The 55624-nt window shown below is 68.1% G+C and carries 51 protein-coding genes and 1 pseudogene (2 of these 52 running past the window's edge); 32 read left to right on the plus strand and 20 right to left on the minus strand.

Going from position 1 to position 55624, the window contains the following annotated elements:
- The 3 genes from GGQ93_RS09360 to GGQ93_RS09370 form a co-directional block, all read left to right on the plus strand.
- Positions 1 to 2866, plus strand: partial view of a 2-oxoglutarate dehydrogenase E1 component gene (locus tag GGQ93_RS09360; RefSeq protein WP_183216593.1) — the 3' portion only. 146 nt of this gene lie to the left of the window's left edge; only the last 2866 of its 3012 coding nucleotides appear in the window; its start codon lies off the left edge, out of view; the stop codon is at positions 2864 to 2866.
- A 39-nt stretch (positions 2867 to 2905) separates the two neighbouring features.
- The gene (gene odhB / locus GGQ93_RS09365) at positions 2906 to 4417 is read left to right on the plus strand and encodes a 2-oxoglutarate dehydrogenase complex dihydrolipoyllysine-residue succinyltransferase (protein ID WP_183216595.1); all 1512 of its coding nucleotides are present in this window, start codon (positions 2906 to 2908) and stop codon (positions 4415 to 4417) included.
- Positions 4418 to 4642: 225 nt separating this feature from the next.
- A complete protein-coding gene (locus GGQ93_RS09370; RefSeq protein WP_221233630.1) occupies positions 4643 to 4987 on the plus strand; it encodes a hypothetical protein in 345 nt (114 codons plus the stop codon).
- Between the two features lie 149 nt (positions 4988 to 5136).
- Here the strand turns inward: GGQ93_RS09370 and prfA are convergent, their stop codons facing one another.
- Positions 5137 to 6204 carry a peptide chain release factor 1 gene (prfA, locus tag GGQ93_RS09375; RefSeq protein ID WP_183216599.1) on the minus strand — a complete coding sequence of 356 codons (1068 nt, stop codon included), beginning with the start codon at positions 6202 to 6204 and terminating at the stop codon, positions 5137 to 5139.
- Between the two features lie 187 nt (positions 6205 to 6391).
- Between prfA and GGQ93_RS09380 the strand changes: the two genes are divergently transcribed.
- The 4 genes from GGQ93_RS09380 to GGQ93_RS09395 all read left to right on the plus strand — a co-directional run bounded on the left by GGQ93_RS09380 (position 6392) and on the right by GGQ93_RS09395 (position 9133).
- On the plus strand, positions 6392 to 7069 hold the full coding sequence (locus GGQ93_RS09380; protein WP_183216601.1) for a response regulator: 678 nt from the start codon (positions 6392 to 6394) through the stop codon (positions 7067 to 7069).
- Positions 7070 to 7113: 44 nt separating this feature from the next.
- The gene (locus tag GGQ93_RS09385; protein WP_183216603.1) at positions 7114 to 7569 is read left to right on the plus strand and encodes an RrF2 family transcriptional regulator; all 456 of its coding nucleotides are present in this window, start codon (positions 7114 to 7116) and stop codon (positions 7567 to 7569) included.
- 15 nt (positions 7570 to 7584) lie between these two features.
- On the plus strand, positions 7585 to 8361 hold the full coding sequence (locus tag GGQ93_RS09390; protein ID WP_183216605.1) for a sulfite exporter TauE/SafE family protein: 777 nt from the start codon (positions 7585 to 7587) through the stop codon (positions 8359 to 8361).
- A 73-nt stretch (positions 8362 to 8434) separates the two neighbouring features.
- The gene (locus GGQ93_RS09395) at positions 8435 to 9133 is read left to right on the plus strand and encodes a hypothetical protein (protein WP_183216607.1); all 699 of its coding nucleotides are present in this window, start codon (positions 8435 to 8437) and stop codon (positions 9131 to 9133) included.
- A gap of 12 nt (positions 9134 to 9145) precedes the next feature.
- Here the strand turns inward: GGQ93_RS09395 and ispG are convergent, their stop codons facing one another.
- The 4 genes from ispG to GGQ93_RS09415 all read right to left on the minus strand — a co-directional run bounded on the left by ispG (position 9146) and on the right by GGQ93_RS09415 (position 15238).
- Positions 9146 to 10294 carry a flavodoxin-dependent (E)-4-hydroxy-3-methylbut-2-enyl-diphosphate synthase gene (gene ispG / locus GGQ93_RS09400; RefSeq protein WP_183216609.1) on the minus strand — a complete coding sequence of 383 codons (1149 nt, stop codon included), beginning with the start codon at positions 10292 to 10294 and terminating at the stop codon, positions 9146 to 9148.
- 49 nt (positions 10295 to 10343) lie between these two features.
- Complete coding sequence (locus tag GGQ93_RS09405) at positions 10344 to 11459, minus strand: helix-turn-helix domain-containing protein (protein WP_182713881.1); 1116 nt, start codon at positions 11457 to 11459, stop codon at positions 10344 to 10346.
- Between the two features lie 184 nt (positions 11460 to 11643).
- Positions 11644 to 13902, minus strand: coding sequence for a phosphoenolpyruvate--protein phosphotransferase (gene ptsP / locus GGQ93_RS09410; RefSeq protein ID WP_311734593.1), 2259 nt, complete (start codon positions 13900 to 13902; stop codon positions 11644 to 11646).
- Positions 13903 to 13963: 61 nt separating this feature from the next.
- Positions 13964 to 15238 carry an aspartate kinase gene (locus GGQ93_RS09415; RefSeq protein ID WP_182713883.1) on the minus strand — a complete coding sequence of 425 codons (1275 nt, stop codon included), beginning with the start codon at positions 15236 to 15238 and terminating at the stop codon, positions 13964 to 13966.
- A gap of 56 nt (positions 15239 to 15294) precedes the next feature.
- On the opposite strand from GGQ93_RS09415, the gene ubiG reads away from it, so the two are divergent.
- Positions 15295 to 16110: a bifunctional 2-polyprenyl-6-hydroxyphenol methylase/3-demethylubiquinol 3-O-methyltransferase UbiG gene (ubiG, locus tag GGQ93_RS09420; RefSeq protein WP_183216614.1), complete on the plus strand. Its 816-nt coding sequence runs from the start codon at positions 15295 to 15297 to the stop codon at positions 16108 to 16110.
- Between the two features lie 50 nt (positions 16111 to 16160).
- Here ubiG and GGQ93_RS09425 read toward each other — a convergent pair whose 3' ends face one another.
- On the minus strand, positions 16161 to 18221 hold the full coding sequence (locus GGQ93_RS09425; RefSeq protein ID WP_183216616.1) for an OPT family oligopeptide transporter: 2061 nt from the start codon (positions 18219 to 18221) through the stop codon (positions 16161 to 16163).
- Between the two features lie 78 nt (positions 18222 to 18299).
- Complete coding sequence (locus GGQ93_RS09430) at positions 18300 to 19034, minus strand: phosphatase PAP2 family protein (protein ID WP_224764249.1); 735 nt, start codon at positions 19032 to 19034, stop codon at positions 18300 to 18302.
- A gap of 198 nt (positions 19035 to 19232) precedes the next feature.
- On the opposite strand from GGQ93_RS09430, the gene mutM reads away from it, so the two are divergent.
- The 3 genes from mutM to GGQ93_RS09445 all read left to right on the plus strand — a co-directional run bounded on the left by mutM (position 19233) and on the right by GGQ93_RS09445 (position 21899).
- Entirely contained in the window at positions 19233 to 20096 is an 864-nt protein-coding gene (mutM, locus tag GGQ93_RS09435) for a bifunctional DNA-formamidopyrimidine glycosylase/DNA-(apurinic or apyrimidinic site) lyase (protein ID WP_183216620.1), read from the plus strand.
- 67 nt (positions 20097 to 20163) lie between these two features.
- Positions 20164 to 20949 carry an enoyl-CoA hydratase gene (locus tag GGQ93_RS09440; protein WP_182713887.1) on the plus strand — a complete coding sequence of 262 codons (786 nt, stop codon included), beginning with the start codon at positions 20164 to 20166 and terminating at the stop codon, positions 20947 to 20949.
- Positions 20950 to 21002: 53 nt separating this feature from the next.
- Complete coding sequence (locus GGQ93_RS09445) at positions 21003 to 21899, plus strand: alpha/beta fold hydrolase (RefSeq protein ID WP_183216622.1); 897 nt, start codon at positions 21003 to 21005, stop codon at positions 21897 to 21899.
- Between the two features lie 164 nt (positions 21900 to 22063).
- Here the strand turns inward: GGQ93_RS09445 and GGQ93_RS16135 are convergent, their stop codons facing one another.
- From GGQ93_RS16135 to GGQ93_RS09455, 3 genes and pseudogenes are all read right to left on the minus strand, one after another.
- Positions 22064 to 22360, minus strand: a complete 297-nt coding sequence (locus GGQ93_RS16135; RefSeq protein WP_197273363.1) for an endonuclease domain-containing protein — start codon at positions 22358 to 22360, stop codon at positions 22064 to 22066.
- A gap of 72 nt (positions 22361 to 22432) precedes the next feature.
- Positions 22433 to 24295, minus strand: a pseudogene (recQ, locus tag GGQ93_RS09450) (DNA helicase RecQ); the annotation flags it as partial.
- A gap of 85 nt (positions 24296 to 24380) precedes the next feature.
- A complete protein-coding gene (locus GGQ93_RS09455; protein WP_183216625.1) occupies positions 24381 to 25358 on the minus strand; it encodes a complex I NDUFA9 subunit family protein in 978 nt (325 codons plus the stop codon).
- 528 nt (positions 25359 to 25886) lie between these two features.
- Between GGQ93_RS09455 and GGQ93_RS09460 the strand changes: the two genes are divergently transcribed.
- Positions 25887 to 26318 (plus strand): DUF488 domain-containing protein, encoded by a 432-nt coding sequence (locus tag GGQ93_RS09460; protein ID WP_152949153.1) that lies wholly within the window; start codon positions 25887 to 25889, stop codon positions 26316 to 26318.
- Positions 26319 to 26498: 180 nt separating this feature from the next.
- Here the strand turns inward: GGQ93_RS09460 and GGQ93_RS09465 are convergent, their stop codons facing one another.
- On the minus strand, positions 26499 to 28451 hold the full coding sequence (locus GGQ93_RS09465) for a M1 family metallopeptidase (RefSeq protein ID WP_183216627.1): 1953 nt from the start codon (positions 28449 to 28451) through the stop codon (positions 26499 to 26501).
- 356 nt (positions 28452 to 28807) lie between these two features.
- Entirely contained in the window at positions 28808 to 30058 is a 1251-nt protein-coding gene (locus GGQ93_RS09470) for a multidrug effflux MFS transporter (RefSeq protein ID WP_183216629.1), read from the minus strand.
- A gap of 128 nt (positions 30059 to 30186) precedes the next feature.
- Here GGQ93_RS09470 and GGQ93_RS09475 point away from each other — a divergent pair, with 128 nt between their 5' ends.
- The 5 genes from GGQ93_RS09475 to GGQ93_RS09495 all read left to right on the plus strand — a co-directional run bounded on the left by GGQ93_RS09475 (position 30187) and on the right by GGQ93_RS09495 (position 35091).
- Positions 30187 to 31632: an AMP nucleosidase gene (locus GGQ93_RS09475; RefSeq protein ID WP_183216631.1), complete on the plus strand. Its 1446-nt coding sequence runs from the start codon at positions 30187 to 30189 to the stop codon at positions 31630 to 31632.
- 254 nt (positions 31633 to 31886) lie between these two features.
- Positions 31887 to 32510 carry a hypothetical protein gene (locus GGQ93_RS09480; protein WP_183216633.1) on the plus strand — a complete coding sequence of 208 codons (624 nt, stop codon included), beginning with the start codon at positions 31887 to 31889 and terminating at the stop codon, positions 32508 to 32510.
- Positions 32510 to 32812: a winged helix-turn-helix domain-containing protein gene (locus tag GGQ93_RS09485; protein ID WP_183216635.1), complete on the plus strand. Its 303-nt coding sequence runs from the start codon at positions 32510 to 32512 to the stop codon at positions 32810 to 32812. Before GGQ93_RS09480 ends, GGQ93_RS09485 begins: the two co-directional genes overlap by 1 nt.
- 144 nt (positions 32813 to 32956) lie before the next feature.
- On the plus strand, positions 32957 to 33748 hold the full coding sequence (locus GGQ93_RS09490) for a tyrosine-protein phosphatase (protein ID WP_054764245.1): 792 nt from the start codon (positions 32957 to 32959) through the stop codon (positions 33746 to 33748).
- Positions 33745 to 35091, plus strand: a complete 1347-nt coding sequence (locus GGQ93_RS09495; protein WP_183216637.1) for an anthranilate synthase component I family protein — start codon at positions 33745 to 33747, stop codon at positions 35089 to 35091. The genes GGQ93_RS09490 and GGQ93_RS09495 overlap by 4 nt, the downstream gene beginning before the upstream one ends.
- On the opposite strand, the gene GGQ93_RS09500 is transcribed toward GGQ93_RS09495, so the two are convergent.
- Genes GGQ93_RS09500 through GGQ93_RS09510 form a run of 3 tightly spaced genes read right to left on the minus strand, consistent with a single transcriptional unit; the run spans position 35043 to position 36544 of the window.
- Positions 35043 to 35597 carry a TadE/TadG family type IV pilus assembly protein gene (locus GGQ93_RS09500; RefSeq protein WP_183216639.1) on the minus strand — a complete coding sequence of 185 codons (555 nt, stop codon included), beginning with the start codon at positions 35595 to 35597 and terminating at the stop codon, positions 35043 to 35045. The two genes, GGQ93_RS09495 and GGQ93_RS09500, sit on opposite strands and share 49 nt — an antisense overlap.
- On the minus strand, positions 35597 to 36127 hold the full coding sequence (locus tag GGQ93_RS09505; RefSeq protein WP_054764242.1) for a TadE/TadG family type IV pilus assembly protein: 531 nt from the start codon (positions 36125 to 36127) through the stop codon (positions 35597 to 35599). The genes GGQ93_RS09500 and GGQ93_RS09505 overlap by 1 nt, the downstream gene beginning before the upstream one ends.
- Positions 36128 to 36130: 3 nt before the next feature.
- Positions 36131 to 36544: a pilus assembly protein N-terminal domain-containing protein gene (locus GGQ93_RS09510; protein WP_182713897.1), complete on the minus strand. Its 414-nt coding sequence runs from the start codon at positions 36542 to 36544 to the stop codon at positions 36131 to 36133.
- 240 nt (positions 36545 to 36784) lie between these two features.
- Between GGQ93_RS09510 and GGQ93_RS09515 the strand changes: the two genes are divergently transcribed.
- The 9 genes from GGQ93_RS09515 (at position 36785) to GGQ93_RS09555 (ending at position 46183) form a co-directional block, all read left to right on the plus strand.
- Positions 36785 to 36961: a Flp family type IVb pilin gene (locus GGQ93_RS09515; RefSeq protein ID WP_182713898.1), complete on the plus strand. Its 177-nt coding sequence runs from the start codon at positions 36785 to 36787 to the stop codon at positions 36959 to 36961.
- A gap of 107 nt (positions 36962 to 37068) precedes the next feature.
- Complete coding sequence (locus tag GGQ93_RS09520) at positions 37069 to 37590, plus strand: A24 family peptidase (RefSeq protein ID WP_183216641.1); 522 nt, start codon at positions 37069 to 37071, stop codon at positions 37588 to 37590.
- Positions 37591 to 37666: 76 nt separating this feature from the next.
- Positions 37667 to 38647, plus strand: coding sequence for a Flp pilus assembly protein CpaB (gene cpaB / locus GGQ93_RS09525; protein ID WP_224764250.1), 981 nt, complete (start codon positions 37667 to 37669; stop codon positions 38645 to 38647).
- The gene (locus GGQ93_RS09530; RefSeq protein WP_183216643.1) at positions 38644 to 40302 is read left to right on the plus strand and encodes a type II and III secretion system protein family protein; all 1659 of its coding nucleotides are present in this window, start codon (positions 38644 to 38646) and stop codon (positions 40300 to 40302) included. Before cpaB ends, GGQ93_RS09530 begins: the two co-directional genes overlap by 4 nt.
- Before the next feature lie 4 nt (positions 40303 to 40306).
- Positions 40307 to 40990 (plus strand): CpaD family pilus assembly protein, encoded by a 684-nt coding sequence (locus tag GGQ93_RS09535; protein WP_183216645.1) that lies wholly within the window; start codon positions 40307 to 40309, stop codon positions 40988 to 40990.
- 5 nt (positions 40991 to 40995) lie between these two features.
- Positions 40996 to 42564 (plus strand): CpaE/TadZ family protein, encoded by a 1569-nt coding sequence (locus GGQ93_RS09540; RefSeq protein WP_260171188.1) that lies wholly within the window; start codon positions 40996 to 40998, stop codon positions 42562 to 42564.
- A gap of 189 nt (positions 42565 to 42753) precedes the next feature.
- The gene (locus tag GGQ93_RS09545; protein WP_054766766.1) at positions 42754 to 44208 is read left to right on the plus strand and encodes a TadA family conjugal transfer-associated ATPase; all 1455 of its coding nucleotides are present in this window, start codon (positions 42754 to 42756) and stop codon (positions 44206 to 44208) included.
- A 4-nt stretch (positions 44209 to 44212) separates the two neighbouring features.
- Positions 44213 to 45193, plus strand: a complete 981-nt coding sequence (locus GGQ93_RS09550; protein ID WP_183216647.1) for a type II secretion system F family protein — start codon at positions 44213 to 44215, stop codon at positions 45191 to 45193.
- 9 nt (positions 45194 to 45202) lie between these two features.
- Positions 45203 to 46183, plus strand: a complete 981-nt coding sequence (locus GGQ93_RS09555) for a type II secretion system F family protein (RefSeq protein WP_054764235.1) — start codon at positions 45203 to 45205, stop codon at positions 46181 to 46183.
- Between the two features lie 4 nt (positions 46184 to 46187).
- On the opposite strand, the gene GGQ93_RS09560 is transcribed toward GGQ93_RS09555, so the two are convergent.
- From GGQ93_RS09560 to dapE, 3 genes are all read right to left on the minus strand, one after another.
- On the minus strand, positions 46188 to 46619 hold the full coding sequence (locus GGQ93_RS09560; RefSeq protein WP_054764234.1) for an SRPBCC domain-containing protein: 432 nt from the start codon (positions 46617 to 46619) through the stop codon (positions 46188 to 46190).
- A gap of 41 nt (positions 46620 to 46660) precedes the next feature.
- Positions 46661 to 47014 carry a hypothetical protein gene (locus GGQ93_RS09565; protein WP_152949145.1) on the minus strand — a complete coding sequence of 118 codons (354 nt, stop codon included), beginning with the start codon at positions 47012 to 47014 and terminating at the stop codon, positions 46661 to 46663.
- A gap of 196 nt (positions 47015 to 47210) precedes the next feature.
- Complete coding sequence (gene dapE, locus GGQ93_RS09570; RefSeq protein ID WP_183216649.1) at positions 47211 to 48398, minus strand: succinyl-diaminopimelate desuccinylase; 1188 nt, start codon at positions 48396 to 48398, stop codon at positions 47211 to 47213.
- A gap of 42 nt (positions 48399 to 48440) precedes the next feature.
- Between dapE and GGQ93_RS09575 the strand changes: the two genes are divergently transcribed.
- Positions 48441 to 48917 carry a cupin domain-containing protein gene (locus GGQ93_RS09575; protein WP_183216651.1) on the plus strand — a complete coding sequence of 159 codons (477 nt, stop codon included), beginning with the start codon at positions 48441 to 48443 and terminating at the stop codon, positions 48915 to 48917.
- On the plus strand, positions 48914 to 50206 hold the full coding sequence (locus GGQ93_RS09580) for an MFS transporter (protein ID WP_446325281.1): 1293 nt from the start codon (positions 48914 to 48916) through the stop codon (positions 50204 to 50206). The genes GGQ93_RS09575 and GGQ93_RS09580 overlap by 4 nt, the downstream gene beginning before the upstream one ends.
- Before the next feature lie 87 nt (positions 50207 to 50293).
- Here the strand turns inward: GGQ93_RS09580 and GGQ93_RS09585 are convergent, their stop codons facing one another.
- Positions 50294 to 51319, minus strand: coding sequence for a 2'-deoxycytidine 5'-triphosphate deaminase (locus GGQ93_RS09585; RefSeq protein ID WP_183216653.1), 1026 nt, complete (start codon positions 51317 to 51319; stop codon positions 50294 to 50296).
- Between the two features lie 81 nt (positions 51320 to 51400).
- On the opposite strand from GGQ93_RS09585, the gene apaG reads away from it, so the two are divergent.
- Positions 51401 to 51808, plus strand: a complete 408-nt coding sequence (gene apaG / locus GGQ93_RS09590; RefSeq protein WP_152949141.1) for a Co2+/Mg2+ efflux facilitator ApaG/CorD — start codon at positions 51401 to 51403, stop codon at positions 51806 to 51808.
- A 249-nt stretch (positions 51809 to 52057) separates the two neighbouring features.
- Here apaG and gcrA read toward each other — a convergent pair whose 3' ends face one another.
- The gene (gene gcrA / locus GGQ93_RS09595) at positions 52058 to 52594 is read right to left on the minus strand and encodes a cell cycle sigma 70 cofactor GcrA (protein ID WP_054764228.1); all 537 of its coding nucleotides are present in this window, start codon (positions 52592 to 52594) and stop codon (positions 52058 to 52060) included.
- Positions 52595 to 52932: 338 nt separating this feature from the next.
- On the opposite strand from gcrA, the gene GGQ93_RS09600 reads away from it, so the two are divergent.
- The 3 genes from GGQ93_RS09600 to GGQ93_RS09610 all read left to right on the plus strand — a co-directional run.
- Positions 52933 to 53766 carry an ABC transporter permease gene (locus tag GGQ93_RS09600; protein WP_183216655.1) on the plus strand — a complete coding sequence of 278 codons (834 nt, stop codon included), beginning with the start codon at positions 52933 to 52935 and terminating at the stop codon, positions 53764 to 53766.
- A gap of 38 nt (positions 53767 to 53804) precedes the next feature.
- The gene (locus GGQ93_RS09605; protein WP_183216657.1) at positions 53805 to 54698 is read left to right on the plus strand and encodes a M28 family metallopeptidase; all 894 of its coding nucleotides are present in this window, start codon (positions 53805 to 53807) and stop codon (positions 54696 to 54698) included.
- 97 nt (positions 54699 to 54795) lie between these two features.
- A protein-coding gene (locus tag GGQ93_RS09610) for an aspartate aminotransferase family protein (protein WP_263596102.1) crosses the window boundary here: on the plus strand, positions 54796 to 55624 show its 5' portion. The gene runs 389 nt beyond the window's last position; the window shows 829 of its 1218 coding nt (coding positions 1-829); the start codon lies at positions 54796 to 54798; its stop codon lies beyond the right edge, outside the window.

A 55624-nucleotide genomic window follows, 5' to 3' on the forward strand; every position in this document is an offset into this window, starting at 1 on the left:
CCAGTTGCGCGACAACGCCGCCGCCGTGAAGGCCTCGGCCGAGGCTGGCGGTTGGGGCCGCGAGGCCGTCGCCGAGCCGACCGAGGCGACCGCCGTGTTCGACGGCCGCTGGCCGGCGCCCCAGCCTGATCCCAAGAAGCCCGGCGCCCCGACGCGCGCAACCTCCAAAGCCGCGCCGACGGAAGCCTCGCCCGAGGCGATCCGCGCCGCCGCCCACGATTCCATCCGCGCCCTGATGCTGATCCGCAGCTATCGCGTGCGCGGCCACCTCCAGGCCAATCTGGATCCCCTGGGCATCGAACAGCCGGTCGAAAACCCCGAGCTGACGCCGGAATTCTACGGCTTCAGCGGCGCCGACCTGGACCGGCCGATCTTCCTGGACGGCGTCCTGGGCCTGCAAACCGGCACCATCCGCCAGGTGCTGGACATTCTGAAGCGCACCTACTGCGGCAATATCGGCATCCAGTACATGCATATCGCCGAGCCGGAGGAGAAGGCCTGGCTTCAGCAGCGGTTCGAGGGGCCGGACAAGTTCGAGCAGAACGCCTTCACCAAGGAAGGCAAGCTGGCCATCCTGAACAAGCTGATCGAGGCGGAGGGCTTCGAGCGCTTCCTGCACAAACGCTTCCCCGGCACCAAGCGGTTCGGCCTGGACGGCGGCGAGGCCATGGTCCCGGCCCTGGAGCAGGTGATCAAGCGCGGCGGCAATCTGGGCGTCGACGAGGTGGTGCTGGGCATGGCCCACCGCGGCCGCCTGAACGTGCTGGCCGCCGTCATGGGCAAGCCCTACAAGGTCATCTTCCACGAGTTCCAGGGCGGCTCGGCCGTGCCCAGCGACATCGAGGGCTCGGGCGACGTCAAATATCACATGGGCGCCTCTTCGAACCGCGAGTTCGACGGCAACCACGTCCACCTGTCGCTGACCGCCAACCCGTCGCACCTCGAAATCGTCAACCCGGTCGTCCTGGGCAAGGCGCGCGCCAAACAGGCCTTCGACATCCGTGAGGCCAACGCCGGCAAGCCCGAGGCCGAATGGGCCTTGGACCGCTCCAAGGTCGTGCCCCTGCTGATCCACGGCGACGCCGCCTTCGCCGGCCAGGGCGTGGTGGCCGAATGTTTCGCCCTGATGGGGCTGAAGGGTTACCGCACCGGCGGCACCCTGCATTTCGTCATCAACAACCAGATCGGCTTCACCACCAGCCCGCGGAACTCGCGTTCGTCGCCCTATCCGTCGGACGTCGCCCTGATGGTCCAGGCGCCGATCTTCCACGTGAACGGCGACGATCCGGAAGCGGTCGTCTTCGCCGCCAAGGTGGCGACGGAATATCGTCAGAAGTTCCACAAGGACGCGGTGGTGGACATGTTCTGCTACCGCCGCTTCGGCCACAACGAAGGCGACGACCCGACCTTCACCCAGCCGCTGATGTATTCGAAGATCCGCGCCCAGCCCTCGACGCGCGAACTCTATTCGCAGCGTCTGATCGCCGAGGGCGTGATCTCCCAGGCCGAGGTCGACGCCGAGATCGAGCGGTTCGAGAAATTTCTCGACGAACAGTTCGAGGCGGGCAAGACCTTCAAGGCGGACAAGGCCGACTGGCTGGACGGCCAGTGGAAGGGCATGGGCGCCGCCAAGGAGGAGCTGCGCGGCGATACGGCGGTGCCCCTGGCCAAGCTCCAGGACCTGGGCGCGCGCCTGACCACCATTCCGAACAGCGTCGACATGCACAAGACGCTGAAGCGGGTCATCGAGGCTCGCCGCGAGGCGGTCGCCACCGGCGAGGGCCTGGACTGGGCCACGGCCGAGAGCCTGGCCTTCGCCTCACTGGTGGACGAGGGCTTCCCCGTGCGCCTGTCCGGCCAGGATTCGGTGCGCGGCACCTTCTCCCAGCGCCACTCGGGCATCATCGACCAGACGACCGAAGAGCGGTACATGCCGCTGAACAATCTGCGCGAAGGCCAGGCCAATTTCGAGGTCATCGACTCGGCCCTGTCGGAAGAGGCGGTGCTGGGTTTCGAGTACGGCTATTCGCTGGCCGACCCGAACACCCTGGTGCTGTGGGAAGGCCAGTTCGGCGACTTCGTGAACGGCGCCCAGGTGGTGATCGACCAGTTCATCACCTCCGGGGAACGCAAGTGGCTGCGGATGAGCGGCCTGACCATGCTGCTGCCGCACGGCTATGAAGGCCAGGGGCCGGAACACTCCTCCGCCCGCCTGGAGCGCTTCCTCCAGGCCTGCGCCGAGGACAATATCCAGGTCGCCAACTGCACGACCCCGGCCAACTATTTCCACATCCTGCGTCGCCAGATGCACCGGCCGTTCCGCAAGCCGCTGATCCTGATGACGCCCAAGTCGCTGCTGCGGCACAAGAAGGCGGTCTCGCCGCTGCGCGACCTGGCCGAGGGTTCGTCCTTCCACCGCGTGCTGCACGACGACGCCCAGACCCGTCCGGACGTCGCCGGGATCAAGATCAAGGCGGACAAGGACATCCGCCGCGTGATCCTGTGCTCGGGCAAGGTCTATTACGACCTGCTGGACGTGCGCGAGAAGAAGATGAAGGAAGGCCAGGCGGTGGACGACGTCTACATTCTGCGTCTGGAACAGTTCTATCCGTGGCCGATCCAGTCGCTGCGCAAGGAACTGGCCCGCTTCCCGAAGGCCGAGCTGGTCTGGTGCCAGGAAGAGCCGAAGAACATGGGCGGCTGGACCTTCGTCGATCCGTGGCTGGAGCTGACGCTGGACAAGCTGGACGTCGCGGCCAAGCGCGCCCGCTATGTCGGACGGCCCGGCTCGGCCTCCACGGCCGCCGGCCTGATGAGCCGGCACCTGAAGGAGCTCGAGGCCTTCACCAACGAAGCCTTCGCCTGATAAGCGTTTAAGACAGACCTAGAGACAGCTGGACCCGACATGGCCGACATCCTGACCCCCGCCCTCGGTGAATCCGTCACCGAAGCCACCATCGCGAAATGGACCAAGAAGGTCGGCGACGCGGTCAAGAAGGACGAACTGCTCGTCGAACTGGAGACCGACAAGGTCTCTCTGGAAGTCGTGGCTCCGGCCGACGGCGTCTTGGGCGCGATCAACGCCGCCGAGGGCGACACCGTGGTTCCCGGCACGGTCCTGGGTTCAGTGACCGAAGGGGGCGCGGCCGCCGCCCCGGCCGCTGCTCCCGCCAAGTCCGCCAAGGGCGAGGCCAAGGCGGCTGCAGCCGCCGCCGCTTCCAGCATCGACATCACCGTGCCGGTGATGGGCGAAAGCGTCGCCGAGGGCTCGATGGGCAAGTGGCTCAAGAAGAGCGGCGAGGCGGTCAAGAAGGATGAACTGCTGGTCGAGATCGAGACCGACAAGGTGGCCGTCGAGGTGTCGGCGCCCGCCGACGGGGTCCTGACCATCGCCGCCGACGAAGGCGCGACCGTCACGCCGGGCCAGAAGATCGGTTCGGTGTCGGGCTCCGGCGCGGCCGCTGTTGCGCCCGCCGCCGCCGCCGCCGCCCCGGCCCCGGTCGCCGCTCCGGCCAATACCGGTTCGGCCCAGGTGAAGAACGAGACCCTTTCGCCGGCCGTCCAGCGCGTGGTCGCTGAAAACAACCTGGACCCCAAGGCGATTTCCGCCACCGGACCCAAGGGCAATATCACCAAGGGCGACGCCATCGCCGCGATCGGGGCCGCTGCGGCCGCTCCGGCGCCGGCCGCCGCACCTTCCGCCCCCCGCGCCCTGGCCCCGCGCGAGGAGCGGGTGAAGATGACGCGCCTGCGTCAGACCATCGCCCGTCGCCTGAAGGAATCCCAGAATACGGCCGCCCAGCTGACCACCTTCAACGAGGTGGACATGACCAACGTCATGGCCCTGCGCGCCCAGTACAAGGAAGTCTTCGAGAAGCGCCACGGGGTGAAGCTGGGCTTCATGTCCTTCTTCACCAAGGCGGTGGTCGCCGCGCTTCAGGAAATCCCCGCAGTCAACGCCGAGATCGACGGCACGGACATCATCTACAAGAACCACTATGACATCGGCGTCGCCGTCGGCACCGACAAGGGCCTGGTGGTGCCGGTGCTGCGCGACGCCGACACCCTGAGCCTGGCCGGCATCGAAAAGGGCATCGGCGCCCTGGGCAAGGCGGCCCGCGACGGCGATCTGACCATGGATCAGCTGCAAGGCGGCACCTTCACCATCACCAACGGCGGCACCTATGGGTCGCTGATGTCGACCCCGATCCTGAACGCGCCGCAGTCCGGCATCCTGGGCATGCACAACATCGTCCAGCGTCCGATGGCCATCAACGGCGAGGTCAAGATCCGGCCGATGATGTATCTGGCCCTCAGCTATGACCACCGCATCGTCGACGGCAAGGAGGCCGTGACCTTCCTGGTCCGGATCAAGGAACTGCTGGAAGACCCGCAGCGGGCCCTGCTGGACCTGTAAGAAACTGAAAAGGCGGCGATTTCGCCGCCTTTTTTGTTAGGCCTGATGTCGGGCCGAGCCCGTAGTGTCGAATATCGACGTTTGTGTCTTGGCGACGTCAGAGGTGGAGTCATTGCGTGACTACGGGTTCTTCCGCACTGACAAACCGCCCAAAAGGCGCGCCCTATTCTCGCCATGGAATGGGCGGCGCGCGCGATAGGGGTGTTCTACGTCTTGGGCGGTCTGATGCTTCTGTATCAGGCCTGGCTCAACTGGCGTCTGCAAAGGGCCTTGTCGGACCTGGTCGCCATTCCCGTCGCCGAGCAGTTCGGCGATGGCGTGATCGTTCTGGCCGGTGTGCTGGTCATGCTTTCTGGCGCGGCCTTGGCGGCTCTCAGCGGCTGGGCTGTCGTCGCCTTCATGGCGGGATGGACGGTCCAGGCGCTGTATCTGCTCTGGACCGATCATGTCTCTCGTATCGGGGAGCCTGAGGCCGTCAGCGGACGCCGCCAGTCAGTCTACGCCTTTACCGGCTACACCGCCGCCACCGGGATCGTCCTTTGGCTCCCGACGGTCGGCGTGCTGGGCTGAATAGGGGCGGCCTGGACGTGGCTGCGACGACAATTTGGCAAGGGCGGCAAGGTCCCGGCAGGGTCGCACCCGATCATCGTTAAAGAAACCGAGCCCGATCCCGCGCCCAGGGGAGGCGTGGACGACGCGGACCCAGGCGAAAACCAGGCCTAGCCGAACTCGGCCTCCAGGTCCGCAAGGCGGGCGGCCTGGTCCTCGGCGATCAGGGCGTCCAGCAGGGGGTCGATGTCGCCCTCCAGCACCTGGGGCAGGCTGTGCAGGGTCAGGCCGATCCGGTGGTCGGTCACCCGCCCTTGCGGGAAGTTGTAGGTGCGGATCCGTTCGGACCGGTCGCCCGATCCCACCTGGGACTTGCGCGAGTCGGCGCGGGCCAGATCCTTGGCCTGGCGCTGCATGTCGTACAGGCGGACGCGCAGGTTCTTCATCGCCTTGTCCCGGTTCACGTGCTGGGACTTTTCGGACGAGGTGACGACGATGCCGGTCGGCAGGTGGGTGATCCGCACGGCCGAGTCGGTCTTGTTGACGTGCTGGCCCCCCGCGCCGGAGCTGCGGAAAGTGTCGATGCGGATGTCCTGGTCGCGGATCTCGATCTCGACGTCCTCGACCTCGGGCAGGACGGCGACGGTGGCGGCCGAGGTGTGGATGCGGCCGCCGGCCTCGGTGGTCGGCACGCGCTGGACCCGGTGGACGCCGCTCTCGAACTTCAGCCGGCCGAACACGCCCTCGCCGGTGACGGTGGCGACGATTTCCTTGTAGCCGCCGGCGTCGCCTTCGGAGACGCTGTCGACCTCGACCCGCCAGCCCCGGGTGGAGGCATAGCGCGAATACATGCGGAACAGGTCGCCGGCGAACAGGGCCGCCTCGTCTCCGCCGGTGCCGGCGCGGACCTCCAGCACGGCCGAGGCGTTTTCATCGGCGTCGCGCGGGGCCAGCAGCAGGGCCACGTCGCGCTCCAACTGCGGCAGGCGGTCGGTCAGGTCGCGCAGCTCCTCCTGGGCCATGGCGGCCATTTCGGGGTCGGACGCCATCACCTCCAGATCGGCCATTTCGGCGCGGAGCCGGGCCAGGCCCTGGACCGCGTCGGCGACGGGCTTCAGCTCGGCGTGTTCCTTGGACAGGCGGACGATCTCGGCCCCGTCGGTCGCCGCGCCCATCCGGGCCTCCACCTCGTGGAAACGGTCGAGCACCTGATCGAGACGGGCCTGGGGCAGACGCAAGGCGGAACCATCCTGGGACAATGAGAGGGGCCGTCCTTAGCCCGCCTGGGGGGGCGATGTCGATCATCGCAACGCCGCCCGGCGCCGGGTTCGTGAACTATGATAACGATGGCGTCAGCCGAGGTGGCGAACGTCATGGTCCGGGTTTAGCTGGCCGTGGAGTCGCCGACGCTGTGAGAAGGACGCCATGTTCGACCGCCTGCCCCATCGCGCTTCTGAAACCCCCTACCCCATCCGGTCGGCGGAACCGCCGGTCGATCATGACGTGGAGGAACTCTGCCGCCTCTACGACCGGCGCCTGGCGGAGCGAGGGGGCGATCTGTCGCCGAGCCGCAGGCGTGAACTGGACGCCCTGGCGGTTCGATACGGCCTGGCCGTCGACCGTACCGCCGCCATGGTCTGGCGCGATCTGCGCGCCGTCATCAGTCGGACGGTGGGGCGGGCGTCGGACCAACCGGTCGCCGAACCAGCCCCAGCGCCGGCCCAGACCCCCGCTCCCGTCGAAACAGGCCCCCTGACGGTGCTGGTCGTTGAAGACGATCCAGACGCCGCAGCCGCCTTGACCGAGCTTTTGACCGAGGCCGGGCACAGGGTGGTCGGGCCGTTCCACAGCGCGGCGCCGGCTGAGGCGGCCGCGGCGCTGCACGCCATCGACGCCGCCCTGTTGGACGTCAATCTGTCGGACGGGGCGACGGGAAGGGGACTGGCGGAGCGATTGAAACGACGCTGGGACATACGGGTGGTGCTGACGTCGGGCGACGTCGAGGCCGTCCGCCGCGCCGATCCGGCCGAGACTGTCGTGTTCAAACCCTATACGGGGGCGCAGATTCTGGCGGCCTTGGCCTGTGGGCGACGCGAGGGCTGACGGCGGGCGCTTGCGTCCGGCCGGTGGGCGGGCGATCAGACGGCATGCTGTCGAACCGATCCCGCTACGCCCTCCGCGCCATGGTGCATCTCGCCGGCCTGCCGGGCGGGGGGCCCGCCACCATCGGTGAGATCGCCGAGGCCGCCGCGGCGCCGCGAAAGTTCCTGGAAGCCATATTGCTGGACCTGCGTCGGCGGCATCTGCTCGTGTCCAAACGCGGGAGGACCGGCGGCTACGCCCTGGCCGCGCCGGCCGACCGCATCAGTTTCGCCGATGTGATCCGAGCGCTGGAAGGCCCTCTGGCGCTCGCGCCCTGCGCATCCCGCACCGCCTTCGGGCCTTGTGAAACCTGCCCCGATGTGGACACCTGCCCTCTGCGTTCGGTCTTGCAGGACGGTCGGGACGCCGTCGCCGCCGTGTTCGAGGCGCGAACCCTTCTGCAAGCCGCAGCGAAATTTTCTCCTATTGACCAACTAGGAAATAAGCCGCCAACCTCGTGATCCTCCGGAGGGGCCATGCAAGACTTCCTGCTGTTTCTGTGCGTCGGGTTCTTGGCCCAGATCGTCGACGGCGCCCTGGGCATGGCCTATGGGGTGATCTCGTCCACTGTCCTGCTGTCGTTCGGCGTGCCGCCCGCGACGGCGTCGGCCAGCGTCCACGCCGCGGAAGTCTTCACCACGGCTGCGTCTGCGGGGTCGCACACGGTGAACAAGAATGTGAACTGGAAGCTGTTCGCCCCCCTGGCCCTGGGTGGGGTGGTTGGCGGCGGCCTGGGCGCCTTCGTCCTCACCAGCATCGACGGCGACCTGATCAAGCCCTGGATCACTGCCTATCTGGCGATCATGGGCGGTGTGATCATCTGGCGCGCCACCCGCCAGACGCGCGCGCGACTGTTTCCGTTGAAACTGGCCGGTCCCCTGGGGGTGGTCGGGGGCTTCTTCGACGCCGTCGGCGGCGGCGGCTGGGGGCCGACGGTCACGACGACCCTGGTGGGATCGGGCCAGGACCCGCGCGCCTCGATCGGCACCACCAATACGGCCGAGTTCTTCGTCACCTCCGCCATCTCCGCCACCTTCCTGGCGGCGCTGCTGACCGGCCACTGGGACCAGGCCGAGGGCGTGGCCACCCACGCCATGGCGGTGCTGGGCCTGATCCTGGGCGGGCTGATCGCCGCGCCCTTCGCCGGCGTCATCGCCCGGATCGCGCCGCGTCGGGTGCTGACCTACGGCGTCGGTGCCGTGGTTCTGCTGTCGGCGGGCTATCAGGCGCTGCGGCTGTTCAAGCTGATCTGAGCGAGTGGATAGAGCGATCTTTGCGAGTGCTAGCGGTATGTGTTAACGCTCCCTGGGGATGCCGGGAGGAATAATGCTTCGTTTTTCTAATGGTCTATTGGCCGCACTGTGGGTGGCGTCGTTGGCGGCGTGCGCCAAACCGTCCTATGATTATGTCCCGCTCGTGCAGGATATCAGCCGACCGGCGCTTGGCTCAGTCAATACAGTGGGTGTGGGCGAGCAGATGCTGGTTCAGGGGCGTTTCGAGGAGCGCGACGCGCTGATCTTGGACCGTGACACGCAGGTTGGAACGCTCGGAACCTACACCTTCACTGCCGGGCATTTCGTTCGGGTCGGAGGAAATGGGAATGTGGGATTTTACAATGAGAGCGCCGTACCCGGCAGCGGCCGCGTTCAACAAGGCATTTTGGCTGACCCATTTCAGGTGATCGAGTTTAACAGCGTTACGAACCAGATCTGCGGCGTGACCATCTTCAACCTCAAGGCCTGTAGGAAGGTCGATGGCGCTCGTGTCGAACGGGTGGTGGTCCAGAGCAACAATGCTTTTCAGCAGACGCTCATTTATAGTGGTCGGGTCGGTAGTAAGATCAACATAGGGTACCGAGAGTTCTCCGGAAATGTCGCGCGCCCTGCTTTTAACAACGACGTCGAATACGATCTGAGTGAATCGAAGACTATTGGCTATATGGGTGCCCAGATTGAAATTCTGGATGCTACTAATCAGAATATCCAGTATCGAGTCATTCGGAACTTTAACGCCGCTGCACGATAGCGGTGCTGCGCGCTATTCGGCCGCCTGAAGCTCCGCCGCCCGCGCCGCCTCCAGCTCGGCGGCCTTCTGTTCCACCAGCTCGACGATATGGTCGATCATGCCCTCATTGGCCTGTTTGTGGGCGATCTTGCCGTTCAGATAGACCATGCCCGCGCCCTTGCCGCCGCCGGTGAAGCCGATGTCGGTATAGAGGGCCTCGCCCGGGCCGTTCACGACGCAGCCGATGACCGACAGGCTCATCGGCGTCGAGATATGGGCCAGCTTTTCTTCCAGCAGGCCGACCGTCTCGATGACGTTGAATCCCTGACGCGCGCAGGACGGGCAGGCGATGATGTTGACGCCCCGGTGACGCAGGCCCAGCGACTTCAGAATGTCGAAACCGACCTTGATCTCCTCGACCGGATCGGCGGCCAGGGAGACGCGGATGGTGTCGCCGATCCCCGCCCACAGCATGGAGCCCAGGCCGATGGACGACTTGATCGTCCCTGTGCGCAGCGGCCCCGCCTCGGTCACGCCCAGGTGCAGGGGGCAGTCGATGGCGTCCGCCAGCTGCTGATAGGCGGCGACGGTCAGGAAGGGGTCGGAGGCCTTCACCGAGATCTTGAACTCGTGGAAGTCGTTGTCCTGCAGGATGCGGGCGTGGTTCAGGGCGCTCTCGACCATGGCGTCGGGGCAGGGCTCGCCGTACTTCTCGAGCAGCTCCTTCTCCAGAGAACCGGCGTTGACGCCGATCCGCATGGAGCAGCCGTTGTCGCGGGCGGCCTGGATGACGTCGCGGACCCGATCCGGGCTGCCGATATTGCCCGGATTGATGCGCAGGCAGGCGGCGCCCGCCTCGGCCGCCTCGATGCCGCGCTTGTAGTGGAAATGGATGTCGGCGACCAAGGGAACCTTGGCCTCGCGGACGATGGTGCGAAACGCTTGGGTCGATTCAACGTCGGGGCAGGAGACGCGAACGATGTCGGCGCCGGCCTCTTCCAGCTGACGGATCTGATCGATCGTCGCCGCCGCGTCGGACGTCGGCGTATTGGTCATCGACTGGACGCTGATCGGGGCGTCGCCGCCGACCAGGACGGAGCCCACGCGGATCTGACGGCTCTTGCGCCGTTCGATATGGCGCCAGGGACGGACGTGGCCGAGTTCTGAAGTGTGGTCGCTCATTTCCGGCCCATATAGGCGCTCTGCGGCTCCGCGACCACCGGCGTAACGGTCAGTTCGTCGTTACGCCGGCGCCGGGATTGGCGACCGTCTCGCCCGTCGGTGCGGCGTCCTGGGTTCGCAGGAGCTGAGCCGAACGCTCGGCCTGAAGCTGGGCCTGACGGCGCGCCTGCTCCTCCGCCACCTGCCGGGCCGCCTGTTCGGCGCGGCTGTTCAGCTGGGTCAAAGGGGTCAGAAGGGCGGGCAGGACGCCGCTATGCTCGCCGTTCAGATAGACGTCAAAGGCGGCTGGATCAGACACGTCGATCGTGGCGCTGACGCCCATGGGGGCACGCCAGGCCTCTCCCGGCGCCATCTGCCGGGCGAACAGGGCCTGACCCCCGCCCAGCCTGACCACCAGGGCGCCCGCCTTCTTGGCCTGAATGACCACCTGAGAGGCGGTGGCCGGGGCGCCGTAGACGGCGCCGCGCGGATTGAACGCCTTCTGAACCGGGGCGGCGTCCGCCGCCTGGGCCGCCGCGATCACCGCCGGATCGTTCGGATCGACCCCGGTCAGCTGGGCCTCAAGGCCGGGCGTGACATAGAGGGCGGGCGTCGTCTGGTCCGGCGGCGCAGCCCTGGGGGCGCCCAGCGCGATCGGGGCGGCCTGGCCGGGCACCTCTCCCAGCCGCCAGCTTTCCGGCACGGCGGCGATGTCGGACGGGCGGACCTCCTGGTGGATGTTGAGGCGCTGAAACACGTTCCAGCCGATCAGGGCGACGGCCACTATGGCGACGAGACCGATGATCCGCGGCGAATAGCGTTTGACGTCCTCAAAGGCGATGCCGATCGGCGCCTTCAACGGGGCGGAGGTGTCCGGGCTTTCGCGCTTGAACCGCTCCACGGCCAGCTGTTCGTCCAGCCCCAGGGCCGCCGCATAGCCCCGCACATAGCCGATGGCGAAGACGCGCGAGGGCAGGGACGACCAGTCGTTCTGCTCCAGAGCGATCAGGAAGCGGGTATGGACCTTGGTTTCGGCGGAGAGATCGGCCAGGGACTTTCCCGACTGTTCGCGGGCGCGGCGCAGGCCGTCGCCCAGAGTCGCGGCCTCGGTGATGGAGGGCGCGAGGTCCTTCCAGTCCGGATGAGCCTTGAACTCTTCGGGGGCGTTCCCCGCATCCAGCGCCATGACGCCTGACCCCACACTCGGAACGACAGAGAGCCGCCCCGTACTCGCAACGGACCCGTCCGGTAGCATGTCTTCGCGACGGGACGCGCCTCTCCCCTTCGGCGGACCCCATGCGTCCTGTGGATAAACCATATCGTCAGCCCCATCAACGGCGTTTCCCGATTCGGGATGCGCGCGCCAATCCTCAGGCGGCGACGTTCAATTTCCGGGCCAGGGATTCGATCTCGTTGCGGATCGAACCGGTGGAGAGGTTCAGCAGATTGTTCAGGCCGCGCCGCGCAGCCGTCAGATCGGCCGACAGGATCATCCGTTTGACCGGCCCGACCCCGCCCGCAGGCGCCGACAGGCGGGTGAAGCCCAGGGTGATCAGGGCGAAGGCCTCCAGCGGCCGGCCCGCCAGCTCGCCGCAGATCGAGACCGGGGTGCCGGTGTCGGCGCAGGCCTTCTGGATGGTCTGGAGCGCGCGCAGGGTCGGCGGCGACAGAGGGTCGTAGCGGTCCGACACCAGGGGATTGGTCCGGTCGGCGGCGTACATGTACTGGAACAGGTCGTTGGTCCCGATCGAGACGAAGTCGGTCAGGGGCAGAAGCGCGTCCAAATGCCACAGCAGGGACGGGCATTCGACCATGGCGCCGACGCGCAACAGGGCGGGCAGGGCGCGGCCGCGCCGCCGGGCCCAGGCGCATTCGACGTCGACCAGTTCGCGCGCGGCCCGGAACTCGTCCACCGTCGCGATCATCGGGAACATGACGCGCAGTTCGCGGCCCGCCGCCGCCGTCAGCAGGGCCCGAAGTTGCATTCGCAGCAGGGACGGCCGGTCCAGGCCCAGGCGGATGGCGCGTCGGCCCAGGGCGGGGTTTTCCTCCCGCTCCGCCTCCAGATAGGGCAGGACCTTGTCGCCGCCGATGTCCAGGGTGCGGAAGGTGACGGGCCGGTCGCCGGCGGCGTCCAGCACCAGCTTGTAAAGGGCGGTCTGGGCGTCCAGCCGGGGCAGTTCGTCCGAGACCATGAACTGGAATTCAGTGCGGAACAGGCCGATGCCTTCCGCCCCCGTCTCGTTCAGATTCTCCAGATCCACCGCCAGGCCGGCGTTGGTCAAAAGGCTGATCCGCTGGCCGTCCAGGGTCACGGCGGGGGTGTCGCGCAGCTGGGCGAACTGGGCCCGGCGCTGGTCACGTACAGCCATTCGCGACTGGACGGCCTCGATCATGTCGGGGCGAGGGCGCAGATAGGCCTCGCCGGTCTCGCCGTCGGCGATGACCATATCGCCTTCCGACAGCCGGTCGCGCAGTCCCATCAGACGACCGACGCAGGGAATCTGCAGCGCGCGGGCCACGATGGCGGCGTGGCTGGCCGTCGATCCCTCTTCGAGCAGCAGGCCCTTCAGCTTGTCGCGCGGATATTCCAGCAGATCAGCCGGACCCAGGTTGCGCGCCACCACTATGGCGTCGTCGGGCAGTTCGCGCTCGCCGGGCTTGTCGCCCGCCAGCACCCGCAGCAGCCGGTTGGCCAGGTCTTCGAAGTCGTGCAGCCGCTCGCGGATATAGGGGTCGCGCGCCTGGGCGAAGCGGGCGCGGTGTTCGTTCCTGACTCGGTCCACCGCCGCCTCTGCGGTCAGGCCGTTCCTCACCGCCTCTTCCAGCGACCGGTTCCAGCCCCGATCGTCGGCGAACATCCGATAGGTCTCCAGCACCTCGAACGAGGGACCGGCCAAGCCCTGACCCTTGTCCAGCATGGCGTCCAGACCGGTCTTCAGCGAGGCCAGGGCCAGCTTCAGGCGGGCCTCCTCCAGACCGGGGTCCTCCGCCAGCAGTTTTTCCGGCGGCAGGGGCGCCTCGTGCAGCACCACATGGCCGAACGCCAGGCCGTCGCCGAACTTCTGGCCTTTCAGCCGTTCCGGCCGATGCGGCGCCAGTTCGACGTCGCGCAGCTCCTCCTGGTCCAGCAGTTCGCCCGAGGAGACGGTTTCGGCCAGGACCATGGCTATGGTCTGGATGTCCTCGACCTCGTCCTCGTCATAGCGCCGCTCGGTGCGGTTCTGCACCACCAGCACGCCAATGGCGCGGCCGCCGCGCAGCAGCGGGGCGCCGAGGAAGGCGTGATAGGGGTCTTCGCCCGTTTCCGGACGATAGGAGAAGGCCGGATGCGACGGGGCGTCCGACAGACTGATCGGCTGGGCGGTCCGCGCCACTTCGCCGACCAGACCCTCGCCTGGGCGCAGACGGGTGTTGTGGACGGCGCCGGGGTTCAGACCTTCGGTCGCGAAAAGCTCCAGCTCGCCCGAGGCCCGGCGCAGATAGATGGAGCAGACCTCGGCGACCATCGACCGGGCGATGATCTGCACCACCATGTTCAGGCGGTCCTGAGCCGGGGTCGCGCCCGCGCCCGCCCCGCCCAGAGCCTCGCGGATCTGGCGCAGGAGGTTGCGTGGTCCCCTGGTCATCGCGCCGCCTGCCGGCATCATGGCTCCCGCGCCTCGGCGCCGCAGCGCCCGTTCAAATCACCTATACAGCGTCCAGGCCGTAAGCCGAATGGAGGGCGCGCACGGCCAGTTCGGCATAGGCGGCGTCGATCAGCACGCTGATCTTGATCTCCGACGTCGAAATGGCCTGAAACTTGACCCCCTTGTCGGCCAGGGCCTTGAACATGGTCTGGGCCACGCCGGCGTGGCTGCGCATGCCGACCCCGACGACGGAGACCTTGGCCACGTCCTCATCGACACGGATCTCCTCGAAGGCCAGGTCGGCCTGGGCCGCCTTCATGATGTCGGCGGCGCGCACGGCGTCGCGGCGGCCGGTCGTGAAGGTCAGGTTCACCGTATTGGCGGTGCGGGCCTGGCTCTGGACGATCATGTCCACATTGACGTTGGCCTCGGCCAGACGGGTGAAGACGTCTGCGGGGGCGTCCACCCGGTCGGACAGGCCCAAAAGGGTGATGCGGGCCTCGTCACGGCTCATGGTCACGCCGGACACGATGCGTTTTTCCACGATCTCCTCCTCGTCGCAGATCAGGGTTCCGCCCTTGTCGGGCATTTGGCCGGACTCGTCCGGTTCGATGAAGCTGGACAGAACCCGCACAGGCACCTGTTTGGCCATGGCGAGTTCGACCGATCGGGTTTGCAGCACCTTGGCCCCCAGGGAGGCCATTTCCAGCATCTCCTCGAAGGAGACCTTGTTCAGACGCCGCGCGCGGCTCTCGATGCGGGGATCGGTCGTATAGACCCCGTCCACGTCGGTGTAGATGTCGCAGGGGCAGGACAGGGCGGCCGCCACGGCGACGGCCGAGGTGTCCGATCCGCCCCGGCCCAGGGTGGTGATCTTGCCGTCGGGGGTCACGCCCTGGAAGCCGGGCACGACGGCGATTTCGCCCGCATCGACGGCGGCGCCCAGCTTCTCGCCGGGGATGTCGACGATCCGGGCGCGGCCGTGGGCGTCGTCGGTGACGATCGGCACCTGCCAGCCCATCCAGGACCGGGCGTTCAGACCCATGTTGCGCAGCGTCATGGCCAGGAGGCCGGACGTCACCTGTTCGCCCGAGGCCACCACCACATCATATTCGTCGTCGCTGAGCGGCAGGCCGGCGGCGGCCGGGCCGGCGCCGTCGGTCCAGGCGACCAGCTCGTTCGTCTTGCCGGCCATGGCCGAGACGACGACAGCCACCTTCTTGCCCGAGGCGGCCTCTGCGGCGACGATCCGCGCCGCGCGACGAATGCGTTCGAGGTCCCCCATGGAGGTGCCGCCGAACTTCATCACCAGTCGTGTGGTTTCGGGCCGCGTCATCGTGGCGTTCCGCCCCCTGCTTGCGTGAAAGGGCGCGAAGGTCCATCCCTCGCGTCATGACCGCTTCTAGCGACGCCGCACCGTCTCGCCTACCCCGCGAAGGGCATGGTTTTTCGCAAAATTCGCCCGAAGGCGCATTCGGCGCATCGATTGACCCGGCCGACGTCGCCCGCTTCTCGGCCCAGGCGGCCGAATGGTGGGATGCGCACGGGCCGTTCGCACCTCTGCATCGGTTCAATCCCGCGCGGTTGAAGCTGATCCGCGAGCAACTGTGCGCCCGGCTGGGCCGGGATTCGCGAGCGCGCCGCCCGTTCGAGGGTCTGGCCCTGCTGGACGTCGGCTGCGGCGGCGGGCTGATCGCCGAGCCGATGCGGCGGATGGGCTTCACCGTCACCGCCATCGACGCCTCGACCGAGAACATCGGCACGGCGCGCGCCCATGCCGAGATGGTCGGGCTGGACATCGCCTATCGCCCGGCGACCGTCGAACAGATGGAGGCGGAAGGGGCGGGGCCGTTCGATGTGGTCCTGACCATGGAGGTGATCGAACATGTCGCCGATCCGGAAGGCTTCGTGCGCGCCTGTTCGCGCCTGGTCCGGCCGGGCGGGGTGATGATGGTCGCCACCCTGAACCGCACCCTGAAGTCCCTGGCGCTCGGCAAGGTGGCGGCGGAATATGTGCTGCGCTGGGTGCCGGCGGGGACGCACGACTGGCGCCAGTTCCTGAAGCCCGAGGAGATTCGGGAAATGCTGGCGGCGGAGCCGGTGACGGTCGAGGGCCCCTACGGCCTGAACTATGACCCGCTGACGGATCGCTGGAGCCAGAGCGACGACGCGGGGATCAACTATATGATGGTGGCCACGCGGGCCTGAAACGCGAAAGGCCGCCCCGAAGGGCGGCCTTTCCTTTTTGGGCCGAAGCCTCACACCTTCGAAGCGCGGCTGCGGGTCCAGGCGTAGAGGCCGATCACGGCGACGGCGAAGCCGACGATCCCCGCCGGCATGGCCGGCCAGGTCGAACCCTCGGGCAGCATGGCGAACGGCGCGTCGTCGCGGGTGGCGACGATGACCCCGGCGGTGAAGACGCCGAACAGGCTTTCGCCCACGATCAGGCCCGAGGCCAGCAGCACGCCCATGCGGCGCGCCACATCGGCGTAACGGGTGCTGGAGACCGCCTTGTCGTAGATCCAGCCGCAGACGGCGCCGATGACCAGCATGGTGGTGACGGCGGCCGGCAGATAGAAGCCGATGCCGACGGCCAGGGGCGGCAGCTTGATCTTCTTGCCGGTCGCCTTCTCCAGCACGGCGTCCAGGATGATGATGACCACGCCGATCACCGCGCCCAGGCCGATCAGGTCCCAGCGCAGGTCGCCGCCGATGACGCCGCGCGCCAGGGCCGAGATCAGGGTGGCCTGAGGCGCCGCCAGGGTCTTGGCCCCCTCGACGATGGCGGGCGGGCCGCCCTCGAAGCCGAAGGCCTGGTTCAGAAGGTTCAGGATCAACGGAATGACCAGGGCGCCGGCGCCGACGCCGACGATCAGGGCGACCTGCTGGCGCCAGGGCGTGGCCTCGACCAGCTGGCCGGTCTTCAGATCCTGGAGATTGTCATTGGCGATGACGGCGACGGCGAAGACCACGGCGGTCACGATCAGGGCGAAGGCGATGATGGACGGATCGGCGGGCACGCCCGCGATCGCCATCACGCCCAGCATCAGCAGGGAGGCGATCACGACGGCCAGTATGCCGACGCCCGAGACCGGGCTGTTCGAGGAGCCGATCAGGCCGGCCATGTATCCGCAGATGGCGGCCACGGCGAAACCGATCAGGACGACATAGACCAGGCCGCCGATCACCAGCAGGGGCGTCGATCCGGCCAGGGCCGGGGCGGTCTGGGCGAACCAGGCCAGAAGGCCGGCGATGCCGATCAGACAGACGAGCGAGATACCGCCCACCAGCTTGATCGGCAGATCCTGTTCGGTCAGTTCCAGCGCCTCGCCGTGATTGCGGCGGGCGTTGGCGGCCAAGGCCGAGGTCAGGCCGCCGACCAGGGGACCGGCCAGCTTGATCAAGGTCCAGATGGCGGCCACGCCGATGACGCCGGCGCCCATGAAGCGGACTTCGCGGCTCCAGACCCGTCCGGCCAGCTCCTCGGCGCCCGTCCCGGCGGGCAGGGTGGAGGCGATGGAGGGGATGCCGTGCGCCGTCAGCCAGGCCACGGTGTCGGGGCTGGTCAGGATCGGCACGGCGATGGCCCAGGCCAGGATCAGGCCGAACAGCTGGGCCAGGCCGACCGTCAGGCCGATCAGGTGGCCGGCGCCCAGAAGGGCGAACTGCATGCCGAAGCCCATGCCGGTGGCCCCGCCGCCCAGGGCGGCCGGAAGCTTGAAGAACTTGGCGGCCTCGCCGGCGAAGACGCGGCCCGCGACCAGCAGGGCGTAGCCGGCCGAGACGACGGCGCCGGCGACCACGATCCACAGGCCGGACTTGTTCTCGCGCACCGCGCTCTCGGTCTGTTCGGCTCCGCGCGAGCCGACCTTCAGCACCTCGGCGGCGGCGACGCCTTCCGGATAGGGCAGGCCGCCGCCCGTCACCAGGGCGCGGCGCAGCGGGATGGAGAAGGTCACCCCCAGGACGCCGCCCAGGATGCAGATGGCCACCGACTGCCAGAAGGGAAACTCCAGCCACCAGCCGATCATCACCAGGCCCGGCAGGACGAAGATGATCGAGCTCATGGCCCCGCCGACCGAGGCCACGGTCTGGACCGTCATATTCTCCCAGATGGTCGAGGTCTTGAAGGCCCGCAGCACGGCCATGGAGATGACCGCCGCCGGAATGGCCGAGGCGAAGGTCAGGCCGACCAGAAGGCCCAGATAGGTGTTGGCGGCGGTGAAGATCACCGCCAGCAGGCAGCCCAGCACAAGGGCGCGAAGGGTCAGTTCAAGCCGGCCCTTTCGGGTTTGGGGCGCAGCGACGGCGTCAGTCATGAAGATCGGTTCCCACGTTCGACCGGGACGTAAGCCCATAACGGCCCCTGCGGCAACTGGTCACGCTCAGCGGACTCCTCAGGCGGGTAGGGGCCGGCTCCAGCGAAGGCGCCGGCGCGCCCGCCGAACCAGGCCCGGGGCGGCCGCCGTCACCCGATAGACCCCCGCCATGACCAGGGCCGTCAGGGCCCAGGACAGCAGGATGTCGGACAGGAAATGCCCGCCGAAGGCCAGCCGGTTCATCGACAGGGCCAAGGCGTAGACGAGCCCCAGCGGCAGGACCGCCGGTCGCCACCGCGCCGGAGTGACCACCAGCAGGACGCCCACCATCCAGGCGGCGCTGGAGCCCTCGCCGGAGACGAAGGAGCAGTTGGACTGGCAGGCGTCGCTGATCACCCAGGCCGGGGTAAAGGCCGCGTCGCCGCCGAACTGGTCGATCTGGACCGGGCGAGCGCGCCCCCAAAGGCTCTTGAACAGCAGATTGACGACCAGCCCCGGTCCGAGGGCCAGGGCCGCGACGGCGAACATCGCCCGCCGCGCTGCGGCGCCGACGGAACGCCCGCGCAGGGCCCGCCAGATCAGGCGGCCGATCACCCCCAGCAGCAGGAGGGCCAGGACCAGGGTGGAACTCTTGCGCAAGGCCTTGAGCACGGGATCGCCCGCCAGGAAGAAGCCGGCCTCAGGTCGGTAGAAGAAGCGGCTCACGGCGATGTCCACGCCTGGAAAGACCAGAAAATAGGCGCTGATCGCCAGGACGGCCGCCGCAGCCAGAACAGCTGCGTCGTCGCGCGTGAGGCGAAGGCGAGCGCTCAAGTCCGTCCAGGACGAGAGGCGCAGACGCGGCGCGGGCGTGATGACGGACTGAGACACATTCCCCCCGGATTGGTCTGGAGACGCCAATGCCAGAGTGCGGTGTCGTTCCCGCGTCATTACGAACAATGTTTTCCAAACATCGGGGCGAGCACGGACGATCGACTTGGCCTAGGTTCCAAGACCGGCTAGGAGCGCCCCATGCCTGAACTTCCCGAGGTCGAAACCGTCCGGCGCGGCCTGACGCCGGTGCTGGCGGGCGCGCGTCTGTCGCGGGTGCGGATCAACCGGCCCGACCTGCGCTTTCCGTTCCCGGAAGGCTTCGTTGAGCGGCTGGAGGGGGCGACGGTCGAACGCGTGGACCGGCGAGCCAAATATCTGCTTCTGCCCCTGTCCACCGGCGAGACCTGGATCACCCATCTCGGCATGACCGGCCGTTTCACCCTGGACGGCGCCCAGCTGGGCGAGTTCGAGGAGGCGGCGCCCATCGCGGGCAAGCACGAGCATTTCAGCGGCTGCGCCGTGCGCGACGGCGCCGCGACCCGGATCGGCTATGCCGACGCGCGCCGGTTCGGCTTCATGGGCCTGATCCCCACCGCCCAGGTCGAGGCCCATCCCTGGTTCGCCGGCCTGGGTCCCGAGCCGCTGGGCAATGGCTTTTCCGGCGCCCATCTGGCCGAGGCCTTCGCGGGCAAGACGCAGAACATCAAGGTCTCCCTGCTGGACCAGAGGATCGTCGCCGGCCTGGGCAACATCTATGTCTGCGAGGCCCTGTACCGGGCCCGGATCTCGCCCCTGGTGGCGGCCGGATCGCTGTCGAAGGCGCGGCTGGAGACCCTGGCCTCGGTGGTCCGCGACGTGCTGAACGACGCCATCGCCGCCGGGGGATCGACCCTGAAAGACTTCGCCAACGCCGAGGGCGGCCAAGGCTATTTCCAGCATCGGTTCGACGTTTACGGCCGCGAGGGCGAACCCTGTCGGGGCGAGGGCTGCGCGGGGACGGTCGCCCGGATCGTCCAGGGCGGACGCTCCACCTTCTACTGCCCCTCATGCCAGAAGCGCTGAGGCGACGGGCCGTCATGACGAACGGCCGTCGATCCTCTATGACCGGCGTCAACAGAGGAGACCACCCATGGCCGACGCCTATTCCACCCTGCTGATCGAACGCTGCGCCGACGGCTATGCGGTCGTGACCCTGAACCGGCCCGAGGCGCTGAACGCCCTGAACTCGACCCTGTTCGGCGAACTGGCGGCCTTCCTGGATGCGGTCGAGACGGACGACAGCGTGCGCTGCCTGATCCTGACCGGCTCGGCCAAGGCCTTCGCCGCGGGCGCCGACATCAAGGAGATGGCGGACCAGTCCTACGCCGACATGTTCAAGGGGAATTTCTTCGCCCTGGGCCATGACCGGATCACCCGCTTCAGAAAGCCGATCATCGCCGCCGTGTCGGGCTACGCCCTGGGCGGCGGATGCGAACTGGCGATGTTGTGCGACTTCATCATCGCCTCGGAGACCGCCAAGTTCGGCCAGCCCGAGATCAATCTGGGCGTGGCGCCCGGCATCGGCGGCTCCCAGCGGCTGACCCGTCTGGTCGGCAAGTCCAAGGCCATGGACATGATCCTGACCGCCCGGATGATGGATGCGGCCGAGGCCGAACGCGCCGGTCTGGTCAGTCGTGTCGTGGCGCCCGAGGCCCTTCTGGACGAGGCCCGCGCGGCCGCCGCCAAGATCGCCTCGCAAAGCCCGCTGGCGGTGATGATGAACAAGGAGATGGTCAATGTCGCCCTGGAGACGACCTTGACCGAGGGCGTCCGTTTCGAACGCCGCCTGTTCCACTCCCTGTTCGCCTTCGACGATCAGAAGGAGGGCATGGCCGCCTTCGTCGAAAAGCGCAAACCCGACTTCAAGGGGCGGTGACCGACCGCCGCAGCCGTCAACCGATCGCCGTGATCCGGCGTTAGGAGCGGACCATGCGCCGCCTTCTTGTCTCGCTCCTCGCCATCCTGTTCGTCGTCCTGCCCGGAGCCGCCTCGGCTCAGGGGTCGGCTGCGTTCCTGCCCGCCTTCCGCTCCGATCGGATCATCGTGGAGACGCGAGGCGCGGGGCCGGACGTGATCTTCATCCCCGGCCTGGGATCGACCGGGGCGGCCTGGCGGTCGACGGCGGACAGGCTGGAGGGCCGCTATCGGGTTCATCTGGTGACGATCCGCGGCTTTGGTCAGACGGACATCGGCGCCAACACCCGCGGCGCCCTGGCCGCCCCGGCTGCGCTGGAGATCGAACGCTACATCCGCGAGCAGAGGCTGTCCCGGCCCGCTCTGATCGGCCATTCCCTGGGCGGTCAGATCGCGCTGCGGGTGGCGGCGGACATGCGCGGCCGAGTCGGGCGGGTGATGGTGGTCGATTCCGCCCCCTTCTTTCCGGCCCTGGTCGATTCCCGCGTCACGACGCGCGAGGTCGAGCCCTTGGCGCGGCTGGGCTATCAGGCCCTGATGCTGTTCGGCGACCAGGCGCTGAAGGGCCAGGTCTCGGCCCTGGGCGGGGACTTGGGTCTGGCGGGCGACATGGTGTTCGACGGCCTGGGTCTTCAGGGCGGCGACCGGCGCGTTCTGGCCCAGGGGCTGTACGAGGCCCTGACCGTGGATCTGCGTCCTCGCCTGCGCGACGTCACCGCCCCGGTGACGGTGGTCTACGGCTGGACGCGGGATACGAACAATCCGCGCAACCGGCTGGAGGGGCTTTACCGCTACGGCTTCTCCGCCCTGCCGCGTCCGGCCCAGTTCGTCCGCATCGAAGGCGCCGACCACCAGGTGATGATCGACCAACCGGCCCGGTTCCAGGCGGCGGTGGAGCAGTTTCTGGGATAGGCAAAGATCTTCCCCCGCTTGCGGGGGAAGTGTCAGCTCGTCGAGCGCAGCGAGACGGCTGACGATGGGGGAAGTTCCGCTTCTGGAAGAAAGAAGACTTCCCCCTCCGACCCTGGTTCGCTGCGCGAACGCCGGGCCACCTCCCCCGCAAGCGGGAGAGGGTCTTATTGGCCTTTGGCCTCGCGATAAATGTGATCGGTCACGGCGGGAAGATCGTTCAGCACGTCGCGGGCCGGAATCCGCAGGGTGCGTATGCCCTGCTCGAGCAGGAAGGCGTCGCGGCGCGCGTCCTGCGCCGCACGGCCGTCGTGACTGTCGCCGTCGATCTCGACCGCCAGTCGAACGCCGGCGCAGTAGAAGTCGAGCACATAGGGCGGTATCGGGTGCTGGCGTCGGAATTTCAGCCCGCCCAATTTCTCGCCCCGCAGCGCCTGCCAGAGCTGGACCTCGGGCAGGCTCATGTCCCGCCGCAGATCGCGCGCCTTGTCGATGATGTCGGAAGGACGACCGTCTACGGACTCCAGACCCTTCGCCAACGTCTCCAGCACCCCCTTGCCGTAGCGGTCCAGTTTCGACTGGCCCACGCCGGGCAGGGCGGCCAGGGCCGTCAGGTCGCCGGGTTCGGCCTGGGCGATCTCCAGCAGGGTCTTGTCCTGGAAGATGACATAGGGCGGGACGTGCTGTTCCGAAGCACGCTCGCGGCGCCAGGCGCGCAAGGCCTCGAACCGGGCGCGGACGTCGGCGTCCATGGTCTCGAGCGCGGCGTTGCGGCCCTCGCCCGAGCGGTCGCGGCGGCCGGAGCTGGAGGCGCGGACGGGAAGCCGGCGCACCTCGATCTTGCGTTCGGCCTTGTAGACGGCGCGCACCGCCTCGGGGTCGCCCAGGCCGACCAGGGGCTTGCCGTCGTTCGGGTCCTCGACCAGCAGGCCCTCGAACAGCAGGTGGTCGATGATGTCGCGCCAGCCGTTGGGCGAGACGTCGGCGCCTATGCCCCAGGTGGACAGCTGCTGCTCCCACGGCTGTACATCCTTGGTGCGGCTGGTCAGGTGGTCGATCACCCGGCCCCGGCCGAAGCGGCCGCCCAGACGCTGGACCGCCGCCAGGGCCTTTTGGGCGGGGACGGTGGCGTCATAGGTCTGGGGCGGGTCGCCGCAGATGTCGCAGACGCCGCAAGGGGCCGCGTCGGTCTCGCCGAAATAGCGGCGCACGGCCTGGGCGCGGCAGACAGCCCCGTCCAGCATGGCGAACAGCTGGCGAGCCTTGCGCACCTGAACCTGTTTGACCTCCTCGGCCATCGGGCGGCCGTCCAGCCGGCGCAGGGTCCAGGCGATGTCGGAGGGGCCGTACAGGGTGATGCCCTCGGCCGGTTCGCCGTCGCGCCCGCCCCGCCCGATCTCCTGCCAATAGGCCTCCAGCGAACCCGGCGGATCGGCGTGGATGACGAAGCGGACGTCGGCCTTGTCCACCCCCATGCCGAAGGCGATGGTGGCCACCATGACGGCCCCGTCCTCGGCTAAGAACCGCTCCAGACGGCGGTCGCGCTCCTTCGTATCCATGCCGGCGTGATAGGCGATGGCGTCGGTCCCGGCGTCGCGCAGCGCCTGGGCCACCCGTTCGCAGCCGTCGCGGCTGCCGCAATAGACCACGCCCGACTTGCCCCGCCGTTCGCGCACCAGTTCGATGACCCGGGCGTCGGTCCTGGCGCGCGAGGCGCTCTCCTTGCGTTCGGCCGACAGCTGCAGGTTCGGGCGGGCGAAACTGTCGACGAAGACCCGGGCGCCCTCCAGCCGCAGCGAGCGCAGGATGTCGTCGCGGGTGCGGGCGTCGGCGGTCGCGGTGACGGCGATGCGCGGGACGTGGGGGAACCGCTCGGCCAGCAGGCCCAGGTTGCGATAGTCGGGGCGGAAGTCGTGGCCCCACTGGCTGACGCAGTGGGCCTCGTCGATGGCGATCAGGCTGAGCGGCAGCTCGGCCAGCCGGTCCATCATGGCGCCCGCCGCCAGGCCTTCGGGCGAGACGTACAGCAGGTCCAAAGCGCCGGAGCGGGCGGCGGCCCAGATGGCCGACCGTTCGTCCAGCGAGACGCCGGAATCCAGCCGGGCGGCCGCCACCCCCTGCTGTTTCAGGGCCTCGACCTGGTCGGTCATCAGGGCGATCAGGGGCGAGACCACCAGGCCCAGGCCGGGGCGAAGGATGGCCGGGATCTGATAGCAGACGCTCTTGCCGCCGCCGGTCGGCAGGACGGCCAGGACGTCGCGCCCGGCTAGGACCTCGGCCACCACCTCGCTTTGCAGGCCGCGGAAGTCGCCATGGCCCCAGACCCGCGACAGCAGAGAGCGGGCGTCGGCCAGACCGGGCGTCGTGGCGGGGCGGGGCTGGGTCTGCGTAGCCGGCATCCGAAGGTTGTGCACTCTTTGTTCCGGCCTGCGAAGCCCCTTTGACCGCTTTCACGGCCGAGCGGCTGACGCGGCTGGGGACGGATCAGTGCGCAGGCGAGGGGGCGAACTGGCCGCCGACGCGATAGCGGTACAGATAGGAGGGCGCGATCGACTCCATGCTGGCCGGATGGACGACGCCCAACGCGGCCAGACCCTCGGCGTCCGGCGAGACCACATTGTCCTTCTGCAGCATGACGACCTGATCGCGGGTCAGGGGCGGGGTCAGACCGATCAGGCTGACGGTCTGGAGCAGCGAGCCCAGCAGCCGGGCGACCGGGAAGGGAATGGGCGCCAGCAGACGGTCGCGACCCGTCTCCCGCTTCACCAGCTCCAGCACTTCGCGGAAGGCATAGATATCCGGTCCGCCCAGTTCATAGGTTCGGCCGGCCGCGTCGCCGCGCGTCACGGCCCGGGCCACGGCCTCGGCCACATCGCCGACATAGACCGGCTGGAACCGGGTCTTGCCGCCGCCGATCAGCGGCAGGGCGGGCGCCAGGGTCGCCATGGCGGCGAACCGGTTCAGGAAGCCGTCGTCGGCGCCGAAGACCAGGGACGGACGCAGGATGACGGCGTCGGGATAGACGGCGCGGATCTCGTTTTCCGCCTCGCCCTTGGTGCGGGCGTAGGCGGAGGGGCTGTCGGCGTCGGCGCCGATGGCCGAGATCTGGACGACCCGTTCGACGCCGGCGGCCTTGGACGCCTGGGCGATGTTCCTGGCGGCCTCGACGTGGGCGCTCTTGAAGCCGCGCTTGCCGCCGCCGTCGTGCAGGACGCCGACCAGATTGACCACGGCGTTCGAGCCGCGCACGGCCGCCGCCACGTCCTCGGCGCTGGTGACGTCGCAGCGCATGAACTGGATCTGGCCCGGATCGCCGGCCGTCTGGACCTCGATGGCCAGAACCGGGTTGCGCACCGCCACGCGGATGCGCCAGCCGCGACGGGCCAAGGCGCGCACCGCCTGGGCTCCGATGAAGCCCGAACCTCCGAAGAGGGTCACGACGCCGGGGGCGAGGTCAGCCATGGGAGAAGCTCCAGTGAATTCCGTGTCGGCGGGATAGCCGATGGGGCGCCGCATCGCAACGCGGGCGACCCGGTCCGGGCGGATGAAACGAAAAACGGCGTCCGATTTGTCCGATCTGTCCGATCCGCGCCGTCGTCCGGTCCTGAAAAAGAGTGTCCGATGTGTCCGATGTGTCCGGTTCGCGCGGTCGTGCGCTCCCAAAAAAGGTGTCCGAAGTGTCCGATCTGTCCGATCCGATCTCTTCGCCCGTCCGCCGCCTCCGGTCGTCCCCGTCGATCCCGACTGTCGCACGGCGGGCGGCCCAGGGGCGTAGAAGGCGGGTTTGGAGTCCTAACCGGTTGGAAAGGCTGAGGGCGGCTTGGCGATCGAGCGGCGCTCGCCCATCTAGAGCATGATCGTTTCGGACGGAACCGCTTCGCGGTTCCGACAGAAGCGTGAATCATGCTCTCGCTTTAATCTGGAGCCTGATTCACCGTTTCAGCGGAACCGCGAAGCGGTTCCTCCTCAACGGATCAGGCTCTAAGGACAATGCAGATTTTCACCATCGGATATGAGGGGGCGACCCAGGCGGAGGTGATCGGGCGGCTGAAAGGCGCCGGGGTCGATCTGCTGATCGACGTGCGGGCGGTCGCCGCCTCGCGCCGCGCCGGCTTTTCCAAGACGGTCCTGGGCGAAAGCCTGAAGGCCGAGGGGATCGACTATCTGCATCTGCGGGGCCTGGGCACGCCCAAGGCCGGTCGCGACGCGGCCCGCAAGGGCCATGTCGCCGAGATGCGCGCGATTTTCGCCGACCATCTGGCCGAGCCCCAGGCCCAGGTGGAGTATGCGCGGCTGAAGGATCTGGCGGGGGAGAAGCGCGTGGCCCTGCTGTGTTTCGAAGCCGATCACGCGGGGTGCCACCGCGCGGTGTTGGCCGAGCGGCTGGCGGAGGAGGACGGGGCGACGGTGGTCAATCTGTAGGGGTGGTGGCGAGGCCCACCTTCCCCCGCTTGCGGGGGAAGCGTCAGGTCGTGGCGCGAAGCGACACGCCTGACGATGGGGGGCGTTTTTCCTCTGAAACAAGACTCCCCTCTCCGACCCTGGTTCGCTTCGCGAACGCCGGGGATGGTCTCTCCCGCAAGCGGGAGAGGGTCTTTTGCTTTACGGCCGACCCACCAGGTCGTCGACCGAACCGCTGGTGACCGGATGGTACAGGGGCCGGGCCTCGGCGTAGATGCGGCGGGCGATGGGCCGGCCCCAGTCGCCCTCGTTCCACAGGGTCTGGAACAGGGGCAGGACGAACTTGCGTCGGCCCTGGCTGGTCAGGAACCGCTCAGCCGTGGCGACCGACGGCTGATAGCGGTGGGCCAGGGCGATCTGGAGCCAGGCGAAGGTCAGTTCGCTGTTGCCCTCGTTCGCCAGGTTCAGGGTCCGCTCCAGATCGGCCAGCTGGGCCTCAGTCAGCCAGTCGGCGCCGGCGCGCAGGCCTTCGGGCCGCCAACCCAGGAAGCGCTGGCGCTGCTGGGTGTTCCATTCGCCCCACGGGACGGCCGAGGCCGGACCCTTGTCCTTAAAGAAGGCGACGGCCGCCGCATCGACCGGGACGAAGGCGTTCGAGACGGGGGCGACGGCGTTGGACGGCAGGCCGGGCTGATAGACCCAGGCGTCCAGCTGAAGCTGGGATTCCAGGGCCGCGTCGCCCTTCACCAGATGGGCGCGGATGTCGTCCAGGAACATGGCCGTGGTCATGGGGCGATAGGCGTTGCGGTCGAAATAGCCGCGCAGCCAGGCGTCGAACCGATCCCGGCCCACAGTGCGTTCGACGGTCCGCAGGAACAGGGCGCCCTTCTCATAGGCGATGTCGTTCATGCCGTCGTCGGGATCGCGGCCCTGAAGATCCAGGTGCAGGCGGGTGTCCGGCGCGGGCAGGGACTTCAGCGTGTCCTGCAGGCTGTCCCAGCCCAGCACCTGTTCCTGCATGGCGCGGTCATGGCCATAGACCGACTCCATGATCCGGTTCTCGAAATAGACGGTGAAGCCCTCGTTCAGCCAGAAGTCGTTCCAGGTGGCGTTGGTCACCAGATTGCCGGACCAGGAGTGGGCCAGTTCGTGCGCCACCAGCGAGACCAGCGACCGGTCGCCCGCGATGATGGTCGGGGTGGCGAAGGTCAGTTTGGGGTTCTCCATCCCGCCGAAGGGGAAGGAGGGCGGCAGGACCAGGAGGTCGTAGCGGCCCCAGCGATAGCGGCCGTAGAGCTTTTCGGCCGCGTCCACCATCTCGGCGGTCGGCTCCAGCTCATGGGCGGCGGCGCGCAGGCGGCTGGGCTCGGTCCAGACCCCGGTGCGTTCGTCGAAGGGGGCGAAGGCGATGTCGCCGACGCCGATGGCGATCAGATAGGGCGGGATCGGATTGTCCATCCGGAAGCGCCAGGTCTTCATGCCGTTGCCCGCCGGCTCGCCGTTCGGCGTCAGATGGTCGGCGCTCATGACCACGGTCAGGTCGGCGGGCGCGGTGATGCGGGCCGAATAGGTCTGGCGAATGCCGGGGCTGTCCTGGGTCGGCACCCAGGTGCGGGTCAGGATGGCCTGGCCCTGGCTGAACAGATAGGGCTTTTGACCGCCCGCCGTCTGGCTGGGCGACAGCCATTGCAGGGCCGCCGCATCGGGCCGGGTCGAATAGCGGACGGTGATCTTGCGCCGTTCGTTGGGCGCGAAGGCCGGGAAATAGACGGTCAGGGGCTGGCCCTTGACGGCGTCATTGTCGCCGACGACGTAACGCAGCGGCTGACCCGAGGCGTCGCGCACGTCCTGAATGTCCAGATTGCGGATGTCGAGCACGATCTCGTTCGCGCCGGGGACGGCCAGGATGTCCAGGGTCGCCGTGCCCGACAGGGTCTTGGCCTCGAAGTTCGCGGTCAGGTCCAGGGCCACATCGACGACGCGGGCGATCTCGGGACGGGCGTAGGTGTGGCTGTCGACGGCGTCCGGGCCGGGGGCGGGCGCGACGGCCGGCGGCGCCAGGGCCGCGCTTCCGGTCGTGGTCGAACAGGCCGAAAGACCGAGGGCCGAGGCGAGGGCGAGGGCGGAGACGAGGCCGAGGGCTTTGCGCGTCATCGAGGCTTTCCGGGACAGATCATGAGCTTGGCCCGGAGAACGCGCGGAAACGGCGAAAAGATCAAGCCTCGCTCCAGAGCATTCGGCAGCGCAGTGGGACCGGTCAACGCCCCTGCGCCCCCGAGAGACGGGTTCGTCACAACGGGCACGGCGAGGGTCACAACGGACACGACCAGGCCGTGCCGGTTCGGCAAGGGCTTGCCCGCCTGCGGCCGTGAAGCCGCAGATTGATCGACGGTCTGGACATGGAGCCGAAAGGCCGAGGCGCGTTCGGGCCCGTCGTGTTCTTCGTGGCCCTCGCCGTGCGCGTTGTGACGAAGGCCATCCAGGGCCGCGCCTTTTCAAGCCCGATGGCTTCAGCCTTGTGGTGCGGGCGGCTGGTGATGGGCCCGGAACAGCCGGCCTCGCTCGGCGAACAGGACCAGGGCCAGGGCCGTCAGGCCGAAGACGGTGAAGCCCAGGGACATGGGCACGGTGGTGCCGTTGAACTGCTGACCCACCGCAAAGCCCAGCAGGGAGCCGAAGACGGTGGAGATGAAGCCCTGGATCGAGGCGGCCGTGCCGGCGATATGGCCCATGGTCTCCATGGCCATGGCGCCGAAGTTCCCGGCGATCAGGCCGAAACAGAACATGGTCAGGGTCTGGAGGACGGCGAAGGTGATCAGGGTTTCATGGCCGCTGAGGGCCACCGCCGCATGGACCGCCGAAACCGTGGTGAAGCCGATCAGGGCGGTATGGGAGATCTTGCGCGAGCCCAGCCGCACCACCAGTCGGGCGTTGACCAGGGAGGCGACCGCTATGCCGCCCGCGATCAGGGCGAAGACGGCGGGGAAGGCGGCCTCGGCGTCGAAGACGTCGGCGAAGATCTGCTGCGAGGAGTTGATGAAGCCGAACAGGGCGCCGGTGATGGCCGTCATGGCCAGGGTGTAGCCCATGGCGGTGCGGTCGGTCAGGGCGGTGCGATAGGCCGAGGTCAGGCGTTTGACCTGGATCGGCAGACGATCCTCCGGCTTCAGGGTCTCGGGCAGGCGTAAGGATGCCCAGACGATCAGACCGACGCCGATCAGACCCAGGCCGGCGAAGATCCAGCGCCACGGCCCGACCAGCATGATCAGTTGCCCCAGGGACGGCGCCAGGATCGGCACGCCCAGGAAGACCAGGAAGCTGAACGACATGACACGCGCCATGGTGCGCCCCTCATAGCGGTCGCGCACGATGGAGACGGCCAGCACGCGGGTGCAGGCGCTGCCCAGCCCCTGGCCGATCCGCGCCAGGATCAGGGTCTCGAAGGTCGGGGCCAGGGTCGCCAGCAGGCTGAACATCACATAGACGCCGACGCCGAACAGCAGCACCGACTTGCGTCCGAACCGGTCTGCGACCGGACCATAGATCAGCTGCGCCGCGCCAAAGCCCAGAAGATAGGCGGTCACCACCCACTGACGGCTGTTTTCGTTCGCCACGCCCAGGTCGGCGCCTATGGCGGGCAGGGCGGGCAGCATGGAATCGATCGCCAGGGCGTTCAGCGCCATCATCAGGGCGATCAGACAGACGAACTCGACGAATCCGGGTTCTCTTCTGGCGGGGGCTGACGCGGCGGAAACGGACATCCGGGCCAGATGCCCCGCCGCGCCGCGAACCGCAACCAGTCGCCGGCTATAAATTGCTGCAATGCAGCGAAATCGAGGTTGAACGCCGGGCGCCTCGCCAATGTCATGAAGCTTCGCTAGAGGAAGTCATGACAGAACAGATGACAGCACAGGCGGCGCTGGACCGCCTCGAAACCCTCTACACCCAATCCGTGACCAACCTGCGCGACGCCGTGCGGGATTTCGTCAACACCGGCGCCCGGCCCGATCCGGTCAAACGCGCCGAAGGGGTGTTCGCCTATCCCGAACTTCGCATCCGCTGGGACGGGGATCGCCCCCAGGACCTGGAGCCGCGCGCCTATGCCCGGCTGGCCAAACAGGGGGTCTATTCGACCACCGTCACCCGGCCGGACCTGTTCCGCCCCTATCTGACCGAACAGCTGGGTCTGCTGGAAAAGGAATACGGCGCGACCTTCGAGGTCGGGATTTCGAACCAGGAAATCCCCTTCCCCTATGTGACCGACGGACTGGAGGTGGCGCTGGACCGGTCGATGACGGCGGCCCTGGCGCGCTGGTTCCCGACCACGGACCTGGCCCACATCGGCGACGAGATCGCCGATGGTTTGTTCGACATGGGCGGCGACTTCCCCCTGTCGCATTTCGACGGCCTGCGGACCGACTTCTCCCTGGCGCGGCTGAAACACTACACCGGAACCCCGGTGGACGACGTCCAGTCCTATGTCCTCTTCACCAACTACAATCGCTATGTCGACGAGTTCGTGCGCTGGGCCATCGAACAGCTGCAGACGCCGGGCACGCCCTATCAGACCCTGTCCTGCGCCGGCGGGGTGGTGATCACGCGCGACACCCCCAATCCCGAGACGGCGATCAGCGATACGGCCTGGAAGAAGCACCAGATGCCGGCCTACCACCTGACGGCGCCCGGCCATCAGGGGGTGACCCTGGTCAATATCGGCGTCGGCCCGTCCAACGCCAAGACCATCACCGACCACCTCGCCGTCACCCGCCCGCACGTCTGGCTGATGATCGGCCACTGCGGGGGCCTGCGCGCCAGCCAGTCGATCGGCGACTATGTGCTGGCCCACGCCTATCTGCGCGACGACCATGTGCTGGACGCGGTCCTGCCGCCGGACATTCCGATCCCCTCGATCGCGGAGGTCCAGCGCGCCCTGTACGACGCCACCAAGTCGGTCAGCGGCATGCCGGGCGACGAGGTCAAGCTGCGGCTGCGCACCGGCACGGTGGTCACCACCGACGACCGGAACTGGGAGCTGCGCTATTCCAAGTCGGCGCTTCGCTTCAACCAGAGCCGCGCCGTCGCCATCGACATGGAAAGCGCCACCATCGCCGCGCAAGGCTACCGGTTCCGGGTGCCCTACGGCACCCTGCTGTGCGTCTCGGACAAGCCGCTGCACGGCGAGATCAAACTGCCGGGCCAGGCCAACCGCTTCTACGAAGGCTCGATCTCGGAACATCTGCAGATCGGCATCCAGGCGGTCGGCCTGATGCGGGACGAGGGACCGAAACTCCACTCCCGCAAGCTCCGCGCCTTCGACGAGCCGCCGTTCCGTTAAGAGGGGCGCGATAGACCCTCTCCCGCTTGCGGGGGAGGTGGCCCGGCGTTCGCGCTGCGAATCAGGGTCGGAGGGGGAGATTTCACTTGAAAAGAAGACTTCCCCCATCGTCAGCCGTCTCGCTGCGCTCGACGAGCTGACACTTCCCCCGCAAGCGGGGGAAGGTCTGTTCGCTGTCGCAGATTAAGAAAGCGCTTTACAATGCAAAGCGCATTGTGCATCCTGTGATCATCGGATTTCAGGAGGAGTTCGCCATGACGCGCGACACGCAGACGATCCAAGACGACATCGCCTATATGCGGGCTTTGGCTCACGAAGGTCGGCACGCGCCCCTGCTGGCGGGCCCCATACTGGTGGCTGCGGCCATCATCTTCGGAGGCGCCAGCCTGGGGCAGTGGGCGCTCAAGACGGATCTGATCGCGCTGAATCCCTGGGCGGCGCTCTGGCTTTGGATCGGTTCGGCCCTGGTCTTCGCGGCCGCCCTGGTCGTGCTGATCGGGCGGATGAAGGGACGCCCCGGCTATAATTCGTCGGGCAATCGGGCGGTGGGCGCGGCCTGGTCCGGCGTGGGCTTCGGCATCTTCGTCACCTGGTTGGCCCTCACCGCCCTGTCGGTGAAGAGTGGAAGCTGGGCCTGGATGGCGGTCATGCCGACGGTGGTTCTGACGGCCTATGGATCGGCCTGGATGGTCGCGGCGGCCATGACGCGCGTGCGGTGGATGAGCGTCACGGCCCTGATGTCCTACGTCGGCGCCGTCGCCGTCGCCTGGTTTGCGGACAGTCCGGCCATCTATCTGGTCTATGCCCTGGTCCTGGCCGCCGTCGCCCTGGTCCCCGGTCTGATCCTGATGCGGCAGGAACCGTCGGAGATCGTCTGATGGCCGATGACTTCGACATCAGCCGGATCGACGACGTCATCCACGGGCGGATCCGGCTGGGGATCATGGCCTATCTGTCCGGTGCGGACACAGCCGACTTCAACACCTTGAAGACCCGGCTGCAGACGACCGACGGCAATCTGTCGGTCCATCTGAGGAAGCTGGAGGAGGCGGGTTTCGTCGCCGTGACCAAGAGCTTCATCGGCCGCAAGCCCCTGACCCAGGCCAGTCTGACCGAAGAGGGCCGCGCCGCCTTCGTCGCCTATCTGGACGCCATGGCGGGTCTGCTGTCGGCGCGCTAGAGCATGATCGTTTCGGACGGAACCGCTTTGCGGTTCCGACAGAAGCGTGAATCATGCTCTCGCTTTAATCTGGAGCCTGATTCACCGTTTCAGCGGAACCGCGAAGCGGTTCCTCTTCAACGGATCAGGCTCTAGAAGCGGGGCATGAGCCACCGTCTCCATGCCTTCGAGGCCATCGACAACTTCCGCGACTATGGCGACTACGCCACGGCGGCCGGGCGACGCATCCGCCCCGGCCGCCTGCTGCGTTCGGGCCATCACGCCCGGGCCAGCGACGCCGATCTGGAGCGGCTGAAGGGGTTCGGCCTGGGGGCGGTGGTCGATCTGCGCCGACCGGGCGAAAGGCGCGACCAGCCCTCGCGACGGCATGACGGTTTCGACGCCCTGGTGATCGAGGGCGGGATCGACGACGGGGCCGAGGCGCCCCACATCACCTTCCTGAAAACGGCGGACCTGACGCCGGATTCGGGTCGGCGTTTCATGACCCAGACCTATCGCAGCCTGCCGTTCGACGCCGCCCACATCGACGTTTTCGGCCGCTATTTCCAAGCCCTGGGACAGATGGGGGGCGATCAGGACCGACCCGTGCTGATCCACTGCGCGGCGGGCAAGGACCGGACCGGCTTTCTCGCCGCCTTGACCCACCATCTGCTGGGCGTCCGCCACGACGACCTGATTGAGGACTATCTGCTGACCAATACGGCCGTCGATCTGGTCGGTCGCGCCCCCGCCATTGCGCGGCGTCTGCACGAGATGACCGGCCGTGTCGCCTCCGACGACGCGGTGGTGGCCTTCCTCGGGGTGGAGGCCGCCTATCTGGACGCCGCCTTCGCCGAGGTCGAGGCGCGATACGGATCCCTGGACGCCTATCTGGAGCAGGCCCTGGGCGTCGACGCCGCCCTGCGCGCCCGAATCGAGGCGCGGCTGTCGGCGTGAACGGCGCCCTGACCCATGTGGTCGTCCGCGATCATCCGTGGACGGACCCCTTGGCTGTCGCGGCCGGGATCGGTGGGACGGACGGCGCCCTGGCCCTGCTGTCGGACGGCGGTCCCGGCGGCCGCTGGTCCCATGTGGCGACGGCGCCGGATCGGGTTCATGTGGGCGGGGTCGAAGCCGATCTGTTCGACCCCCTGCGCGATCCGGCCTGGAGCGCAGGGACGGTGGGACTGGCCGCCTATGACGCGGGCGCGCGACCGGCGACCGGCGAGCGGCCCCTGGTGTGGCCCGACCTGATCCTGGCCCGCTATCCGGCCATGCTGAGCTTCGACCATCATCAGCGGCGTGTTCGCGCCGTCGGCCGGGGGGCGACGGCGGCGCAGGCCGAGGCTGCGGCGGAGCAGGCGTCGCAATGGCGGGCGGCGGCGGTCACGCCGGCCACTCCCGACGCTCCGGCCGAGACCTTTACGGCCGAGGCGCCAGACCAGGCCTATCGCGACTGCGTGGCCGAGGTGGTCGCCCGGATCGCGGCCGGTGAACTGTTTCAGGCCAATATCGCCCGCGCCTGGGGCGGCGCGCTGAAGCCAAAGGCCGATCCGTTCGACGTCTTCCTGCGGCTGCAACAGGGGCGCGCCTCGCCCTACGGCGCCTTCTGGCGGATCGGCGACCGGGCCCTGGTGTCCAATTCGCCTGAGCTCTTCCTGGCCTTGGACGGCGAGACCCGGCGCATCGAGGCGCGGCCGATCAAGGGCACGCGCGCCCGGTCGGCCGACCCGCTCGAGGACGCGGCCCTGGCCGCCGCGCTTCAGGCCAGCGCCAAGGACCGGGCCGAAAACCTGATGATCGTCGATCTGATGCGTAACGACTTGGCCCGCGCCTCGCGCGTCGGCTCGGTCGCGGTCGAACGGCTGTTCGCGATCGAGAGCCATCCGACCGTCCACCATCTGGTCTCGGCCGTGGTCGGCCGGGCCGAGCCGGGGGTGACGCCGGCCGACCTGCTGGAGGCGACCTTCCCGCCGGGCTCGATCACCGGGGCGCCCAAACACCAGGCCATGAAGGTCATCGCCGAATATGAGCCGCCGCGCGGCGCCTGGTGCGGGTCGCTGTTCATTCTGGAAGACGGCGGGGGGCTGACCGCCTCGGTCCTGATCCGCACCGCCGCGTTCGAGCGCCGGGACGAGTGTTGGACCTTCCGCACCCTGGCCGGCGCCGGAATCGTCGCCGACAGCGACCCTCAGTCCGAACTTGCCGAGACCGAAACAAAGATCGCCGCCCTGAGACAGGCTCTGACGGGTCAGCAGTCCGTACAGGCGATCTGCGTCACCTCGCGCGGATTCAGATAGGCGCGGCGGGTGAAGCTGGCGGACGGCAGGAAGCGCTGGAACGGCGAGGCGTAGGTGTAGCGGGCCTCGGCGATGATGATCGACGACCCGACCGGCAGGAGATCAGCGGGAATGTCGGCGTCCGCGACGGTGAGTCGGCCGCTGAGGGCCCCACTCCCGCCCGAGGTCGCCCAGCTGCGGCTCCAGTTCACCGTATATTTGGTCGTCGTGTCCCGGCTGACGCTGCTGACCCTCTGTTCCAGCGAGGCCGGGGCGAAGGGCGCCATGATGGAGGGGCCGACCAAAAAGACGTTGTCGATGTCGGCCTTGGTGATGTCGCGGGACTGGGCGGTCAAATCCGCGACCGAAGCGGCCACATGGCTGGTGCGACGCACAGCCATATAGCCCTGACACAGATCGACCATGCCTGCATAGAACAGGATCATGACCGGGGCGATCAGGGCGAATTCGACCGCAGAGACCCCGGTCTCGTCGCGCGCCAGCCTGCGCATCAGGGGCCGGCGCATCAGAAGGGCTCGTTGCGGAAGGCGGTGGTGGCGGAGATCATGATCTGTCCGGGCCCCGCGGCGCTCACGGACTGGGTCAGGGCGGGCACGATCATCGGCTGTTTGTACCAGACACGCGCGACGACCAGATTCTGGGCCGCGCCGGGGTCGTAGCCGGTCTTGGACAGGTCCAGGACGCCGTTCTCGTCCTTGGGCGGATCGATATTGTCGGAGAATTTGGCGACGACCCGGACATCGACGGTGGCGCGGGCGGCGCAGTCGCTCTTGAACACGCTCATCTGATCGCAGAAGGCCTGTTTGAACCCGGCCTGATCCAGACCCTTGGCCTGGGCCTCGCCGGTTCGGATTTCGCGGCTGACGGTCAACAGGGCGTTTTCGGCGACGGCGTCGGTGATGAAGACCAGACCCAGCTGGAAGATCGAGAACAGCAGAAGAAAGAAGGGGGTGGCGACCAGGGCGAACTCCACCGCCGCCGCGCCTTCACGGTGACCGGCGGAGCCGCGACGGGGAGAACGATCCAGCGCCGCCATGGATCAGGGCGCCGAGGCCGGGCCGGTCGCGGCGGCGCCGGCGCGCAGGCTGGGGGCGCAGGAGGCGCCGCAGGTCATTTCCGTGGCCTGGGCCCCGCGCCAGACCCGAACCGATCCGGTCGATCCGCCGGTAACCACGATCTCGCGCTGGAACAGGGTGCGGCCCACGCCGTCGACCGCCACCACCTCGGTCACCCCATAGCCCTTTCCGACGATGAACAGGGTGTTGGCGTCCACCACGGTGACGTCGGCGATCTGAGGATTGGCGACGATGACCGAGGCGGCTGCGCCCCGCAGCTGGACGCGGGCGGAGCGGTCGATCTCGACATTGAGCGCGCCGTTCGGGCTCTGCGCCTGGGCGGGCAGGCCGGCCAGGGCGAGGACGGCGGTGATGACGGCGATGGAAAGGCGGGGCATCGGCGGCTCTGAAACAAGGGCGCGCATCAGCGCGGACGCGCGCATGATGGCCCAGGCTTCCTCAACAAAGGCTGAAGTTCGTCGATCCGGGATTTTCTGTGGTGAATCCGCAGGTAACTAAAAACCGTGACCTGCCCTTAACGCCTCTTGGTCATTCTAACCGTGCGTTTTGGGGGTCAAGCGGGCTACCGGCTCCCCCCGCCAAGTTGCTCGCTAGACATTTACACAAGGGAACTCACCATGACCAAGTTCATCTCGCGTTTCGCTAAGGACGAATCCGGCGCCACCGCCATCGAATACGGCCTGATCGCCGCTCTGATCGCCGTCGTGATCATCACCGTGCTCGGCACCATCGGCACCAACCTGAACACCAAGCTTCAAGCCGTCTCCGACGGCCTGGAAGGCAAGAAGTCCTAAGACGCCTCAACGTCTTGAAGCCTGGGAAGGGCCGGAGCGCACGCTCCGGCCCTTCTTCTTTGTGGCGCGGCAACCCGGCCTTAATCCGCCCGTGCCAGCATGGGGTCATGGACCTTCTGAGCCTTCCCTTCCTGGCCGTCTTTCCGATCCTGATGGTGGCTACGGGTCTGCATGACCTGACCACGATGCGGATTCCGAACTGGATCTCCCTGGCCCTGCTGGCCGCCTTCTTTCCGGCGGCCCTGCTCGTCGGCCTGACCCTGCCTGAGATCGCCGTCCATCTGGGCGTCGGCTTCGCCGCCCTGATCCTCGGCATGGCTCTGTTCGCCCTGAACTGGATCGGGGGCGGGGACGCCAAGGCCCTGGCTGCGGCCTGCCTGTGGTTGGGGTTCGGCGATCTGGGGCCGCTGCTCCTGTGGATCGCCCTGGCCGGCGGCGGCTTCTGCCTCCTGCTGATCCTCGCCCGCCAATACTATCCTCTGCTGTCTCCGCTCCCGCCGCGCCTTCCGTGGGTCGCCCGCCTGCTGGAGCCCAAGGGCGATATTCCCTATGGCGTCGCCATCGCCATCGGCGCCCTGATGACCTTTCCCGAGGGCGACATGGTCGTTCGCGCCTTGGCGGTTTCTTGAGGTTGCGCAAGCGGGCGTCGCTTAGGAAGCGTTAACTCTCGGGCCTCATGATCGTTAACGGTAGGGGGCGAGGATCATGTCCGCCTCGCCGCGCCTGCCGGAGATCGTCTGGATGAAGCCCGCCCGCATCGTCGTCCTTTGCATCGCCGCCGTGTCCGCACTGGGCCTGGCTCTGGTCGTGCGCGCCATGGGAGGGCATGGCGAAGCGGCGGCTCCCGCCGCCGCCGCGCCCGTCGAGGCGCGTCCCATGGCCAAGATTCTGGTGGCGGCCCGCAATCTGGAGCCGGGCAAACGCCTGACCGACGGCGACCTGGCCTGGAAGGACTGGCCGGTCGACCAGTTGAACCCCGCCTTCATCAGCGACGGCTCCACCCCGCTTCCCGCCCCTTCCGCCGACAAGCCGGCCGAGGCGAAGCCCGCCGATGAAAAGACCGCCGCTGAGAAGACCGCCGGCGCGGTTCAGCAGGTCGGCGAGGCCGCAGGTCGGCTGGTCGGGACGGGGGCCAAGTCCGACTATGTCGGTTCGGTCGTGCGCGAACCCATCCTGGCCGGAGAGCCCATCGTGGCGCGCAAGATCGTGCGCGCGGGCGACAGCGGCTATCTGGCGGCCTATCTGGAGCCCGGCATGCGCGCCATGGCCATTGCGGTCACGGTGGAATCGGCCGCCGGCGGCTTCATCCTGCCCGGCGACCGGGTCGACGTCGTCCTGACCACCCAGAAAGAGAGCACAGGCTCGGTGGAGGGCGCCGGATCGGGCGGCAAATATTCGTCCGCCACCGTGATGCAGAACGTCAAGGTGCTGGCCATCGACCAGTCCACCCGCGTCGGCGACGACGCCCAGGCCGTGGTCGGGGCGACCGCCACCCTGGAGGTCCGCCCCCAGGACGCCGTGCTTCTGGCCCAGGCCAAGTCGGAGGGCGAACTGTCCCTGTCGCTGCGCTCCTACGCCGATACGGCGGGGCCGTCCGGCGCGACCGGAGCGCCCCAGGCGGCGGCCCTGACGCGCAACGTGCGGGTCTATCGCGGCGGGACGCCTGAAACCGTGGTGACGCCATGAGATCATCGATGCTGTCCAAGGCCGCCCTAATCGCGGTCGCCGCCGCCGGCCTGGTCATGGCGCCCGCCGCCGGAACGGCCCAGACGCGCGCCGCCGTGTCGATGGGGACGGCGCCGCGGCTGATCAACCTGCCGCGCGGCACCTCGTTCGCCGTGGATCTGCCGGCCGACGCCCGCGACGTGATCGTCTCCAATCCGCAGGTGGCCGAGGCCATGCTGCATTCGCCGCGCCGGATCACCGTGATCGGGATCGCGCCGGGTGAGACCGACGCCGTCTTCCTGGACGCCGCCGGCCGCACCATTCTGAGCCTGCGCGTCCGGGTCGATGCGGGCGTCAGCGCCCTGCAGGACACCCTCAGCCGCGTGGCCCCCGGCGGCGCCATCCACGCCGAGGCCGTCAACGACAGCGTCATACTGACCGGAACGGCGGACAGCCCGGCCCAGGCGGCCCAGGCGGCCCAGGTCGCCCGCGCCTTCGTTTCGGCGCCGGAGAAGGTGATCAACATGATCAGCATCGCCGGCTCGGATCAGGTGACGCTGAAGGTGCGCGTGGTCGAGGTGCAGCGCAGCAGCCTGAAGCAGCTGGGTTTCAACGCCGACATTCTGAAGGGCTCGGGCATCCACTCCTACGGCTTCAGTCGGCCGAACACCTATGGAGTGAACGGGGCGGCGGCCGGGGGCGGCGGCCTCTGTTACAATCAGACGGGCGGTCGGACGACGAACGGGACCAGCACGGTCTCCAGCGGCAGTCAGACGAGCGCCGGCTCGAACGCCAGCGCCTCCCAGACCTGGACGGGCGCCCCCTTCCCGACAACGGTTACGGTCACCGACGTCAACGGCAATCTGGTTCAGGTCCCTGGAACGGCCCTGGCCCAGGCGTCGACCGGCTCCTCGAGCGCGGCCTCGGTCTCGAACGCCATCCAGGATATCGCCTCCACCGCCTTCCGCACCATGACGGGCACGAACGCCACCGGCTGTCTGGAGGCGTTCGAGCGGGTCGGTCTGGCCCGGACCCTGGCCGAGCCCAATCTGACGTCGGTGAACGGCGAATCCGCAAACTTCCTGGCCGGGGGCGAGTTTCCCCTGCCGACCGGGCGGGATCGGGACGGCAACATCACCGTGACCTATAAGCCTTACGGCGTGGGCCTGGCCTTCCGGCCCATCGTCCTGTCGGGCGGCCGCATCTCGCTTCAGGTCAAGGTCGAGGTGTCCGAACTGACCGACCAGGGCGGGTTCACCATCGGCGCCGGCACGGCCTCGTCCATCACCCTGCCGGGCCTGACCGTCCGACGCAGCGAAAACACGGTTGAACTGCCGTCAGGCGGCGCGATGATGATCGCCGGCCTGTTGCAGGAAAGCACGAGGCAGGCGGTCGATTCCCTGCCCGGCATGACCAATCTGCCGGTGCTGGGCTCCCTGTTCCGCTCGCGCGACTATCTGAACGGCGAGACCGAGCTGGTCGTCATCGTCGAGCCCTATATCGTCAGTCCCACCTCGCCGGATCGGATGCAGACCCCTGCCGACGGCCTGCGGATCGCCACGGATTCCCAGACCATCCTGTTCGGACAGCTGAACCAGGTCTATGGCGCGCCCGCTCCCGGACCGGCCGGTTCAGGCGCCGCCTGGCAGGGCGCCGTCGGCTATGTGATCGAGTGAGCTCATGACCCGTCTCTCGTTCTTGCCTCTCGCCCTGTTGGTCGGCGCGGCGCTCGGCCTCTCCGCCTGCGTCGGCGGCCCGGCCAGCCTGGGCGGTGAACCGCCCCTGACGCCGGTCTCCCGCTATGCGCTCCAGGTGGAGACCGGCCTGGACCGGATCGCCCTCGCCGTTCACGACGACGGCCTTTCGGCCAATCAGAACGCCGCCCTAGCCGCCCTGGTCGATCGGTTCGCCGCAGCTGGAGCCGGTTCGGTGGTGATCGAGGCGCCGGCCGGGGACGATCCGGTCGCCGCCCAGACCGCCTACGCCGTGCGCGACGCCCTGACGCGCCTCGGTGTGGGTGGAGACCGGCTGCGCATCGTCGGCTATGACGGACCCAATCCGCGCGCGCCGGTCCTGGTCGGTTTCGAGACGGTCCAGGCGGCCGTGCCCCGCTGCGGAACGGCCTGGGGCAATCTGAGCCGGACCGGGGACAACAGGTCCTCGTCCAACTTCGGCTGCGCGGTCAACGCCAATCTGGCGGCCCAGATCGCCGACCCGCGCGACATTGCAGGGCCGCGCGCCATGACCCCCGCCTCGGCCGGGCGGCGCACGGTGGTGTTCGACAAATACGCCGCCGGCGAGCAGACCGCCGCACCCCAGGAGACGCTGGTGGAGAGCGCGCGCATTTCGACGGCGGTGGACTGAGCCTGATGAACCCCGCCGCGCCTCGCCCCTTCGACGCCCTGGACGACGGTTTCGACGTCGACATGGACTTTTCCGAGCCGTCCGCCTTCCCGACCTCGGACGCCCGATCGGCCGCCTTCCTGAGCGCCGGCGCCCATCCGGGCCAGCCGGCGCCCTCCGGCGGGGGTTCGCCCCAGGCCCCCGCGCCCTCCAGCTTCAATCCTGTCGGCGAGATGGTGGCCAGGGCGCAGTCGACGCTTGCGCCCGCGCCTGCGGCGACGCCCCATTCGGCGCCCGCTCTGGCGCCCATGATGTCGGCCGAGACCAGCCTGGCGCCCGTCGGCGCCATAGGCGAGGTGTCGGTGCCCCGCATCGCCATCCATGTTTTCGCCGAACGTCAGGACACCCTGGCCGCAGCCGAGCGCGCGGCCCAGGACCGGCGCCTGTCGCGCGCCACCACCCAGATCCGCATCGGCGGGGTCATGGGGGCGGTCGAGACCTATCGTCATGAGCCGACCCCGCCCCTGATCATCGTCGAATGCCTGAAGGACCCCCAGACCCTGCTGTGGGAGGTGGATCAGCTGGCCGAGGTCTGCGACGCGGGCACCAAGGTGGTGGTGATCGGGGCGACCAACGACATCCTTCTGTTCCGCGAACTGATGCGGCGCGGCGTCAGCGAATATCTGGTCGCCCCCCTTCAGCCCCTGCAGCTGATCGCGGCGATCGGCGGCCTGTTCAACGATCCGGCCCAGCCCTTCGTCGGCCGCTCCATCGCCTTCGTCGGCGCGCGGGGCGGGGCGGGCGCCTCGGCCGTGGCGCACAACACCGCCTATGCGATCTCTGAGCGGATCGGCGCCAACACCGTCATCGTCGACTACGACCTGCCGTTCGGCACGGCCGGGCTGGACTTCAACCAGGATCCGCTGAACGGGGTGGTCGACGCCCTGGGCCAGCCGGACCGTCTGGATGCGACCCTGCTGGACCGGATGATGGTCCGCTGCACCGACAAGCTGAGCCTGTTCGCGGCCCCGGCGACCCTGGACACCGACTGGGACATCTCGACCGAGGCGTTTGAAGAGGTCACGACCCGCATCCGGGCCACCGCCCCCTTCGTCATCCTGGACCTGCCGCATCTTTGGTCGCCGTGGATGCGCCGCACCCTGATCAGCGCCGACGAGGTGGTGGTGGTGGCGACCCCCGATCTGGCGGCGCTGCGCAACGCCAAGAACATGATCGACCTGGTCCGTCAGGGCCGGCCCAACGACGCTCCGCCGCGTCTGGTGCTGAACCAGGTCGGCGTGCCCGGCCGGCCGGAAATTCCGGCCAAGGATTTCGGCGCCGCCCTGGGCGTGCATCCCAGCCTGATCATCCCGTTCGACGCCAAGACCTTCGGGGCGGCGGCCAACAACGGCCAGATGATCCTGGACGCCGGCGCCAAGACCAAGGCGGCCGAAGCCTTCCAGACCCTGGCCCAGATCGTCTCGCGCCGAGAGCTGCCGGCTGCGGCTGCAGGCAAGCCCGTCAAGGCGGCGCGACCCGCCGAGGAGGACAGGGCGTCCAAATCCCTGTTCGGCTCTCTGTTCAAGAAACGCTGACGGATGTTCGGCAAACGCACAGGTCAACCCGGCGTCGGCGCGGCGCCCCTGCGCGAGGCGCCCTCTGCCGCGCCGCCCGCCGCCACGGGTTTTGACGCGCCCCTGCGTCAGCCGACGCCCGGCGTCCAGACCGAGGCCTTCGCCTTCGGCGGACCTGACGATCTGACTGCGGCGGCCGGTTTCGGCGAGATGGACCCGGTCGGGGCGGCCCCGCCCAAGCCGGACCGGCTGGACGCCCTGGCGGCCCGACCTTCATCCCCGTCCGAGGCGCCCCCGCCCCCGTCGGGGGGCAAGGCTGCAGGGCCCCGGCCGACCGCCGGTTTCGAACAGTTGAAGAAGGCCCAGGCGGTCGCCGAGATCGTCCGGGAACAGAGCGACTATTATCACGCCACGAAGACCACCATCTTCAATGCGTTGATGAACACCATCGATCTGGCCAACCTGGCTCAGCTCGACAACAAGACGGCGTCGGAAGAGATCCGCGACATCGTCGCCGAACTGGTGGCGATCAAGAACGTCTCCATGTCGGTGGCCGAGCAGGAGCACCTGGTCCAGGACATCGTCAATGACGTCCTGGGCTATGGCCCGCTGGAGCCGCTGCTGGCGCGCGACGACATCGCCGACATCATGGTCAACGGCGCCGGCCGGGTCTTCATCGAAGTGGGGGGCAAGGTCCAGCTGACCAATGTCCGCTTCCGCGACAACGCCCAGCTGATGAACATCTGCCAGCGGATCGTCTCTCAGGTCGGTCGCCGCGTCGATGAATCCAGCCCCATCTGCGACGCCCGACTGCCCGACGGCTCGCGCGTCAACGTCATCGCTCCGCCCCTGGCGATCGACGGACCGACCCTGACGATCCGGAAGTTCAAGAAGGACAAGCTGACGATGAAGAATCTGGTGGAGTACGCCTCCATCAGTCCCGAGGGGGCGCGCGTCCTCGGCGTCATCGGCGCTTCACGCTGCAATCTGGTCATCTCGGGCGGCACCGGCTCGGGCAAGACGACGCTGCTGAACACCCTGACCGCCTTCATCGACCCGACCGAGCGGGTCATCACCTGCGAAGACGCCGCCGAACTGCAACTCCAGCAGCCGCACGTCGTGCGGCTGGAGACCCGGCCCCCCAACCTGGAGGGCCAGGGCCAGATCACCATGCGGGACCTGGTCAAGAACTGTCTGCGGATGCGGCCCGAGCGGATCATCGTCGGCGAGGTGCGCGGGCCCGAGGCCTTCGACCTGCTCCAGGCCATGAACACCGGCCACGACGGCTCGATGGGCACGCTGCACGCCAACTCCCCGCGCGAAGCCATCAGCCGGATGGAGTCGATGATCACCATGGGTGGCTACGGCCTGCCGTCCAGGACCATACGCGAGATGATCGTCGGCTCGGTCGACGTCATCATCCAGGCCGCCCGCCTGCGCGACGGCTCGCGCCGCATCACCCACATCACCGAGGTGGTGGGTCTGGAGGGCGACGTGATCGTGACCCAGGATCTGTTCGTCTACGACATCACCGGCGAGGACGAGAACGGCAAGATCATCGGCCGCCACCGCTCCACCGGCATCGCCCGTCCCCGCTTCTGGGACCGCGCCCGCTACTATGGGCTGGAGCGCGAGCTGGCCGACGCCCTGGACGCGGCGGAGTAGGGGCATGCTGCCGATTCTCGCCGCTGTTCTGGCCTTCATCACCATCGGCGGCCTGGGCTGGGTCTTCGTCGGTGGAGACGATTCCTCGAGCCAGGCCCTGAAGCGGGCCAACAAGCTGGGCGAGACCAAGCGAAACGCCGCCACGGCGCGCAGGGCGGCGTCCGCGGCCAGTACGCCCGAGGCCCGCCGCAAACAGATCGCCGAACAGTTGAAAGAGGCCGATCGCCGCGAGCGCAAGGCCCGCGCCACCATGTCAGTGCGGCTGAAACAGGCGGGCCTGAGCATCGGCGTGCGGACCTTCTACATCGTCAGCGCCGTCGCCGGCGGGATCGCGGCCCTGCTGGGCCTGGTGTTCGGGCTGCACGTCATTCTGGCGCTCGGTCTGGGCGTGGGGGTGGCGCTGGGCCTGCCGCGCTGGATCGTCAGCTTCCTGGCCAAGGGCCGGATGAAGAAATTCTCCCTGGAGTTCCCCAACGCCGTCGACGTCATCGTGCGGGGCATCAAGTCCGGCCTGCCGGTCCACGAGTGTTTCAAGATCATCGCCCGCGAAAGCCCGGCGCCCCTGGGGCCCGAGTTCAAGCTGCTGGTCGAGGGCCTGGGGGTCGGCATGACGCTGGAACAGGGGCTGGAGCGGATGTACGAGCGCATGCCGTCGCCGGAGCTGCGCTTCTTCACCATCGTCATCGCCATCCAGCAGAAGACCGGCGGCAATCTGGCCGAGGCCCTGGGCAATCTGTCGGCGGTTCTGCGCGCCCGCCGGATGATGGCCGAAAAGGTCAAGGCCATGTCGTCCGAAGCCCTGGCTTCGGCCGGGATCATCGGCTCCCTGCCGCCGGCCGTCATGGCCATGGTGATGTTCACCAGTCCCGGCTACATGATGTCCCTGTTCACCGACATCCGCGGCAACGCCCTGTTGCTGCTGGCGGGGGTTCTGATGGGACTGGGCGTCTTCGTCATGAAGCGCATGATCTCGTTCAAGATCTGAGGCGGGGACATGGACGGTTTCATTCGCTTCATCACCGACCCGCAAAACCTGCTCAGCATAGGGGTGGGGGTGCTGGTCTTCGCCACCGTCCTGACCCTGCTGTCTTCCATGACCCGGGGCGTTCAGCTGGACAAGCGGATGAAGGCGGTTTCGGAGCGCCGCGACGACCTGAAGCGTCGCTCACGCGCTGCGATCCAGTCGGGCCAGGGCGCGCTGCGCCACAGCGATGACGAGGGCTTCAAGAAGCTGCTCGTCGACCGGCTGAACCTGACCAAGCTGCTGGAAGACCCGAAGGTCGCCGACCAGATGGCCCAAGCCGGCTATCGCGGTCCGCGTCCCTTGACCACCTTCTACTTCTTCCGCTTCGCCTCGCCCTTCCTGTTCCTGGCGGTGGCGGTCTTCTATCTGTTCGTGCTCAAGATCGTCGACTGGCCGACGATGAACAAGATCAGCGCCTGTATGGGCGCCGTGGTCGCCGGCTTCTATGCGCCGAACCTCTATGTGAAGAACCGCATCGCCAAACGCCGGGCCTCGATCATGCTGGCCTTTCCCGACGCCCTGGACCTGCTGCTGATCTGCGTCGAGGCGGGCATGTCGATTGAGGCGGCCGTCAACAAGGTCAGCCAGGAGATCGGCTCCTCCTCGATCGAACTGGCCGAGGAACTGTCCCTGCTGTCGGCCGAGCTCAGCTATCTGCCGGACCGCCGCATGGCCTATGAGAACCTGGGCCGGCGCACCAACCATCCAGGCGTCAAGTCGGTGGCGGTCGCCATGACCCAGGCCGAGACCTACGGCACGCCCCTGTCCTCGGCCCTGCGCGTCATGGCCAAGGAGAACCGCGAACTGCGCCTGTCGGCGGCGGAGAAGAAGGCTGCGGCCCTGCCGGCCCAGCTGACGGTGCCGATGATCCTGTTCTTCCTGCCGGTCCTGTTCATCGTCATCCTGGGCCCGGCGATCCTGAACATCATGGACACCATGGCCAAGGGCTGAAGCGTCAGCCCTCTGCGGCGGCCTTCAATCCGTCGACGATGGCCTGGTGCGCCTCGCGCAGGGCGTTTCTGTGCTTGTCGTGAAACAGTTCGCCGCGCAGGCCCGCGAATTTGTGGCCAGACGAGACGATGCAGCGCCCCTTCTCCAGCTCCTCGATGTCGATGTAGCGCAGGGTGCGGAACAGAAAGCCCCGGTTCTCGGTCCAGACCAGCCGCACATAGGGCCGCCATTCCGCAACCCGGGCCGCCGCCCGCCGCTCGCCCTGGCCGGGAAAGGCCTCGGTGATCGTCAGCTGGCCGCCAAAGGCGATGGCGCCCTCCACATCGGTCTCGTGCGGATTCCAGCGGTTCCAGCCGGGCAGGTCCGAGACCAGCTCCCAGAGCCGGTCAGAGGTCGCCTGCACCCCGGCGCGTCGTTCGATCTTGGCGTCTTCCATGGCGCCGATCTGACACGGCTGGACGGCGGAAGGAAGACGTCTCAGTCGGGAACGACCATCTTCAGCCGCCGCCCGTCGTCCAGCCCCAACCGCGTCTTGACCTCGAACAGGTCGGCGCCGGCCGGAATGATCAGCAGCTTCTTGGGCTGGGCCGTATTGACCGCGACCACGGCGCCCTTGGGACAGATGTCGAAACAGTCGGCGCTGGTGACGGTCAGCGCCCCCTTGCGCCCCTTCTTGCCCTTCTTCAGGTGCAGATATTTCCGCAGGGCCTTCTTCAGGGTCAGGTCCCCGTCCGGCCCGAAACCGCCGTCCAGCTTCTTGGAGCATTTGCGGCAGACCAGGACCACATCCTTCCACTCGGTCTTTGCGCTCTTGAACTCTTCGACGGCCATGATTCGAGTGTCGCCGAGCGATGGTCGTTGCACAAGCGGAATGGGTTCGTCGTCTCCTCCCCGCCTAGCGGGGAGGTGGCGCGGCGCTTCTTCAGCGCCGTGACGGAGGGGCTGCTGACCCGGACTCGGTGCGGCGGACAGGCCCCTCCACCGCTTCGCGATCCCTCCCCGCAGAGCGGGGAGGAGACGGATATGACTACAACCGCTCGAACACCGTCTCGATCACCCGGCGATAGACGGCCGTCAGCGCCTCCAGCTCCGCTGTCGGCACCCGTTCGTCGATCTGGTGCATGGTCTGGCCGACCAGGCCTAGCTCCAGCACCGGGCACAGGGCGCGGATGAAGCGGGCGTCGGAGGTGCCGCCGGTGGTCGAGGCTTCGGGGCGGCGGCCCAGCTCGGCCTCGACGGCGTCCTGCACGGCGCTGACGAAGGCGCCGGGTTCGGTCAGGAAGGCCTCGCCGGAACACAGGTGGTCCAGGGTGATCTGCAGCCCGGTCTCGGCCTGGATGGCCCCGGCCTCGCGGTTCAGCCATTCGATCAGAGCATCGCCCGTATGGCGGGGGTTGAAGCGGATGTTCAGCCGCGCCTTCGCCTCGGCCGGGATGATGTTGGTCGCCGGATTGCCGATGTCGATCGTGGTGATCTCCAGGTTCGACGGCGGGAAACCCTCATACCCCTGATCCAGCACATGGTCGTTCAGCCGGCTCATCAGCCGGGCGATCACCGGGGCCGGATTGGCCGCCCGTTCCGGATAGGCGACGTGGCCCTGTTTGCCCGTCACCGTGATCCAGCTGTTCAGCGAGCCGCGCCGTCCGACCTTGATCATGTCGCCCAGGTGCTGCGACGACGAGGGTTCGCCGACCACGCAGGCGTCGATCACCTCGCCCTCGGCCGCCAGGGTCTCGACCACCCGTTTGGTGCCGTGCAGCGCCGGGCCTTCCTCGTCTCCGGTGATCAGGAAGGAGAGGGAGCCCTTGGGTTCGCCTTCGGCCAGGACCTGCGACACGGCGGCGACCCAGGCGGCGATCCCGCCCTTCATGTCCACCGCGCCCCGGCCGTACAGCAGACCGTCCCTGACCTCGGCGTTGAAGGGCTGGGCCGACCACTGATCGGACGGACCGGTCGGCACCACGTCCGTATGGCCGGCGAAGCACAGGTTGGGCGAGGCGGTTCCGCGCCGGGCGTACAGGTTCTCGATCCGCGCATGGACCCCTTCGCCCCCCGGTCCCTCGAAGGCCAGGCGCCGGCAGTGGAAGCCCAGGGCCGTCAGATGGCGTTCCAGCACGTCCATGGCCCCCTCGTCGGCGGGGGTGACGGATGGAATACGGATCAGGTCGCGGGTCAGTTCGACAGGATCGATCACAGGAGTTGATGCGCGGCTCATGCGCCTATGCTTTAGGGACATCGCGCAACGGGGAGAAGGCCCATGCCCAAGATCGACATCGACAGCGCGCCCAGAGGCGACGGCACGACCTATCCGGACGCGTTCGCCGGCCCCTGTCTGTCGCGCCGCCGCTGGAAGCTGGGTGATGCGGCGGGCCTGACCCAGTTCGGCGTCAACCTGCTGCGCCTGCCCGACGGCGCCTGGTCCAGCCAGCGCCACTGGCACGAGGCCGAAGACGAGTTCGTGATGGTGGTCGAGGGCGAGGTCGTCCTGATCGAGGACGACGGCGAGACCGTGCTGGGCGCCGGCGACTGCGCCGGCTTCAAGGCCGGCGTTCCCAACGGCCACCGGATCGAGAACCGATCCGGCCGTGACGCGGTTCTGCTCGAGGTCGGCACGCGCAGCCCGACCGTCACCCCTTGCGACTACCCCGACATCGACATGGTCCTGCCCGCGGGCGCGGACCGCTATTTCCACCGCGACGGTTCGCCCTATCCGAAGTTCCCCAGACGCACGTGAGCACCGAAACCCTCGACACCGCCCCCGCCGCCCCGCCGGTTCCGCCGCCTCCGCCCGAGGGCCCCGACAGTCCCTGGGGCATCCGCGATTTCCGCCTTCTGTGGTTCGGGCGCGTGGTCGCGGTTCTGGCCATCCAGATCCAGTCCTCGGCCCTGTTGTGGCAGGTCTATGAGATCGCCCGGCGCGATCATCCGATCGAACAGGCCAGTCTCTATCTGGGCCTGGTCGGCCTGTGTCAGTTCCTGCCGCTTCTGGCCTTCACCCTGCCGGCCGGGGCCATGGCCGACCGGCGCGACCGGAAACGCACCGTCTGGATTTCCATCCTGGTCGAGGCGGCCTGCGCCGGCTCCTTCCTGGCCATGGCCCTGCACGGAAACCCGCCCCTGTGGGGGCTGCTGGCGGTCGCGGCCCTGTTCGGCGCGGCGCGGGCGTTTCTGGCGCCGGCCAGCCAGGCCTTCCTGCCGATGGTGGTGGGCCGCAAGGCCCTGCCGCCCGCCATCGCGGCCCAGTCCATCGCCTTCCAGACCGGGGCCATCGCCGGTCCGGCCCTGGGCGGGGTGATCGTGGGCGTCAATGTGCCCCTGGCCTATGCGGTGTCGCTGGGCATGTTCCTCTTGGCCGTCGCCGCCTTCATTCTGATCCGCACCAGCGGCAAGCCGGCGCCCCAGGCCAATCCCCTGTCGCCGATCGACTCGGTCAAGGAGGGGCTGGCCTATGTGTGGAAGACCAAGATCGTGCTCGGCGCCATTTCGCTGGACCTGGTCGTGGTCCTGCTGGCGGGGGTGGCGCTTCTGACGCCGATCTTCGCCCGCGACATCCTTCATGTCGGACCCCAGGGCTTCGGCCTGCTGCGCGCGGCCTTCGGCGTCGGGGCCATGGGCATGGCCATCTATCTGAGCCGTTTCCCGATCCGGCGGAACGGCGGGCGCTGGATGTTCTCGGCCGTGGCGGTGTTCGGCCTGTGCACCCTGACCTTCGGCCTGTCCAAGATCGTCTGGCTGTCCGGCCTGGCCCTGCTGATCGGCGGGGCGGCGGACATGATCAGCGTCAATGTGCGCCAGACCCTGATCCAGCTGGCCACGCCCGACCATATGCGCGGCCGGGTCTCGTCGGTCTCCATGCTGTTCATAGGCGCCTCGAACGAACTGGGCGAGGCCTATTCCGGCGTCATGGTGCGAATGCTGGGCGCGGTCGGGGCGGCGGTGTTCGGCGGGCTCGGGGCCCTGGCGGCCACGGGCGCCTGGTCGGCGATGTTCCCGGGGCTGCGGAAGGCGGATCGGCTGACGTGAGGGGTTAGTGGCGAGTGACGAGTGACGAGTGGCGAGAGAGGCGGGGAGGGCTCGCCACTCGCCACTCACCACTGGCCACTCCCTTAATCACCACCCCCTGAAATGCTTCGACAGCTTCAGGCCCTGGTTTTGATAGTGGCTGCCGCTCTCGCCATACAGGCGCACAGGGCGCTCCGTCAGGGGTTCATAGACCAGGCGGGCGACGATCTGGCCGTGCTCGAGCAGGAAGGGCGTGTCGTGGGTGCGGACCTCCAGCACCCCCTTGGAGCCGGCGCCGTGCGCCTCATCCGTGCCGAAGCCAGGGTCGAAGAAGCCGGCGTAGTGGACGCGGAACTCGCCTACCGACGGGTCGATGGGGGTCATTTCGGCGGCCTGATCGACCGGAATTTCGACGTCGTCGGACGAGGCCAGGATGTAGAACTCGCCCGGATCCAGCAGCAGTTCGCCGCGACGCAGGGTCAGCGGCTCCCAGAAGTCGCGCGGGTCGTGGCCGTCGATATGGTCCAGATCCACCACCCCGGCGTGGCGGCGCCCGCGGAAGCCGACGATGTCGCCGCCCTGCAGATCGACGCCGACCGAGCGGGTCTCCAGCTTGGGCGGATCGCCGGCCTTCAGCCTGAGTTGGTTCAGCCGGGTGCCGGGTCGCACCAGGATGGAGAAGGTCTGGGGCGCGACCTCCATATAGAGGGGGCCGTCATAGCCCTCGGCCACATCGTCGAAACTGGCGCCCTGGTCGGTCAGCAGGCGCACGAAGACGTCCACCCGGCCGGTCGAGGACTTGGGATTGGCCCGGGCGATCAGCCCCTTGGGCAGGTTCAGCCGCTCCTGAAGGCGCACGATGTAGACGCAGCCCTTTTCCAGCACGACGCCGGCGTCGGTGATCTCGATCCGGTGCATGGCCACGTCGGCGATCCGTTCCTCGACCTTGCGCCGGCCGGGCAGGAAGGAGGCGCGCACGCGCCAGGCCTGGTCCGAAAGTCGCAGATCCAGGCTGGCGGGCTGAACCTGGTCATGATCGAAGGGGGTGTCGGACGTGATGGCGCCGGCGGCGATCAGGGTCTCGATGGACTGGGCGGGCAGGATGCCGGGACGGGGCGCTTGGAAGGCGTTCATGGCGTCAGTCTCACACGGTTTTCGCGACCTGTCGCCAAGTCGCGCTTGCGGCCCGCGCGCGGCGGGGCGAGCATATAGCCCATGCACGATGGTCCTGCCTATACCGCCGAAACGAACGGCATACTGATCCGGGTCCGGCCCTCCTATCTGGCGGGCCAGTCGGACCCGGACGAGGGTCGCTGGGTCTGGGCCTATCAGGTCGAGATCGTGAACCTGAGCGGGACGACGGTCCAGCTGATGGCCCGCCGCTGGACCATCACCGACGGCCACGGCCATGTCGAGGAGGTGCGCGGGCCGGGCGTGGTGGGCGAACAGCCGGTCATTGAGCCGGGCGGCAGCTATGCCTACGCCTCGGGTTGTCCCCTGCCGACCGACAGCGGGTCCATGGTCGGGGCCTATTATATGACCGACGCCGAGGGGCGCAGTTTCGAGGTCGAGATCCCGGCCTTCTCGCTGGATACACCCGGTGCAAGACGGGTGTTGAACTGAGCGAAAGCGGATGGGGCTGCGTCAACCCGGATGAACCGCAGCCCCGCCCCCTAAAGTCTCGCCGGCCGCTTGCGCGACCGGCGAGGGGGAGGTCGGCTCCATAAGGAGCATCTGTGACGCGGGCATGACCCGCTTCATTTTAGTGCGCTATGTTCGCGACGCGGTCGCTCAGGACTTGAGCGCAGAGCGCCGCTGCCGCGCGGCGCTCAAGTAGCGCGAAGCGCGGTAGCGCCTCCAAACATGTCGCCCTTAAATGTAGCGGCGCAGGCTGCGAGCCAAGTCGGACGAGCCGTCCTTGCCGCGCTTGACCTGGGGTTGGTAGGCGACCCGGGCGTGTTCGACGCAATAGACGCCTTCCGAGGCGCGGCGGCCGCAGAAGCTGAACTCGCGCGACGACGGATCGCCGATCGGCCATTTGCACATATGGGCGCCCAGGGTCATCACCGTGGCCGTGCCGGGCAGGTCCGGGATCGGGGCGGGCGCCGGAGCGGCCGGTTGAACCGCCTTGGGTTGGACCACTTCCAGGCGGCGCGGCGCGGCCGGCTGGGCGGCCGCCGTCGCGGCCGGGGCCGCAGGGCGCGGGCGGGCGGTGCGGAAGGTCGCGGCGGTGCGCGCCGGCTGGGACGGGGCGGCCCGGCCCGACAGGCCCAGACGGTGAACCTTGCCGATCACGGCGTTGCGGGTGACCCCGCCGCCCAGTTGTTTGGCGATCTGGCTCGCGGACTGGCCTTCCAGCCAGAGCTTCTTCAGCGCGCCTACGCGGTCGTCAGTCCAGCCTGCGGTCATGCCACCCTCCAGCGAGTTTGGATTCAATATCTAGGTTCAGGCTCCCCCTCCGGGGTCTTGACCTACCACTAATCGTAAACCAGCCGTTAAGAGACGCAATATGTGCGAATCGCACTGTCCACAGAAACCAGATGTTGAATCGCTTGAGTGGCGAGTGGCGAGTGGCGAGTGGCGAGTGGCGAGTGGCGAGTGGCGAGTGGCGCCTGCTGCGTCCGCCGTCTCTGAGCCTTCCGGTCGGCGGTGGTTCGCACTCTGAACGCCCGCGCCTTCTCGCCACTCGTCACTAACCACTCGCCACTCCCTTGCGCAGCAAGGGCGCAAAGCGCATCTGGCGGCCCATGACCGAGACCACGCCCGACCTGATCGCCACCCGCCCGTCCGGACTGCCGCAGCCGCGGCGCTATCCGGGGATCAACTGGATCGGGGTGCAAACCCTGTATCTGCGCGAGGTGCGTCGGTTCTGGAAGGTGGGGGCCCAGACGGTGGCTGCGCCGGTGGTGACGACCCTGCTCTATATGCTGGTCTTCGTGGTCGCGCTTCAGGACGCCCGGCCGCCGCTGCACGGCACGCCCTTCGCCCTGTTCGTGGCGCCCGGCCTGATCATGATGGCGGTGCTGAACAACGCCTTCGCCAACGCCTCGTCCAGCCTGATCCAGGCCAAGATCATGGGCACGGCCACCGACTTCCTGACCCCGCCGCTCAGCCCGCTGGAGCTGACCATGGGCTTTACCCTGGGCGCGGCGACGAGGGGCGCGGTGGTCGGTCTGGTCACGGCCCTGTGCGTCCTGCCGTTCGCGCCGCTCGGGGTCGCCAATGTGCTGGCCATCGTCTGGTTCGCGCTCGCGGCCAGCTTCATCATGGGGATGACCGGGGTGCTGGCGGGCCTGTGGAGCGAGAAGTTCGATCACCTGGCGGCGGTCCAGAACTTCATCGTCATGCCGATGACCTTCCTGTCGGGCACCTTCTATCTGGTCGAGAACCTGCCCGAACCCTTCCGCACGATCAGCCGCTACAACCCCTTCTTCTATCTGATCGACGGTTTCCGTTACGGCTTCATCGGCCATGCCGAGAGCAATCTGACGGTCGGCGTGATCGGATCGGCCGTGCTGATGGTTATCATGGGGACGATCTGCTGGCTGGTGTTCCGTTCGGGCTGGCGCCTGAAGAGCTAGCCCGCTAACTCTGGCGGATCACCCTGGGGAGGTCCGCCATGCTGTTCCGTTCGCTCGTCGCCGCTGCGGCGCTTCTTGTCGCCCTTCCGGCCGCCGCCCAGGAGTCCGGCGCCGCGATCCAGACGGCCGCCGCCGCCTTCGTCAAGCCGACGAACGCCGAGCGCATGGCTGTCATCGTCGATCAGCTGACCGCCGCCGGCCTGCCGCACCAGCTCCAGACCTTCGAGGGCGGCAATCCCCGCACCGGCCCGATGGCCGGGTCCAACGTCGTCGTCACCCTGGGCGACGGGCCCAAGGACATCGTCCTGACCGCCCACTATGACGCGGTGAAGCTGCGCGACGGGTCGATGTCGCAAGGGATCGTCGACAACGCCGGTTCGGTCCTGGCCATGATCGAAGCGATGAAGACGCTGAAGGGTCAGACGACCGGCCACCGGCTGATCTTCGTCCTGACCGACCAGGAGGAGCTGGGCCTGATCGGCGCCAAGGCCTGGCTGGAGAGCCACGACAAGAGCCGCATTCACGCCGTGATCAACGCCGACGTCGCCGCATACGGCCGCACCGTCATGTACGGCGAGAACAACGGCGCCCAGTCCGGCTTTGTGCTCACCGCCTTGCGTAGCCAGTGCGCGGAGCAGGCCGTGAACTGCATCGCCTTCCCCGTCTATCCGCCCAGCGACGACCGGGTCTTCTCGGCGGCCGGCGTGCCGGTCGTCTCGCTGGGAACCCAGGACGCGATCGGCGCCCACCAGATGTGGCTGGCCTTCAACGGCGGAGAGGACAATGGCCTGAAGGAGGGCTTCGTCCCGCCGGTCTTCCAGCGCATCCACTCGACCGAGGACAAGCTGTCCTATCTGAACGGCGAGGACGTGGCCCGCTTCGGCCGCTTCATCGCCGACCTGACCCTGCGGCTGGACCGGACGGCGCCCTGACGAAAGCCCATGGCGCCGGTGTTGACTAACACTGTCGCCCGTCCGACAACGCCTGTCCCTATGAAACCGGCTCCGTCGCGCCTCGCGTCGGGGCCGTATCGCTTTTGGAGGTCTTAGTCCCGTGTCCACGAACCATCTGATGGGTGTCTACAATCGCGCGCCGCTGGAAGTGGAACGCGGCCGAGGCGCTCGCCTGTGGTCGACCGACGGGACCGAATATCTCGACTGCGTCGCCGGCATCTCGACCAACGGCCTGGGCCACGCCCACCCCGAACTGGTCCAGGCGGTCAAGGATCAGGCCGAGAAGCTGTGGCACGTGTCCAACATCTTCCGCATCCCGGGCCAGGAGGCCCTGGCCGACGCCCTGTGCGAATCGAGCTTCGCCGACGTGGTCTTCTTCACCAACTCGGGCACGGAAGCCGTCGAATGCGCCCTGAAGACGGCGCGCAAATATCACTCGGCCAAGGGCCATCCCGAGCGGATCGACATCTACGGCTTCGACGGCTCCTTCCACGGCCGCACCTACGGCGCCATCAACGCCGCCGCCAACCCCAGCTATACCGAGGGCTTCGGCCCCGCCATGCAGGGCTTTCACCAGCTGAAGTGGGGCGACCACGAAGCCATCAAGGCGGCCGTCGCCAATCCGACCACGGCGGCCGTCATCGTCGAGCCGGTCCAGGGCGAGGGCGGCTGCCGCGCCATGCCGGAACAGTGCCTGCGCGGACTGCGTGAGCTGTGCGACCAGCACGGCGTCCTGATCATCTTCGACGAGGTCCAGTGCGGCATGGGCCGGACCGGCAAGCTGTGGGCCCACGAATGGGCCGGCATGTCGCCCGACATCATGGCGGTGGCCAAGGCCCTGGGCGGCGGCTTCCCCATCGGCGCCTGCCTGGCCACGGCCGAGGCCGCCTCGGGCATGACGGTCG

This window comes from Brevundimonas aurantiaca (assembly GCF_014199955.1).
Classification (GTDB): Bacteria; Pseudomonadota; Alphaproteobacteria; order Caulobacterales; family Caulobacteraceae; genus Brevundimonas; species Brevundimonas aurantiaca.

Coding starts and splice junctions, on each gene's coding strand:
- GGQ93_RS09545 (WP_054766766.1), top strand. CDS start 42,754: ATGGACCCGGTCGGGGCGGCCCCGCCCAAGCCGGACCGGCTGGACGCC.
- GGQ93_RS09475 (WP_183216631.1), top strand. CDS start 30,187: ATGACAGAACAGATGACAGCACAGGCGGCGCTGGACCGCCTCGAAACC.
- GGQ93_RS09510 (WP_182713897.1), bottom strand. CDS start 36,544: ATGCCCCGCCTTTCCATCGCCGTCATCACCGCCGTCCTCGCCCTGGCC.
- GGQ93_RS09555 (WP_054764235.1), top strand. CDS start 45,203: ATGGACGGTTTCATTCGCTTCATCACCGACCCGCAAAACCTGCTCAGC.
- GGQ93_RS09445 (WP_183216622.1), top strand. CDS start 21,003: ATGCGCCGCCTTCTTGTCTCGCTCCTCGCCATCCTGTTCGTCGTCCTG.
- GGQ93_RS09520 (WP_183216641.1), top strand. CDS start 37,069: ATGGACCTTCTGAGCCTTCCCTTCCTGGCCGTCTTTCCGATCCTGATG.
- GGQ93_RS09440 (WP_182713887.1), top strand. CDS start 20,164: ATGGCCGACGCCTATTCCACCCTGCTGATCGAACGCTGCGCCGACGGC.
- ubiG (WP_183216614.1), top strand. CDS start 15,295: ATGACCGCTTCTAGCGACGCCGCACCGTCTCGCCTACCCCGCGAAGGG.
- GGQ93_RS09490 (WP_054764245.1), top strand. CDS start 32,957: ATGAGCCACCGTCTCCATGCCTTCGAGGCCATCGACAACTTCCGCGAC.
- GGQ93_RS09390 (WP_183216605.1), top strand. CDS start 7,585: ATGCAAGACTTCCTGCTGTTTCTGTGCGTCGGGTTCTTGGCCCAGATC.
- apaG (WP_152949141.1), top strand. CDS start 51,401: ATGCACGATGGTCCTGCCTATACCGCCGAAACGAACGGCATACTGATC.
- GGQ93_RS09575 (WP_183216651.1), top strand. CDS start 48,441: ATGCCCAAGATCGACATCGACAGCGCGCCCAGAGGCGACGGCACGACC.
- ptsP (WP_311734593.1), bottom strand. CDS start 13,902: ATGACCAGGGGACCACGCAACCTCCTGCGCCAGATCCGCGAGGCTCTG.
- GGQ93_RS09455 (WP_183216625.1), bottom strand. CDS start 25,358: ATGGCTGACCTCGCCCCCGGCGTCGTGACCCTCTTCGGAGGTTCGGGC.
- GGQ93_RS09465 (WP_183216627.1), bottom strand. CDS start 28,451: ATGACGCGCAAAGCCCTCGGCCTCGTCTCCGCCCTCGCCCTCGCCTCG.
- GGQ93_RS09485 (WP_183216635.1), top strand. CDS start 32,510: ATGGCCGATGACTTCGACATCAGCCGGATCGACGACGTCATCCACGGG.
- GGQ93_RS09535 (WP_183216645.1), top strand. CDS start 40,307: ATGACCCGTCTCTCGTTCTTGCCTCTCGCCCTGTTGGTCGGCGCGGCG.
- GGQ93_RS09415 (WP_182713883.1), bottom strand. CDS start 15,238: ATGACGCGGCCCGAAACCACACGACTGGTGATGAAGTTCGGCGGCACC.
- GGQ93_RS09515 (WP_182713898.1), top strand. CDS start 36,785: ATGACCAAGTTCATCTCGCGTTTCGCTAAGGACGAATCCGGCGCCACC.
- GGQ93_RS09395 (WP_183216607.1), top strand. CDS start 8,435: ATGCTTCGTTTTTCTAATGGTCTATTGGCCGCACTGTGGGTGGCGTCG.
- mutM (WP_183216620.1), top strand. CDS start 19,233: ATGCCTGAACTTCCCGAGGTCGAAACCGTCCGGCGCGGCCTGACGCCG.
- GGQ93_RS09405 (WP_182713881.1), bottom strand. CDS start 11,459: ATGGCGCTGGATGCGGGGAACGCCCCCGAAGAGTTCAAGGCTCATCCG.
- GGQ93_RS09380 (WP_183216601.1), top strand. CDS start 6,392: ATGTTCGACCGCCTGCCCCATCGCGCTTCTGAAACCCCCTACCCCATC.
- GGQ93_RS09385 (WP_183216603.1), top strand. CDS start 7,114: ATGCTGTCGAACCGATCCCGCTACGCCCTCCGCGCCATGGTGCATCTC.
- GGQ93_RS09550 (WP_183216647.1), top strand. CDS start 44,213: ATGCTGCCGATTCTCGCCGCTGTTCTGGCCTTCATCACCATCGGCGGC.
- odhB (WP_183216595.1), top strand. CDS start 2,906: ATGGCCGACATCCTGACCCCCGCCCTCGGTGAATCCGTCACCGAAGCC.
- GGQ93_RS09505 (WP_054764242.1), bottom strand. CDS start 36,127: ATGGCGGCGCTGGATCGTTCTCCCCGTCGCGGCTCCGCCGGTCACCGT.
- GGQ93_RS09460 (WP_152949153.1), top strand. CDS start 25,887: ATGCAGATTTTCACCATCGGATATGAGGGGGCGACCCAGGCGGAGGTG.
- GGQ93_RS09530 (WP_183216643.1), top strand. CDS start 38,644: ATGAGATCATCGATGCTGTCCAAGGCCGCCCTAATCGCGGTCGCCGCC.
- GGQ93_RS09585 (WP_183216653.1), bottom strand. CDS start 51,319: ATGAACGCCTTCCAAGCGCCCCGTCCCGGCATCCTGCCCGCCCAGTCC.
- GGQ93_RS16135 (WP_197273363.1), bottom strand. CDS start 22,360: ATGAGCCTGCCCGAGGTCCAGCTCTGGCAGGCGCTGCGGGGCGAGAAA.
- cpaB (WP_224764250.1), top strand. CDS start 37,667: ATGTCCGCCTCGCCGCGCCTGCCGGAGATCGTCTGGATGAAGCCCGCC.
- GGQ93_RS09500 (WP_183216639.1), bottom strand. CDS start 35,597: ATGCGCCGGCCCCTGATGCGCAGGCTGGCGCGCGACGAGACCGGGGTC.
- GGQ93_RS09370 (WP_221233630.1), top strand. CDS start 4,643: ATGCTTCTGTATCAGGCCTGGCTCAACTGGCGTCTGCAAAGGGCCTTG.
- gcrA (WP_054764228.1), bottom strand. CDS start 52,594: ATGACCGCAGGCTGGACTGACGACCGCGTAGGCGCGCTGAAGAAGCTC.
- ispG (WP_183216609.1), bottom strand. CDS start 10,294: ATGAGCGACCACACTTCAGAACTCGGCCACGTCCGTCCCTGGCGCCAT.
- GGQ93_RS09600 (WP_183216655.1), top strand. CDS start 52,933: ATGACCGAGACCACGCCCGACCTGATCGCCACCCGCCCGTCCGGACTG.
- GGQ93_RS09605 (WP_183216657.1), top strand. CDS start 53,805: ATGCTGTTCCGTTCGCTCGTCGCCGCTGCGGCGCTTCTTGTCGCCCTT.
- GGQ93_RS09540 (WP_260171188.1), top strand. CDS start 40,996: ATGAACCCCGCCGCGCCTCGCCCCTTCGACGCCCTGGACGACGGTTTC.
- dapE (WP_183216649.1), bottom strand. CDS start 48,398: ATGAGCCGCGCATCAACTCCTGTGATCGATCCTGTCGAACTGACCCGC.
- GGQ93_RS09480 (WP_183216633.1), top strand. CDS start 31,887: ATGACGCGCGACACGCAGACGATCCAAGACGACATCGCCTATATGCGG.
- GGQ93_RS09565 (WP_152949145.1), bottom strand. CDS start 47,014: ATGGCCGTCGAAGAGTTCAAGAGCGCAAAGACCGAGTGGAAGGATGTG.
- GGQ93_RS09560 (WP_054764234.1), bottom strand. CDS start 46,619: ATGGAAGACGCCAAGATCGAACGACGCGCCGGGGTGCAGGCGACCTCT.
- GGQ93_RS09425 (WP_183216616.1), bottom strand. CDS start 18,221: ATGACTGACGCCGTCGCTGCGCCCCAAACCCGAAAGGGCCGGCTTGAA.
- GGQ93_RS09470 (WP_183216629.1), bottom strand. CDS start 30,058: ATGTCCGTTTCCGCCGCGTCAGCCCCCGCCAGAAGAGAACCCGGATTC.